This is a genomic window from Pacificimonas flava (assembly GCF_000342165.1).
Lineage (GTDB): Bacteria > Pseudomonadota > Alphaproteobacteria > Sphingomonadales > Sphingomonadaceae > Pacificimonas > Pacificimonas flava.
In genome coordinates, this window is the sequence record NZ_AMRV01000007.1 from 55,322 (window position 1) to 110,536 (window position 55,215).

60 protein-coding genes and 1 tRNA gene (2 of these 61 only partly in view) are annotated in these 55,215 nt (G+C 65.9%); 39 read left to right on the top strand and 22 right to left on the bottom strand.

Annotated features, from left to right (window positions below):
• Positions 1-46, bottom strand: the beginning of a protein-coding gene (locus tag C725_RS10465) for an efflux RND transporter periplasmic adaptor subunit (RefSeq protein ID WP_008602702.1). It extends 1,142 nt beyond the left edge of the window; 46 of the gene's 1,188 nt are visible here — the first part of the coding sequence; the start codon lies at positions 44-46; the stop codon falls past the left edge of the window.
• A gap of 293 nt (positions 47-339) precedes the next feature.
• Here C725_RS10465 and C725_RS10470 point away from each other — a divergent pair, with 293 nt between their 5' ends.
• The 3 genes from C725_RS10470 to C725_RS10480 all read left to right on the top strand — a co-directional run bounded on the left by C725_RS10470 (position 340) and on the right by C725_RS10480 (position 2,460).
• Positions 340-597 (top strand): GlsB/YeaQ/YmgE family stress response membrane protein, encoded by a 258-nt coding sequence (locus tag C725_RS10470; RefSeq protein ID WP_008602706.1) that lies wholly within the window; start codon positions 340-342, stop codon positions 595-597.
• Positions 598-781: 184 nt separating this feature from the next.
• Positions 782-1,543: an SIMPL domain-containing protein gene (locus tag C725_RS10475; RefSeq protein WP_078056249.1), complete on the top strand. Its 762-nt coding sequence runs from the start codon at positions 782-784 to the stop codon at positions 1,541-1,543.
• A 353-nt stretch (positions 1,544-1,896) separates the two neighbouring features.
• Positions 1,897-2,460, top strand: coding sequence for a L,D-transpeptidase family protein (locus C725_RS10480; protein ID WP_008602711.1), 564 nt, complete (start codon positions 1,897-1,899; stop codon positions 2,458-2,460).
• 123 nt (positions 2,461-2,583) lie between these two features.
• Here C725_RS10480 and C725_RS10485 read toward each other — a convergent pair whose 3' ends face one another.
• A complete protein-coding gene (locus C725_RS10485; RefSeq protein ID WP_008602714.1) occupies positions 2,584-3,471 on the bottom strand; it encodes a class I SAM-dependent methyltransferase in 888 nt (295 codons plus the stop codon).
• Between the two features lie 87 nt (positions 3,472-3,558).
• On the opposite strand from C725_RS10485, the gene C725_RS16210 reads away from it, so the two are divergent.
• A complete protein-coding gene (locus C725_RS16210) occupies positions 3,559-3,750 on the top strand; it encodes a hypothetical protein (protein ID WP_008602716.1) in 192 nt (63 codons plus the stop codon).
• Positions 3,751-3,782: 32 nt separating this feature from the next.
• On the top strand, positions 3,783-4,787 hold the full coding sequence (locus C725_RS10490; RefSeq protein WP_008602717.1) for a zinc-dependent alcohol dehydrogenase family protein: 1,005 nt from the start codon (positions 3,783-3,785) through the stop codon (positions 4,785-4,787).
• A 41-nt stretch (positions 4,788-4,828) separates the two neighbouring features.
• Here the strand turns inward: C725_RS10490 and C725_RS10495 are convergent, their stop codons facing one another.
• The 5 genes from C725_RS10495 to C725_RS10515 all read right to left on the bottom strand — a co-directional run bounded on the left by C725_RS10495 (position 4,829) and on the right by C725_RS10515 (position 9,589).
• Positions 4,829-5,092, bottom strand: coding sequence for a DksA/TraR family C4-type zinc finger protein (locus tag C725_RS10495; protein WP_008602721.1), 264 nt, complete (start codon positions 5,090-5,092; stop codon positions 4,829-4,831).
• 72 nt (positions 5,093-5,164) lie between these two features.
• Positions 5,165-5,413: a hypothetical protein gene (locus tag C725_RS10500; protein WP_008602722.1), complete on the bottom strand. Its 249-nt coding sequence runs from the start codon at positions 5,411-5,413 to the stop codon at positions 5,165-5,167.
• Positions 5,410-6,948: a TadA family conjugal transfer-associated ATPase gene (locus tag C725_RS10505; RefSeq protein WP_008602724.1), complete on the bottom strand. Its 1,539-nt coding sequence runs from the start codon at positions 6,946-6,948 to the stop codon at positions 5,410-5,412. Before C725_RS10505 ends, C725_RS10500 begins: the two co-directional genes overlap by 4 nt.
• 140 nt (positions 6,949-7,088) lie before the next feature.
• Positions 7,089-7,502 carry an acyl-CoA thioesterase gene (locus tag C725_RS10510; protein WP_008602726.1) on the bottom strand — a complete coding sequence of 138 codons (414 nt, stop codon included), beginning with the start codon at positions 7,500-7,502 and terminating at the stop codon, positions 7,089-7,091.
• The gene (locus tag C725_RS10515) at positions 7,499-9,589 is read right to left on the bottom strand and encodes a S9 family peptidase (RefSeq protein WP_038282942.1); all 2,091 of its coding nucleotides are present in this window, start codon (positions 9,587-9,589) and stop codon (positions 7,499-7,501) included. The genes C725_RS10510 and C725_RS10515 overlap by 4 nt, the downstream gene beginning before the upstream one ends.
• A 199-nt stretch (positions 9,590-9,788) precedes the next feature.
• On the opposite strand from C725_RS10515, the gene C725_RS10520 reads away from it, so the two are divergent.
• Positions 9,789-11,585 carry an aminopeptidase P family protein gene (locus C725_RS10520; RefSeq protein ID WP_038282944.1) on the top strand — a complete coding sequence of 599 codons (1,797 nt, stop codon included), beginning with the start codon at positions 9,789-9,791 and terminating at the stop codon, positions 11,583-11,585.
• A gap of 10 nt (positions 11,586-11,595) precedes the next feature.
• Here C725_RS10520 and C725_RS16515 read toward each other — a convergent pair whose 3' ends face one another.
• On the bottom strand, positions 11,596-11,736 hold the full coding sequence (locus C725_RS16515) for a hypothetical protein (RefSeq protein ID WP_008602733.1): 141 nt from the start codon (positions 11,734-11,736) through the stop codon (positions 11,596-11,598).
• 85 nt (positions 11,737-11,821) lie between these two features.
• Here C725_RS16515 and C725_RS10525 point away from each other — a divergent pair.
• Positions 11,822-11,896: transfer RNA gene (locus tag C725_RS10525), tRNA-Thr, on the top strand.
• 42 nt (positions 11,897-11,938) lie between these two features.
• Here C725_RS10525 and C725_RS10530 read toward each other — a convergent pair.
• Positions 11,939-13,279, bottom strand: a complete 1,341-nt coding sequence (locus C725_RS10530) for a spinster family MFS transporter (RefSeq protein WP_243442736.1) — start codon at positions 13,277-13,279, stop codon at positions 11,939-11,941.
• 133 nt (positions 13,280-13,412) lie between these two features.
• Here C725_RS10530 and C725_RS10535 point away from each other — a divergent pair, with 133 nt between their 5' ends.
• Positions 13,413-14,213 carry a hypothetical protein gene (locus C725_RS10535; RefSeq protein WP_008602737.1) on the top strand — a complete coding sequence of 267 codons (801 nt, stop codon included), beginning with the start codon at positions 13,413-13,415 and terminating at the stop codon, positions 14,211-14,213.
• Positions 14,214-14,239: 26 nt separating this feature from the next.
• Here the strand turns inward: C725_RS10535 and C725_RS10540 are convergent, their stop codons facing one another.
• Positions 14,240-15,157, bottom strand: a complete 918-nt coding sequence (locus tag C725_RS10540) for an SDR family oxidoreductase (RefSeq protein WP_008602739.1) — start codon at positions 15,155-15,157, stop codon at positions 14,240-14,242.
• A 48-nt stretch (positions 15,158-15,205) separates the two neighbouring features.
• Here C725_RS10540 and C725_RS10545 point away from each other — a divergent pair, with 48 nt between their 5' ends.
• Together C725_RS10545 and C725_RS10550 are read left to right on the top strand one after the other, a co-directional pair.
• Entirely contained in the window at positions 15,206-15,466 is a 261-nt protein-coding gene (locus C725_RS10545) for a sulfurtransferase TusA family protein (protein ID WP_200858605.1), read from the top strand.
• A gap of 110 nt (positions 15,467-15,576) precedes the next feature.
• Complete coding sequence (locus C725_RS10550; protein ID WP_008602743.1) at positions 15,577-17,643, top strand: catalase; 2,067 nt, start codon at positions 15,577-15,579, stop codon at positions 17,641-17,643.
• A 122-nt stretch (positions 17,644-17,765) separates the two neighbouring features.
• Here C725_RS10550 and bfr read toward each other — a convergent pair whose 3' ends face one another.
• The 3 genes from bfr to purL all read right to left on the bottom strand — a co-directional run bounded on the left by bfr (position 17,766) and on the right by purL (position 20,902).
• Positions 17,766-18,254 carry a bacterioferritin gene (gene bfr, locus C725_RS10555; RefSeq protein WP_008602744.1) on the bottom strand — a complete coding sequence of 163 codons (489 nt, stop codon included), beginning with the start codon at positions 18,252-18,254 and terminating at the stop codon, positions 17,766-17,768.
• Between the two features lie 177 nt (positions 18,255-18,431).
• Positions 18,432-18,605, bottom strand: a complete 174-nt coding sequence (locus C725_RS16995; protein WP_078056252.1) for a (2Fe-2S)-binding protein — start codon at positions 18,603-18,605, stop codon at positions 18,432-18,434.
• A gap of 83 nt (positions 18,606-18,688) precedes the next feature.
• Complete coding sequence (gene purL, locus C725_RS10565; protein WP_038282948.1) at positions 18,689-20,902, bottom strand: phosphoribosylformylglycinamidine synthase subunit PurL; 2,214 nt, start codon at positions 20,900-20,902, stop codon at positions 18,689-18,691.
• Between the two features lie 47 nt (positions 20,903-20,949).
• On the opposite strand from purL, the gene C725_RS10570 reads away from it, so the two are divergent.
• From C725_RS10570 to C725_RS10580, 3 genes are all read left to right on the top strand, one after another.
• A complete protein-coding gene (locus C725_RS10570) occupies positions 20,950-21,690 on the top strand; it encodes a queuosine precursor transporter (RefSeq protein ID WP_038282882.1) in 741 nt (246 codons plus the stop codon).
• Between the two features lie 114 nt (positions 21,691-21,804).
• Positions 21,805-22,392: an HD domain-containing protein gene (locus C725_RS10575; protein ID WP_008602750.1), complete on the top strand. Its 588-nt coding sequence runs from the start codon at positions 21,805-21,807 to the stop codon at positions 22,390-22,392.
• A gap of 32 nt (positions 22,393-22,424) precedes the next feature.
• Entirely contained in the window at positions 22,425-24,719 is a 2,295-nt protein-coding gene (locus C725_RS10580; RefSeq protein ID WP_078056253.1) for a xanthine dehydrogenase family protein molybdopterin-binding subunit, read from the top strand.
• Positions 24,720-24,743: 24 nt separating this feature from the next.
• Here the strand turns inward: C725_RS10580 and C725_RS10585 are convergent, their stop codons facing one another.
• From C725_RS10585 to hflK, 5 genes are all read right to left on the bottom strand, one after another.
• Positions 24,744-26,384 (bottom strand): helicase HerA-like domain-containing protein, encoded by a 1,641-nt coding sequence (locus C725_RS10585; RefSeq protein WP_008602754.1) that lies wholly within the window; start codon positions 26,382-26,384, stop codon positions 24,744-24,746.
• Positions 26,385-26,454: 70 nt separating this feature from the next.
• Positions 26,455-28,026, bottom strand: a complete 1,572-nt coding sequence (locus tag C725_RS10590; RefSeq protein ID WP_008602756.1) for a Do family serine endopeptidase — start codon at positions 28,024-28,026, stop codon at positions 26,455-26,457.
• A gap of 100 nt (positions 28,027-28,126) precedes the next feature.
• Positions 28,127-28,318, bottom strand: a complete 192-nt coding sequence (locus C725_RS10595; protein WP_008602758.1) for a DUF2065 domain-containing protein — start codon at positions 28,316-28,318, stop codon at positions 28,127-28,129.
• A gap of 15 nt (positions 28,319-28,333) precedes the next feature.
• On the bottom strand, positions 28,334-29,170 hold the full coding sequence (gene hflC / locus C725_RS10600) for a protease modulator HflC (RefSeq protein WP_008602760.1): 837 nt from the start codon (positions 29,168-29,170) through the stop codon (positions 28,334-28,336).
• Positions 29,167-30,264: an FtsH protease activity modulator HflK gene (hflK, locus tag C725_RS10605; RefSeq protein ID WP_008602762.1), complete on the bottom strand. Its 1,098-nt coding sequence runs from the start codon at positions 30,262-30,264 to the stop codon at positions 29,167-29,169. The genes hflC and hflK overlap by 4 nt, the downstream gene beginning before the upstream one ends.
• A 99-nt stretch (positions 30,265-30,363) precedes the next feature.
• Between hflK and C725_RS10610 the strand changes: the two genes are divergently transcribed.
• Positions 30,364-31,413, top strand: coding sequence for an Mrp/NBP35 family ATP-binding protein (locus C725_RS10610; protein ID WP_008602764.1), 1,050 nt, complete (start codon positions 30,364-30,366; stop codon positions 31,411-31,413).
• Positions 31,397-31,825 carry a CoA-binding protein gene (locus tag C725_RS10615; RefSeq protein WP_008602766.1) on the top strand — a complete coding sequence of 143 codons (429 nt, stop codon included), beginning with the start codon at positions 31,397-31,399 and terminating at the stop codon, positions 31,823-31,825. Before C725_RS10610 ends, C725_RS10615 begins: the two co-directional genes overlap by 17 nt.
• Positions 31,826-31,840: 15 nt before the next feature.
• On the opposite strand, the gene C725_RS10620 is transcribed toward C725_RS10615, so the two are convergent.
• The 3 genes from C725_RS10620 to ubiA all read right to left on the bottom strand — a co-directional run bounded on the left by C725_RS10620 (position 31,841) and on the right by ubiA (position 35,006).
• Positions 31,841-32,641: a 3'(2'),5'-bisphosphate nucleotidase CysQ gene (locus C725_RS10620; protein WP_008602768.1), complete on the bottom strand. Its 801-nt coding sequence runs from the start codon at positions 32,639-32,641 to the stop codon at positions 31,841-31,843.
• Complete coding sequence (locus tag C725_RS10625; protein ID WP_008602769.1) at positions 32,628-33,971, bottom strand: TldD/PmbA family protein; 1,344 nt, start codon at positions 33,969-33,971, stop codon at positions 32,628-32,630. Before C725_RS10625 ends, C725_RS10620 begins: the two co-directional genes overlap by 14 nt.
• A 93-nt stretch (positions 33,972-34,064) precedes the next feature.
• A complete protein-coding gene (ubiA, locus tag C725_RS10630) occupies positions 34,065-35,006 on the bottom strand; it encodes a 4-hydroxybenzoate octaprenyltransferase (RefSeq protein ID WP_008602771.1) in 942 nt (313 codons plus the stop codon).
• A 72-nt stretch (positions 35,007-35,078) separates the two neighbouring features.
• On the opposite strand from ubiA, the gene C725_RS10635 reads away from it, so the two are divergent.
• Positions 35,079-35,804 (top strand): 16S rRNA (uracil(1498)-N(3))-methyltransferase, encoded by a 726-nt coding sequence (locus C725_RS10635; protein ID WP_008602772.1) that lies wholly within the window; start codon positions 35,079-35,081, stop codon positions 35,802-35,804.
• Between the two features lie 46 nt (positions 35,805-35,850).
• A complete protein-coding gene (locus C725_RS10640) occupies positions 35,851-37,221 on the top strand; it encodes a glutamate--cysteine ligase (RefSeq protein ID WP_008602773.1) in 1,371 nt (456 codons plus the stop codon).
• On the opposite strand, the gene C725_RS10645 is transcribed toward C725_RS10640, so the two are convergent.
• Complete coding sequence (locus C725_RS10645; protein ID WP_008602775.1) at positions 37,218-37,781, bottom strand: helix-turn-helix domain-containing protein; 564 nt, start codon at positions 37,779-37,781, stop codon at positions 37,218-37,220. The two genes, C725_RS10640 and C725_RS10645, sit on opposite strands and share 4 nt — an antisense overlap.
• Before the next feature lie 91 nt (positions 37,782-37,872).
• Between C725_RS10645 and C725_RS16720 the strand changes: the two genes are divergently transcribed.
• The 22 genes from C725_RS16720 to C725_RS10755 form a co-directional block, all read left to right on the top strand.
• Entirely contained in the window at positions 37,873-38,565 is a 693-nt protein-coding gene (locus tag C725_RS16720; RefSeq protein ID WP_008602777.1) for a DUF6456 domain-containing protein, read from the top strand.
• A gap of 183 nt (positions 38,566-38,748) precedes the next feature.
• Positions 38,749-40,248 (top strand): alkaline phosphatase PhoX, encoded by a 1,500-nt coding sequence (locus tag C725_RS10655; protein ID WP_008602779.1) that lies wholly within the window; start codon positions 38,749-38,751, stop codon positions 40,246-40,248.
• An 80-nt stretch (positions 40,249-40,328) separates the two neighbouring features.
• Positions 40,329-40,919 (top strand): PEP-CTERM sorting domain-containing protein, encoded by a 591-nt coding sequence (locus tag C725_RS10660; RefSeq protein ID WP_008602780.1) that lies wholly within the window; start codon positions 40,329-40,331, stop codon positions 40,917-40,919.
• A 156-nt stretch (positions 40,920-41,075) separates the two neighbouring features.
• Complete coding sequence (locus C725_RS15420) at positions 41,076-41,591, top strand: hypothetical protein (protein WP_008602781.1); 516 nt, start codon at positions 41,076-41,078, stop codon at positions 41,589-41,591.
• Positions 41,588-42,928, top strand: a complete 1,341-nt coding sequence (locus C725_RS10670; protein WP_008602783.1) for a DNA-packaging protein — start codon at positions 41,588-41,590, stop codon at positions 42,926-42,928. The genes C725_RS15420 and C725_RS10670 overlap by 4 nt, the downstream gene beginning before the upstream one ends.
• A gap of 50 nt (positions 42,929-42,978) precedes the next feature.
• Positions 42,979-44,100 carry a phage portal protein gene (locus tag C725_RS10675; RefSeq protein ID WP_008602786.1) on the top strand — a complete coding sequence of 374 codons (1,122 nt, stop codon included), beginning with the start codon at positions 42,979-42,981 and terminating at the stop codon, positions 44,098-44,100.
• Between the two features lie 82 nt (positions 44,101-44,182).
• Entirely contained in the window at positions 44,183-44,494 is a 312-nt protein-coding gene (locus C725_RS10680) for a DUF6127 family protein (RefSeq protein WP_008602787.1), read from the top strand.
• Between the two features lie 54 nt (positions 44,495-44,548).
• Entirely contained in the window at positions 44,549-44,983 is a 435-nt protein-coding gene (locus C725_RS10685) for an HK97 family phage prohead protease (protein ID WP_008602788.1), read from the top strand.
• The gene (locus C725_RS10690) at positions 44,980-46,104 is read left to right on the top strand and encodes a phage major capsid protein (RefSeq protein ID WP_008602790.1); all 1,125 of its coding nucleotides are present in this window, start codon (positions 44,980-44,982) and stop codon (positions 46,102-46,104) included. Before C725_RS10685 ends, C725_RS10690 begins: the two co-directional genes overlap by 4 nt.
• Positions 46,105-46,184: 80 nt before the next feature.
• The gene (locus tag C725_RS10695; RefSeq protein ID WP_008602792.1) at positions 46,185-48,665 is read left to right on the top strand and encodes a sialate O-acetylesterase; all 2,481 of its coding nucleotides are present in this window, start codon (positions 46,185-46,187) and stop codon (positions 48,663-48,665) included.
• Between the two features lie 33 nt (positions 48,666-48,698).
• Positions 48,699-48,980 carry a phage fiber-tail adaptor protein gene (locus C725_RS10700; protein ID WP_008602794.1) on the top strand — a complete coding sequence of 94 codons (282 nt, stop codon included), beginning with the start codon at positions 48,699-48,701 and terminating at the stop codon, positions 48,978-48,980.
• Positions 48,977-49,531: a head-tail connector protein gene (locus C725_RS10705; protein WP_008602796.1), complete on the top strand. Its 555-nt coding sequence runs from the start codon at positions 48,977-48,979 to the stop codon at positions 49,529-49,531. The genes C725_RS10700 and C725_RS10705 overlap by 4 nt, the downstream gene beginning before the upstream one ends.
• Positions 49,528-49,848, top strand: a complete 321-nt coding sequence (locus C725_RS15425; protein ID WP_008602797.1) for a hypothetical protein — start codon at positions 49,528-49,530, stop codon at positions 49,846-49,848. Before C725_RS10705 ends, C725_RS15425 begins: the two co-directional genes overlap by 4 nt.
• Before the next feature lie 8 nt (positions 49,849-49,856).
• On the top strand, positions 49,857-50,066 hold the full coding sequence (locus C725_RS10715; protein WP_149864644.1) for a hypothetical protein: 210 nt from the start codon (positions 49,857-49,859) through the stop codon (positions 50,064-50,066).
• On the top strand, positions 50,063-50,452 hold the full coding sequence (locus C725_RS10720; protein WP_008602800.1) for a DUF3168 domain-containing protein: 390 nt from the start codon (positions 50,063-50,065) through the stop codon (positions 50,450-50,452). Before C725_RS10715 ends, C725_RS10720 begins: the two co-directional genes overlap by 4 nt.
• A 54-nt stretch (positions 50,453-50,506) precedes the next feature.
• The gene (locus C725_RS10725) at positions 50,507-50,914 is read left to right on the top strand and encodes a phage major tail protein, TP901-1 family (protein ID WP_008602802.1); all 408 of its coding nucleotides are present in this window, start codon (positions 50,507-50,509) and stop codon (positions 50,912-50,914) included.
• Positions 50,911-51,216, top strand: a complete 306-nt coding sequence (locus C725_RS10730; RefSeq protein WP_038282891.1) for a gene transfer agent family protein — start codon at positions 50,911-50,913, stop codon at positions 51,214-51,216. The genes C725_RS10725 and C725_RS10730 overlap by 4 nt, the downstream gene beginning before the upstream one ends.
• Positions 51,213-51,410: a phage tail assembly chaperone gene (locus C725_RS16430; protein WP_008602805.1), complete on the top strand. Its 198-nt coding sequence runs from the start codon at positions 51,213-51,215 to the stop codon at positions 51,408-51,410. The genes C725_RS10730 and C725_RS16430 overlap by 4 nt, the downstream gene beginning before the upstream one ends.
• Positions 51,403-51,954, top strand: a complete 552-nt coding sequence (locus C725_RS10740; RefSeq protein ID WP_008602807.1) for a hypothetical protein — start codon at positions 51,403-51,405, stop codon at positions 51,952-51,954. The genes C725_RS16430 and C725_RS10740 overlap by 8 nt, the downstream gene beginning before the upstream one ends.
• On the top strand, positions 51,951-54,296 hold the full coding sequence (locus C725_RS10745) for a DUF2460 domain-containing protein (protein WP_008602810.1): 2,346 nt from the start codon (positions 51,951-51,953) through the stop codon (positions 54,294-54,296). Before C725_RS10740 ends, C725_RS10745 begins: the two co-directional genes overlap by 4 nt.
• Positions 54,296-55,129, top strand: coding sequence for a DUF2163 domain-containing protein (locus tag C725_RS10750; protein ID WP_008602812.1), 834 nt, complete (start codon positions 54,296-54,298; stop codon positions 55,127-55,129). The genes C725_RS10745 and C725_RS10750 overlap by 1 nt, the downstream gene beginning before the upstream one ends.
• Position 55,130: 1 nt before the next feature.
• A protein-coding gene (locus C725_RS10755; RefSeq protein WP_008602813.1) for an NlpC/P60 family protein crosses the window boundary here: on the top strand, positions 55,131-55,215 show its start. The gene runs 338 nt beyond the window's last position; the window shows 85 of its 423 coding nt (coding positions 1-85); the start codon lies at positions 55,131-55,133; the stop codon falls past the right edge of the window.

Sequence of the window (55,215 nt, forward strand, 5' to 3'; positions counted from 1 at the left end):
GCGCCGGGATGTCGTCGACCGGCCTGGCCCCAAGGCGCTCGTGCATATTCATTCTCTTTGCTTGCTCCACTCCGCGTCGGCGCTTCGCCCGATCGCCATGTGTGTTACGCGAATAAGTCACCTATCGCAAGCCGCTTGTTCCACTTCGGCTTGCTGTCTGACACGCGTCGTTCGCATCGTTTCTTCGTGCGCGCGGCTTGGGAGAAGCCGATAGCGCAGGTCCGAATTCTGCACAATTGTTCTGGCGCAACAGCCGTCCGGAAAGTTGGGAGCGTGCGGGAAACTTACGGCGGGAGGTTCGTTAGAAAGATCAGGATAACTAAAAAAGGGATGTGCATTATGGGTATTCTGACCTGGATCGTAATCGGCCTTATCGCCGGTATCCTTGCGAAGTTCATTATGCCGGGGCGTGATCCCGGGGGCATCATCGTAACGATCCTGATCGGCATCGCAGGCGGCCTGATCGGTGGTTTTATCGGCAGCGCGATCTTCAATGTCGGCATGGAGGGTTTCAGCATTCAGAGCATCATCGTCGCGACTTTGGGCGCGATACTGCTGCTGTGGCTCTACCGGGTTTTTCGTCGCCGCAGCGTCTGAATCTTTATTATTCAAAACAGAAGAGTCGCTTCCGGATGAATATCCGGGGCGGCTTTTCGCTGCGTGCCGTTCATTCTGCGCTTAACCGCGCGCTCGTATCGAAGTGCATCGCAAAGCCTCGCCGGCTGGGATCGCACGCTGATCACACTTCGAAAAGGCCGAACATGTGGAAAGGAAATCGGACATGCACATCCTGCGCCTCCGCCTGCGAACGCAGGCGCTCGCTCTCGCTACCGCTGCCCCGCTCCTCCTCGCGCTTGCGGGAACGGGATCGGCCGCTGCCCAGCAGATGCCTCCGGTCGTGACTGGAGACATTCCGCAAACCACGCTGCTGACCGTGTCGGCAGAGGGCGAGGTGAAGATCGCCCCCGATATGGCGGAGGTCCGGTCGGGCGTCGTGACGCAGGCTGCCACGGCAGGCGATGCCTTAGCCCAGAACCGCACGCGCATGGAACGGGCGGTTCAGGCGATCACGGATTCAGGGATCCCCAAGAAAGATATCCAGACCAGCAATCTGACGTTGAACCCCGAATATCGCTATGAGGATGGGCAGCAGCCGCAAATCACCGGCTACCGCGCCGAAAACCAGGTCCGCATCACGATGCGCAGTCTGGAGGATGCCGGACGGGTGCTGGATGCCCTGGTTGCGGTTGGGGCCAATCAGCTCAGCGGCCCGGACTTCATGGTCGAGGATCGGGAGAATGCGCTGAATGCGGCCCGGCAGGATGCCGTGCAGAAGGCGCGTGCGCGGGCCGAGCTTTACGCAGCCGCCGCCGGCATGAGTGTCGGCCGGATCGTGTCCATCGTGGAGGCCGGCGCATCGACGCCGCCGCCGCCGATGCCGATGATGGCTATGCGTGCGGAAGCGGCGGATGCCTCCTCTCCCGTCGAACCGGGTGAAGTGACGCTGACCAGCGGGGTAACGGTCGTTTTCGAACTTCGTTGATCTGCCGATCCTTAGTCAGAGTAGGGGCTCCGGCGACGAACCGCCGGGGCCTTTTTTCGTCGCGAGCGGGGCATTTTGGAAAGTCAACGGTCCGGAACGGAAAAAACGGTCAACCGTTCTCAATACAGTGCGACGTGAATGCCGGCATTGGTCCGGACAATTCGGGAGGGGGGCGTCGATAGATGACATCCTGACCGGAGTTCGACATGATTAACCAGCGCCGTAATACGCACCCAAACCCGACTTCATCCAAATCTTTCAAACTCAAGGTTTTGGCGTCGGCCATACTTCTGGGTGCCGGTACACAATTGTTGCCGGTTGGACCGGCACTTGCGGAGAGTGACGAGGCAATCTTGGAGGCGAATGCCCCGGGAACGAGCGCCGATCCCTTCGAGGCGGCCCTGGAGCCGGGCGACTTCATCTGGCAACCGGAGCTTGCCGAAACCGGCCAGATTCACGCCTATGTCGACCTGGGGGCGCAGCTCGTTACCGTGTATCGGGGCAACACGCGGATTGGCGTTTCGACGATTTCGTCGGGCATGGAGGGCTACGAGACGCCGACGGGTGTTTTCGAAATCCTGCAAAAGAAGGTCGAACATTATTCGAACCTCTACAATGACGCGCCCATGCCCTACATGCAGCGCCTCACCTGGGACGGCATCGCTTTTCACGTCGGGAAGCTTCCGGGCGAGGCGGCCAGTCATGGGTGCATCCGCCTGCCGGAAGAGTTTGCCGTGAAGTTCTTCGAAGCGACTGAAATGGGCGCGCCGGTGGAGATTGTCGGCACGACCGGCAGTCCGGATGTGACGCTGGCCGCGAACGAAACGCGGGAGATGCCCTTGACGCCGCGCCAGCAAACCGCTGCGCTCAACAAGGCGGCGGCAAGCGGGACATTCGAAGTGGCGATGACGGAATAAGCTCGGCGGCAACTCCGCTGACCCACTCGAAAGAATGGGCGCCCCGCTTTTCCCGGAAGGGATTCGCCGGCAGGGCTTGAAGGCGCGGAAGAGTGATGGCTTCCGCGCCTTCTTCTATCCGCGTCAGGCGGGCTTTCGAAACTTCAACGTCATGCGGTCCGACTCGCCGATTGCGACGTACTTGTCACGGTCGGTCTCTCCATTGGTCAGGGTCGGCGGCAAGGTCCACACGCCTTTCTCATAGTCGGCCGTATCCTTTGGATTGGCGTTGACCTCGCTCTCATCCACGAGTTCAAATCCAGCATCTTCGGCCATCTTCACAACGGTGGAGCGCTTCATATATCCGCTCTCGTCCATCCGGGCATCCTCGGCATCTTCCGGCAGGCGGTGTTCGACCACGCCCAAAATGCCGCCGGGTTTCAGCGCCGTGTAAAAAGCCGAAAAGGCCTCCGGAGCCCAGCCGCCAATGTAGAAATTATGGATGTTGCGGAAGGTGAGAACCATGTCGGCGGTACCGGCAGGCGCCAGCGTATCCGTATTCCCCTTCGCGAAGACGGTCCGTTCGGTGTTCGCATAGACGGGGTTCCCCGCCAGCTTTTCATCGAACCCGGCCACAGAGCGTGCCGCGCCTTCGGAGCTCTCAGGGTTGGTGTGTGCGGCGTAGAGCGTTCCCTGCGGTCCAAGAGCGCCCGCGAGGACCTCCGTGTACCAGCCGCCCCCGGGTGCGATCTCCACGACGGTCATTCCCGGGCGCAGGCCAAAGAACTCCAGCGTTTCAGCGGGATGGCGAAACGCATCGCGCGCCCGGTTCTCCGCGCTTCGCTGTTCGCCGGCAAGAACGGAATCGTAATCAACGGAGGCCCCAGGCGCGGCCATTTCCGCCGTCTGCGGGGTTTCCGCGCTTGCGCCGTCTTCGCCAACGTCGCCCCCGAGCGAGGATTCGCCCTCCGGCGTGCAGGCCGCCACCATGGCGAGGACGGTGCCCGCCATCAGCAATGTCTTCATCTTCATATCGATCGCTCCCCAAAATCAGTTTTCGCCGGGACCAGCCCTCCAGCTGTTCTGGTCTCTAGGCCCACAGGCGCTATTTGGCGAGCCGTGAGCTATGAAACGACCCTCGCCGGCATGGGCATTTGCATCGTCCTGATTCTCGTCAGCTGGGCAGCTCAGCGACGTCCGCGACGCGACATTTTCCGCGTCCCCTGGTTTCCCTGGAACGCCGTCATGCTGCTTTCGCTGATCCTGTTTGTTTTGATGGCGGCGAATCTGCTGTCGGTCTGGCGAGGATAGGCGTCGCAACGAGAAGGTAGGAACGCAGGGCTATGAAACTGGTGACCGTACGAAAGCCGGGGGGCCTCGATAAGCTGGAGGTGCAGGAGCGGGACGAGCCGATGCCGCGCGCCGGTCAGGTGCTGGTCCGCGTACGGGCAAGCTCCCTCAATTATCATGACTACGTCGTCTGCATCGGCGGTATTCCCACGCCGGATGGCCGCATTCCCATGTCCGATGGCGCCGGGGAGGTGATCGCGGTTGGAGAAGGTGTCTCCCGCTGGAAACCGGGCGACCATGTGCTCTCGGCCTTCTTTCCGGATTGGAGGACCGGTCCGCCGCGGGCCGCGACGTTCGCCAGCGTGCCCGGGGACGGAGCGGACGGGTTCGCGGCGGAATATGTCGCGATGCCCGAAAGCGCCTTCACGCGGATGCCGGAGGGTTATGATTTTCAGGCGGCGGCGACATTGCCCTGCGCCGCGCTGACGGCCTGGCGCGCGCTTACGGTAGAAGCGCGGATCAAGCCCGGCGACTGGGTACTGGTTCAGGGGACAGGCGGCGTCAGCATCTTCGCGTTGCAATTCGCCAAGGCCGCCGGGGCGCGCGTGATCGCCACATCCTCTTCGGACGAAAAGTTGGAGCGTGTCCGCAAGCTGGGCGCCGATCACACGATCAATTACAAGGAAACACCGGAATGGGGCCGGGCGGCCTTCGAGATGACAGATGGCCGGGGCGTGGACGAGATCGTGGAGATCGGCGGGCCCGGAACGCTGGCGCAGTCGATCAAGGCCGCGCGCGTCAATGGTCATATCTCCTTGATCGGGGTGCTGACCGGCGTCTCGGGAGAGGTGCCGACGGCGGCGTTCTTCTCGAAGAATCTGCGCATGGACGGCATCACCGTCGGCAGCCAGTCGATGCAGGAGGATATGATCCGCGCCATCGAGGCGAACGGGATCGAGCCGGTCATCGACACAGGCTTTCCGCTGGAAAACCTCGCCGATGCCTTTCGCCACCAGGAGGCGCAGAAGCATTTCGGCAAGATCGTTCTGGACATCTGACACTAGGCAGCGTGGGCGGTTGCGGCCCGCGAAGCCGAAACCTAGCGGAGTTGGCTATCCTTCGAACCGCGGCGGTTGAATGCCGAATGCTGAAGACGCTCGTCCCGTCCGGACTGGCATTGGACACAGGTCCGTACACCGGGCAGGGCCTCTCTTCGGCGGCGGGGAATCTCCTCCTCGCACTCCTCGCAATATTCCAGGCTCTCACCCGAAGGCATGCGTGAGCGTGCCCCGCTGACGGCATCCTTCACCGTGTCGTCGATCTGGTCCTGAACGGCGCCATCGCGCGACCATCCGCCTGCCATTTCGCTTGCCTCTACGTCCTGTTTTCCTTTGCAAACATGGGTCCAAGATGCGGCAAGTTCAACAGGATGGCATCAGTCGTATTTGCCCTCCACAGGGCGGCAGACGGCGACCGCGCGCTTGGAAAGGATCAGCATCTCGCCATCCTCGGCCAGAAAGGGAAAGAAGGGGCGGGAATCGTTCAGACAGTCGAGGACGCGTTCGCCCAGACCCACGAACATCTGGCCGCACAGGTTGGTGCCGTCGTCCAGAACCAGTTCGACGGCGGCCTTCTCCTTAGAGCGGATGCGACGGCGCGGCGCGACGGGGGTCATGTCGGTCACAGGCAAGCCTCCAGAAGGGGTTTTTCAAAGCCGAAACTCTTCGCCTTTTCGAGAGCATGGGGGCGCAGGCCCATCGAACGATATTCGCCGACGATGCGGCCGTCATCGCCCTCCTCCAGATACTGAAATTTGAACAGTTCCTGCGTAACGATCACATTTCCCTCCATGCCGCAGACTTCCGTGATGGAGGTGCAGCGGCGCGACCCGTCTCGCAGGCGCTTCACCTGCACGATGATGTCTACCGAATCGGCGATCTGACGGGTGATCGCCTCCTTCGGGATCTTGATGTCGCCCATCATGACCATGTTCTCCATGCGAGCGAGGCATTCGCGCGGGCTGTTGGAGTGCAGCGTACACATCGAACCGTCATGCCCCGTGTTCATCGCGGCAAGTAGATCGAAACATTCCTGACCGCGGATCTCGCCGAGAATTACCCGATCGGGGCGCATGCGCAGGGAGTTGATGATCAGGTCGCGGATGCTGATCGCGCCCTTTCCCTCCAGATTGGCGGGACGCGTCTCCAGGGGCAGCACATGCGGCTGTTGCAGTCGCAGCTCGGCGGCGTCCTCGATGGTGATCGTACGCTCGCCCGGATCGATCATCTTCGACAGCGCGTTCAACATCGTCGTCTTGCCCGATCCGGTGCCGCCGGAAATGACGATGTTGAAGCGGCTGGCGGCGAAGATCTTCAGCGCCGTGCACATTTTCTCGTCCAGCGCCCCCCAGTTCGCCAGCATGTCGAGCGTTATGGGCTTGTCCGAAAACTTACGGATGGAGATCGCCGTGCCCTTCAGGCTGAGCGGCGGTACGATGACGTTGACGCGGCTGCCGTCTTCCAGACGGGCATCGGCCAGCGGCGTCGTCTGGTCGACACGGCGGCCGACACGGTTCACGATGCGCTGCGCGATCTGATAAAGATGTTCCTCGTCGCGAAAGCGGATATTGGCCAGTTCCAGCTTGCCGTTCTTCTCGACGAACGTCTGGCTCGGGCCGTTCACCATGATGTCGGTGATTTTCTGGTCCGCCAGCAGATCTTCCAGCGGGCCGAGGCCAAGAAGCTCGTCGACGAGGACCTTCTCCAGCATCAACTGCTCCTTGCGGTTCAGGTTGATCCTGAGTTCCGCCAGCACTTCGCCGATGATCGGTCCGAATTCCTCCGAAAGCTCGTTCTTGTTGAGCTGCGCGGCGGCTTCGGGATCGATGCGCTCCAGCAGGCGGGGCATGACCTGATCCTTGATGCGCGAAATGGTCATCTCGAGATCGCCCTGTCGCGATTCGAGAGAGCCAGCCGACGACCGCCCACGCTGTTCCAGCCGGTTGAGAGCGTCACGCGTCGAATCGCCCGGAAGGTCGGTGACAGGTTCCGGCGTCGGCGGCACGGCCGCCGATTGCGCCATCACCGAGTCGTCATCGTTTAGCGCCGCATCCTGGTCCGCAACATCAAGCGCCGCGTTGCCGGAAGCGGCGCCAAACATAGGTCGCCGCGCGCCGATGCCCGCACCGATAGACCCTGTCCGCCTGCCGAAGGAACTCATGCAACACCTCGCCGTCTTCGCCTGCTCTCGGGCGCACCGTTCCGGGTGCGTTTCCGTTTCAAAGAGGGCTCTAGGGAATCGAGGTAACGATATTCCTAACCAAAACGGATGTTATTCGCACCGGTCCGCTACCAAGCCGTTCAAGACCGGAACGGCGCCACAAGATCACCTCGCACGCGCAAAGGGCGCATCGTTTGCCGGTCGAGAAGGGCCCACCAGGTCCGGGCGGCGACGCGGACGTCCCCATCGGGACCGGTGATCTCCACGAAACGATCGAAACGCGCGCCCTGCGGCGATCCCACCCAGGTCGACAGGATGACCTCTTCACCAGGAAGGGTCGGCTTCCGATAGTCGATTTCGTGACGCACGACGACCCATATATGGTTCTCCTGCGCAGATGCCGGGGCGACCGCGCGCCAGTGCGCCGTGGCGATGTCCTGAATCCAGCGGACATAGACCGCGTTGTTGACGTGCCCCAATTCGTCGATGTCGGCCGCCGTGGCCGTGCGCCGCTGCTGGAAGGGGCGGGCGGGGCGTGTCCCGCCCGCACTCATTCGCCGTCTGCCGGATTGCCGTTCTGGGTCAGGAAGAACGCAATTTCCTCAGCCTTTTCATAAAGCGAGTCGAAACGGCCCGACTTTCCGCCATGGCCCGCGCCCATGTTCGTTTTCAGGAGAAGGACATTGTCGTCGGTCTTCACATCGCGCAGCTTTGCGACCCACTTCGCCGGCTCCCAATAGGTGACGCGCGGGTCGTTGAGCCCGGCGGTGACGAGCAGCGGCGGATAGGCGTGCGCGCCGACCTGGTCGTAGGGCGAGTAGCTGCGCAGCAGCTCGAAATCCGCCTGGCTGTCGATGGGATTGCCCCATTCCTGCCACTCGCCCGGCGTCAGCGGCAGGGAGGCGTCGAGCATGGTGTTGAGAACGTCGACGAACGGCACATGCGCAGCGACGGCGCCGAACAGGTCCGGCGCCTGGTTGACGACGGCGCCCATCAGTTCGCCGCCAGCGGATCCGCCCGACGCCGCAATGCGTCCTTCGGATGTATAGCCAGCCTGGACGAGCCCGCGGCCCACGTCGACGAAGTCGTTGAACGTGTTGGTGCGCTTCTTCAACTTGCCGTCGAGGTACCACTGATAGCCGAGATCGTCGCCGCCGCGGATATGCGCGATAGCGAAAGCATAACCCCGGTCGAGCAGCGACAGGCGGCTGGCCGCGAAGCCCGGTGGAACGGCATAACCATATGCGCCGTAGGCATAGAGGTGGAGCGGGCGGCTGCCATCCTTCGGGAAACCCTTCTTGTAGACGATGGAGACCGGCACCTCCGTCCCGTCCCGCGCTGTGATCGACAGGCGCTCCGTGGCGTAATCATCGGGATCGTACCCGGAGGGAATCTCGGCGACCTTCAATGTCTGCAGGCTGCCGTTCGCCAGGTCGTAGTCGAACACCGTGTCGGGCGTAACCATGGACTGGTAGCTGAGGCGCAGCGTGTCCGCGCGGTATTCCGGATTGTTTCCAAGGCCCGCAGTGTAGCTTGCTTCGGGAAATTCGACATAGCGGGCACTACCGGTCGCCGGATCGATCAGGCGAACCTGATCCAGACCCTCGACCCGTTCCTCGACGGCGATGACGTTTTCGAAGCTGGTCAGCCCGCGCAGATAATTGGCGTCCGATCCGGGGATCAGTTCAGTCCATTCGGACGGGGCGGCGACGGGGGCGGTGACGATGCGGAAATTGGGATGCGTGTCGTTGACGCGGATGAACAGCTGGTCGCCGCGCACGTCGACATCATATTCCCGGTCCTCTTCGCGCGCCGAGATCAGCACCGGCTCGGCAGAGAAATCGCTGGTCGGCAGCAGCCGCACTTCGCTCGTGGTATTGGTGCCGGTCGACAGGATCGCGAAATCCCGGGATTGGGAGCGGCCGATGCCGACCCCGAACTCCTCGTCCGCCTCCCGGTAGATCTCCTTGTCGGCGGACTGCGGCGTGCCGAGCACATGATGGAGGACGACCTTCGACCGCCAGTTCTCATCGGCGTCCGTGTACAGAAAGCTGTTCGAATCCGCCGCCCAGACCAAGCCGTAGCGCCAGTTTTCGATCGTGTCGTCCAACACCTCTCCCGTCTCGAGATTCTTGACGCGCAGCGTGAAACGCTCGGACCCGTCATCGTCGACGGCATAGGCCAGGAGCTTGCCGTCAGGGCTGACCTCCAGTCCGCCGAGGCGGAAATACTCGGCATTCGCGGCGAGGGCCGGCTCGTCGAGGATGGTGACCGTCTTCCCGCCGCCCGCTGGCCGCCGGTACCATTTGCGGTATTGAGATCCCTCGTCGAAGGCCCACCAATATTCGTAATCGCCGTCCTTCTGCGGAACGGAGGCGTCGTCTTCCTTCACGCGCGCCTTCAATTCCGCGAACAGCGTGTCGATCAGCCCCTGATGCGGTGCCATCACCGCCTCGAAATAGGCGTTCTCCGCCTTCAGATAGGCCAGCACGTCCTGATCATCGACCGTGGGGTAGGAGGCGTCGCGCAGCCAGGCATAAGGATCTTCGACGGTGATCCCGTGATGGGTGAATTCGTGCGGCCGCTGCTCGGCATCGGGAGGGGTGAGGGTCGTTCGTTCGGCGGTCGTTCGTTCGGACATGGATCCGGTTTCATCTCCAGTCTGGCGGCCCGTCTGGGCGCTGGCGGCGGCGGGAAGCGCGGCTGCGGCTGCCGCGGCCGATAGAGCGGCCAGCGCCGCGAGCGTTTGCGTCTTCATGGGCGGCAGGATTGGCACGGCTCGGCGCGCTTGGGAAGGGGGCCGACTTGTTTGCGAACGCAGCGCGCGCAATATGGTCCGCATGTCTACTTATCATGATCGCATCGCCGCGCTTCGCGCGCAGTTGAAGCAGCAGAACCTGGATGGGTTCGTCATTCCGCTGACCGACGAGCACATGTCGGAATATGTCGGCGACTATGCCCGCCGGCTGGCGTGGCTTACCGGCTTTCAGGGTTCGGCCGGAACGGCGGCACTGACGCTGGAGGATGCCGCGATCTTTACCGACGGGCGCTATACGGTGCAGGTCCGCGAGCAGGTCGACGGCAGCGTCTATTCCTATGAGGACGTGCCCCGCGTACAGGTCGCCGATTGGCTGCAGAAGAAGGCGAAGCCGGGCACGCGCATCGGCTATGATGCCTGGCTGCACACGCGCAAATGGGTGAACGCCGCGCATGCGAAGCTGAAGGCCAAGGGCGTCGAGCTGGTACCCGTGGATCGCAACCCGATCGATGGCGTGTGGCAGGATCAGCCCGACCCCTCGGGCGCGCCGGTTCTGGTGCACGAGGATGTTCAGGCCGGACGCAGCTCTGCCGAGAAGCGTGCCGACATTGCCGCCTGGTTGAAGGAGGAGGGCGCCGACGGTGTTGTCATCGCCGCGCTCGATTCCGTCGCCTGGCTGTTCAACATTCGCGGCAGCGATGTCAGCCATACGCCGGTCGCGCTGAGCTTTGCCATCGTGAATGCGGATGGCAGCGCGCGCCTGTTCATCGATCCAGCCAAAATATCGGACGAGGTCCGTTCCCATCTTGGCAAGGATGTCACCGTCGAGCCGCGCACGGATTTCGGCGCGGCGCTGTCCGGCATGTCCGGCAAGAAGATGATGGTCGATCCCGATACGGCCGTTGCCGCGATCTTCCAGCTTCTCGGCGATGCCGGCGCGCAGGTTCGGGAGGCGCGCGACCCCGCCATTCTGGCAAAGGCCATCAAGAACGGCACGGAGATCGAGGGCAGCCGCACCGCGCATATTCGCGACGGCGCAGCCATCGTCCGCTTTCTGAAATGGTTCGCGGACGAGGCGCCGAAGGGCGAGCTCGACGAACTGACGGCGGCCGACAAGCTGGAGAGCATCCGCCGCGAATCCAACCTGCTGATGGACCTCAGCTTCGACACGATTTCCGGCACTGGCAAGCATGCCGCCATGCCGCACTACCGCGTGACGCCGGAATCGAGCCTGACGATCGAGAAGAATTCGATCTATCTGGTCGATTCCGGCGGCCAGTACCGGGACGGAACCACGGATATCACCCGCACGATGGTGAACGGAACGCCGACGGCGGAGATGAAGGACCGCTTCACCCGCGTTCTGAAGGGCCATATCGCGCTGGCGACGGCGGTGTTCCCGGACGGTACGACGGGCGGCCAACTCGACGCCTTTGCGCGTCAGTTCCTATGGCAGGCCGGCGTCGACTATGGCCATGGCACTGGGCACGGTGTCGGAAGCTTTTTGGGTGTGCACGAGGGGCCGCAGCGCATCTCGCCCGCCAACTATCCCGGGGCCGGTGCGTCGGAACCGCTGCGTGAGGGCATGATCCTTTCGAACGAGCCCGGCTATTACAAGGCGGGCGAGTTCGGCATCCGCATCGAGAATCTGGTCGTCGTCGAGAAGCGCGAGATCGAAGGCATGGAGGGTGATTTCCTGGGGTTCGAGACCGTCACCTTCGCGCCCATCGCACTCGATCTCATCGACGAAAGCCTGCTGACCGATTTTGAGCGGCAATGGCTGAACGACTACCACGCCCAGGTGCGAGAGAAGATCGGGCCGCAGCTGTCCGACGATGCGGACCGTAAATGGCTGGAGGACGCGACGCGTGCAATCTGAAGGTGCGCGATCAATCCCTCTTTGAGGACTCCGGCGGCGGGGCGGCGGTATCGTCCGCTTCCCCGCGGGCCGCGGCCTTCCGCCGGCGAAGATTGTCGCGCAGCGCCTTTGCCAGCCTTTCCTGCTTTTCCGTGTCTTTCACGCCCGTCATTCTTCGCCTTCGCTTGACATTCACCCCGCTCCCCTCATAGCAGGCGCGCACCCGGTCTGGTCACCCCTGTCGTGACACGCCCGATGCTGCCGTAGCTCAGTGGTAGAGCGCACCCTTGGTAAGGGTGAGGTCGAGAGTTCAATCCTCTCCGGCAGCACCAGTTTCCTGTTATGCGAATATCGCGGCTGCCGGATTGGCAGCCTCATGCCGGTTGCATCTTGGCCTCTGCCCGCTCTGCCTCGATCCGCTTCAGGAACACGCCGCCGCGCCAGTAGTGCCAGATCGCCCACGGGGTCATCATGGCGATGGTGAACAAACTCCAGCGCAGCGATTCGGCGTCGTTCAGACCGAACCAGCCCTGATACTGCAAAGATATGACCCCAACGGCGGTCGGGCCGATGCCGAGGCCGATCAGGTTGATGATGAACAGCGTGATCGCCGCCCAGACGGCCCGCATCCTGAGCGGTGCCAGGCCCTGTATCAGCGCGAATGTGGGGCCGAGATAGCAGGACTGGAGAAGCAGCGCCACCGCATAGGCGCCGGCAGCCAGATAGATGTCGTCGACAAGGTAGAAGATAAGGAGGAAAGGGAACGCGCAGGTCTTCAGCGCGAAGATCATCCAGGACTGCGTATGCAGGCCGAACCGCGCGGCCAGTCGGTCTGCCAGCTTGCCGCCGCCGATGGTGCCGGCGACACCGGCCAGCGCCAGCACCGGCGCATAATAGTTGGCGATCTGGAATTCGGTCATCTGGAAGTTGCGGATCAAGTAGGCAGGCGACCAGAGCGAAAGGCCGTAGCCGATCAAAGATGTGATGGTCACCCCCATGACCAGATGCACGGCGGCCGGGTTCTTCCACATGGCCTTGAAACTGGCGGAAATGGAAGGGGCGTCGTCAGCCACCGCCTTTTGCAGGTCCGACATTCCCCGGGGCGGTTCCACGGCGAAAAGGCGCACCAGGATCGCGAGTATGACCCCCGGAATGCCGACCACCAGGAACGCGGTTCGCCAGTCAAAGAAATGCGTGACATTGCCGCCGAGAAAGGTGCCCATGAACGCGCCGAGAGTTACGCCCAGCGAATAGATGGCAAGTGCGCTGGCTCGCTTCTCCGCAGGATAAAGGTCGGCGATCATGGAATGGCTGGGCGGGGAGGAGCCTGCTTCGCCCACGCCGACGCCAATGCGAGCGAGAAGCAATTGGACGAAATTCTGCGCCAGACCGCACAGCGCGGTCATGCCGCTCCAGACGGTCAGTGCAACGGCAATGATGTTGCGGCGGTTCTTGCGGTCGGCAAGGGACGCGATGGGGATGCCGAGGGTGGCGTAGAAAAGTGCAAAGGCGATGCCGGACAGATAGCCGAGCTGCGCGTCATTCAGCAGCAGGTCGGCCTTTATATCCTCCAGCAGGATCGAGAGGATCTGCCGGTCCATATACGAGAAGAAATAGGTCGCGGTGAGCAGGAACAGCGTCACCTTTCGCGCGGAAGATGACACTTCCGGCAGGACGGTGTTCGCGTCCCCGGCCATTGGCTTCGACAAACTCACACCTCCCCGCAGCGTTATCGTTCAAGGCTTGCGGGCGCGGTTTATCATTGTCCAGCCCTTTGCCTTTGCTTTACCTCTCCAAGGCAAGAAGGCGTGCTGACGATAGCCCGCATTTCAAAGGGGGACGAGTTCGTTGCGACAAGCGCCTTTCCGATCGTGCACGCTGGCGCTTGCCAGCGCCGCGTACGCTTCTGCGCTGCTGACGCCGCCCGCCGCAAAGGCGCAAATACCGGATGCGGTCATCACGGATGAGGACGTCGATGCCGTCTCGCTGGACCGGGAGGCCGGCGCAGACCGCACATCCTCCAGCGAACGCCTGTTCGCGCGCTTGCGCGCCGGGGAAGCGGGCAAGGCGGTCGACGATCTGGTCGAGGTCGTCATGACGGAACTCGAAGGCAATTGCCCGGCGATCGAGAGCTACCAGGTCTTCAATCGCAGCGCTTCGTTCATCAGCATGAAGGTGAAGTGCGTCGACCGCGCGACACACATGCTGACCGTTGGACCGGTGGGCATCGGCGTGCTGTCGGGCGGGGACGGCTCGATCGATCGGATCCGGCCGGGAGAAGGCGAAATACAGATCGTGAATGGCGAGATGCCGACGGCTCCAGCCGAATCGGGGCCGAGCATTCGTCCGGGCGGGCTGAAGAGCTTCGCGGTCGCGGTCGGGCTTCTGCTTCTCCTGATCGCCGCCGGGATCGGGATCATCTATTTGTGGCTACGCCGGCAAAGGCGGACGCTGCGCTGGCGAGGTTTGCGATCCGAGGACAAGGACGCGCTGATCGAGGTATCGGAGCGGGTGTCCAAGGATCTCTATCGTCATCCAGACGGCATCTGGATCGTCAAGGGAAAACGGGGGAAGCGGCGCCTGTTCGAACATGAACCGCTTGCCCGGCTATACCGCGACCGGGGCGTCAAGATCCTGCAGGTTCGCTGATCGCGCAGCAACGAGCCGCGCTGCGATCAGGCGGTTCGCTCGGCACGGTCGGCGGCGTTCGTGTCCTTGATCGCCTTCCCGATCATGTCCCAGTCGCTGCCTGACAGTTTCGACATGGCAGAAAAATTGCCGCCGCCGGCAAGCCACTGAGCGCCGTCTATAGCGATCACCTCCCCCGTCAGATATTCCGCGCCCGGCGCCATCAGAAAGCAGGCGAGGTTCATCAATTCGCGGTGACGGCCCCAACGGCCCATCGGATTGCCGGCCGCGCCCATGCCGTCGGCGCCCTCCGCACCAAGCTTCTTTGAGAGCGGTTCCGGCATCAGTCGTTTCTCCATCCCCTCGGACGGAAAGGGACCGGGCGCGATTGCGTTCACGCGGATGCCGCGATTGCCCCATTCGACCGCCAGGCTTTGCGTCATGACGGCGACCCCGGCCTTCGACATGGCCGACGGCACGGTGAAGGGGCCGCCGTTCCAGACCCAACTGGCGACGATCGAGAGAATATTTCCGTTCTTCCCGGCCTCGATCCATCGACGGCCCGCCGCGACGGTGCAGTTGAAGGTTCCGTGCGCGACGATGGACGCGATGGCATTGAAGGCGTTCGCCGACAACCGCTCGGTCGGCGAGACGAAATTGCCCGCCGCATTGTTGACGAGCCCTGTCAGCGGACGGCCGGAGAAAGCGTCCTCCATCGCCTCCTCGATGGCGCCGGCGCTACGAATGTCGACGGCGGCTGTCCGGCACGTGCCGCCAGTTGCTGCTTCCAGTTCCGCCGCCGTGTCCTCCAGCACGCCGCCCCGGCGTCCCCAGATGATGCATTCGGCGCCCAGTTCCATGAACGCTCGCGTCATTGCCCTGCCAAGCCCGGTTCCGCCGCCGGTCACGAGAATTTTCTCGCCCTGCATAAGATCCGGCCGGAACATCGTCTTTGCTTCGCCCATGAATTGCTCCCTCCCGCGTGTCGCATCGCCGATGCTATGACAGGGCCGGTGAACGACGAACCTAGCAAAAGCGGCGAGACGCTGATCGATGCGCGCGGCATGCGCTGCCCCATGCCCGTCCTCAGGCTGCGAAAGATCGCGCTTTCAGAACCGGCGGGCCGGACGCTGGTGCTGATTGCAGACGATCCTGCCGCCCGGACGGACGTGCCGGCCTTCTGCGCCGACATGGGTTGGCTGTGCCAAAAGCGCGGCGAGGGAAGGTGGCGCGTGGTGCGGCCGGCGCGCAGCCGGGAGGATGTGCCGAGATAAGCGAGCGGTCGTCCTTTTCTGAAAGCCGCTGATCGAAATTGTTCACGCAACAACAAGCCCTCTCGCGCCGTTGCCATGCTGTAAGCACATGCGCAGGAAGGATTTTTAACATGGGTCAACAAGATTTGTCGAAAGGCGGAGCGAATCATCAGAAGGCCAGGGGCGCCGACGATACGATGACCTCGGCGCAGGGTGCGCCGGTCTCCGACGATCAGAACTGGCTGAAGGCCGGCGCGCGCGGACCCTCTCTTCTAGAAGACCAGATTGCCCGCGAAAAGATCTTCCACTTCGACCATGAACGGATTCCGGAACGCGTCGTGCATGCGCGGGGGTATGGCGTTCATGGCCATTTCGAACTGAAGGAGGCGATCCCGGAACTGAGCCGCGCCAAGATCTTCAACCAGGTCGGAAAGAAAGTGCCGACCTTTACGCGCTTTTCCACGGTTGCCGGCAACAAGGGATCGCCCGATCTTGCCCGCGATGTGCGCGGGTTCGCGACCAAATTCTATACCGAGGACGGCAATTGGGACCTTGTCGGCAACAACATTCCGGTGTTCTTCATTCAGGACGCGATCAAGTTCCCTGACCTGATCCATGCCGCCAAGCCGGCGCCCGACCGGGGTTTCCCGCAGGCGCAGACCGCTCATGACAATTTCTGGGACTTTATATCCCTCTCCCCTGAATCGATGCACATGGTCATGTGGATCATGTCCGACCGGACGATCCCGCGCTCGTTCCGCTTCATGGAGGGGTTCGGCGTCCACAGCTTCCGTCTGGTCAACGCGGAGGGAAAATCGTCCTACGTCAAGTTCCACTGGAAACCGAAACTGGGCCTTCAGTCGGTGATCTGGAACGAGGCGCTGAAGGTAAACGGCATGGATCCGGACTTTCACCGCCGCGACATGTGGGACGCGATCGACAGCGGCAACTTCCCGCAGTGGGATCTGGGCATCCAGGTGTTCGACGACGCGTTCGCCGACCGCTTCCCGTTCGACATTCTCGATGCGACGAAGATCATCCCGGAGGAGGATGTGCCGGTGCGGATCATCGGTACGCTGACGCTTGATAACAATGTCGACAATTTCTTCGCGGAGACGGAGCAGGTGGCGTTCTGTACGCAGAACGTGGTCCCCGGCATCGACTTTACCAACGATCCGCTTCTTCAGGGTCGGAACTTCTCCTACCTCGACACGCAGTTGAAGCGGCTGGGCGGACCGAACTTCACGCACATTCCGATCAACGCCCCGAAATGTCCGGTCCGGCACTACCAGCAGGACGGTCATATGGCGATGACGAACCCGAAGGGGCGCGTGAACTACGAACCGAACAGCTGGGATCATGGGGAGGGCCCGCGAGAGAATCCGGAAGCCGGCTTCACGAGCTTTCCCGAGCCGGTCGAAGGCGCGAAGCTGCGCGAGCGGTCGGAGACGTTCGCCGATCATTACAGTCAGGCACGCCAATTCTTCATCTCGCAGACGCCGGTCGAACAGACGCATCTCGGCGCTGCGCTCACCTTCGAACTGTCGAAATGCGACCGGGAAGACATTCGCGCGCGCATGGTCGGCCATCTGCGCAATATCGACGAGGGGCTGGCGAAAACCGTCGCCGACGGCCTTGGCATGGACGAACTGCCTGCGGCGGCGAAGGCAGCGCGGGAGCCGGTGACCGACCTGAAGCCGTCGGACGCGCTTTCGATCCTGAAAAACGGTCCGAACAGCTTCAAGGGCCGCAAGCTGGGCATTTACGTCGCTGATGGCGCCGATGCCGATACGGTCCAGGCGTTGCAGGATGCGGCAGAGGCGGCGGGAGCCATCTGCGAGATCATCGCGCCCCATGTCGGCGGAGCGACGTTGTCCAACGGCCAGAAGCTGAAGGCGGACCAGAAGATCGACGGCGGGCCTTCGGTTGTCTACGACGCCGTCGCCGTTTTGATGAACGAGGAATCGGCACGGCGCTACAATGCGGACAAACCGTCCATCGACTTCGTCAATGATGCGTTCGCCCATGCAAAGTTCATCGCCTATGTTCCGGCTGTCCAGCCTCTGTTCGAGAGCGCGGGCGTATGGAATTACCGCGATGACGGCTTCTTGGATGTCAGCAGCGGCAATGCCGGGCAGTTCATCGAAATGTGCGGGAAACTCCGGTTCTGGAACCGCGAGGATGTGAAGCAGGACTAACCGCGGAATTTAGCGGAGGTGGAATAGAAAGGGGCGGGGACCTGACCGGTCGCCGCCCCTTTTCTGTTGCTGAAGAAAGCGCTGCGTCGGCCGTATCGACTGTGCAGCGGAGGATGGCCGGATCAATGGCCGTCGTCGGGCTTCGGCTTCGAATGCAGCTGCACGTAATTCTGGTGGCCCATGCGTTCGATCTGTTCGAGCTGCTGCTCGATATAATCGATATGCTCTTCCTCGTTGCGCAGGATCTCGCTGAACAGGTCGCGAGAGACATAGTCCTGTGTGTCTTCCGAGACCTTGATCGCGCCCTTCAACTGCTCGACCGCTTCATATTCGACCTCGAGATCGGCCTTCAGAATCTCCTCGACGGTCTCGCCGATACGGAGACGCCCGAGCGCCTGGAAATTCGGCAGACCGCCCAGAAACAGGATGCGCTCAGCCAGAATGTCCGCATGCTTCATCTCGTCGATCGACTCTTGCCGTTCGAAATCGGCGAGATGATAGACGCCCCAATTGTGGAGCATGCGGTAGTGAAGCCAATATTGGTTCACCGCGGTCAGTTCGTTCTTGAGCGTCTCGTTGAGAAGCGCGATGATCTTCGGATCACCCTTCATGGCATCGTCCTTCCGTAATCTTCGCTGTGCGAGATGAGGCTTGGACGAAACAGGGTCAAGTTCTTTTAATTACTGCAATTTATTATCAGGCACAGTCGCAGTGTCGCGTTACGCCTAACCGATTGCACCCATGAGAAAAGGCGCATCGGACGCCCCCTGAAGGACGCGTGAAAAAAATCAGACGGTCGTTGTGTGTTCCGCGCGGATCAGGTCGCGCGCGAAGGGCAGGCACCGGCCACATTGGGCACGGCAACCAAGGGCGGCATATGCGCTCTTGGGGCAGCCGGCGCCGCCGCGAGCGGCGGAACGGACATCGCGTTCACGAAGCGCATTGCAACTGCAAACGACCATAGGAACTCCCTTGCTGCGAAGAGAGCTAAAGCAATCGAGAACAGTTTGCAATAGCGACGGACCCGGTCCGCCGATTATAATCCTCAGCCGCCCATCAGGTCCGGCAGGATATTCTCGTTCGCCGCATAGAGCGCATCGAGGCTGACCTGTTCGCCGTCGATGGCGAGCGCCGGTGCATCGCTGCTGCCGACATTGCCGATCCGGTAGCAGGGGACGCCGGCCTGTCTTGCCATGTCGGCGAATTTGTCCGGGTCCGACGTTGTGACGATGTACCGTCCCTGATCTTCTCCGAACCACGCAGCCTGCGCTGGACCCTCGAAACGATCGCCGACGAAGTTCGGCGGCGCAAGGGAGCATCCCAGGCGGCCGGCCAGAGCCATTTCCGCGACGGCAACCAGGGCGCCGCCGTCGGAACAGTCATGAACGGCGTTGGCGGTGCCTTCCACTATGATGCCTCGCACAAAGTTGCCGGTCGCCAGTTCGGTATGCAGATCGACGGGCGGCGGCGGCCCCTCTTCGCGGCCATCAATGTAGCGAAGCCAGAGCGACTGGCCGAGATGGCCGCGCGTCGCGCCCACGATGAAGATCGTGTCTCCGGCAGCCTTGAAGGCGATGTCGGCGCGGCGGGTATAGTCCTTTAGGAGGCCGATCGCGCCAATTGCGGGCGTCGGCAGGATGCCGATGCCGTTCGTTTCGTTGTAGAGGGAGACGTTGCCGGAAACGATCGGCATGTCGAGCGCCGCGCAAGCCTCGGCCATCCCCTCGATGCAGCCGACGAACTGGCCCATGATCCGCGGGCGCTCGGGATTGCCGAAATTCATGCAATCGGTCGTGGCGAGCGGCGTCGCGCCGACTGCGGTCAGATTGCGATACGCCTCGGCAATCGCCTGCTTGCCGCCCTCAACCGGGTCGGCGAAGCAATACCGCGGCGTGCAGTCGGTCGTGATCGCCAGCGCCTTTTGCGTGCCATGCACACGGACCACGGCCGCATCGCCGCCGGGTCGGCCCACCGTGTCGGCCATCACCATGTGATCATACTGCTCCCAGATCCAGCGGCGGCTGGCCAGATCGGGCGATCCCATCAGCGACACGAGATCGTGCGTGACGCTCGTCGTGGTCGTGACCGGCGGCAGCGGCGGCTGCTTCGGAGTCGGCTCGTGCGGACGGTCGTAAAGCGGTGCATTGTCGCCAAGCGGTCCGAGTGGGATGTCCGCGACGGTCTGGCCCTCGAACCTCAGGACCAGATGCTTTGTGTCGGTGACGGTGCCGATGACGGCGAAATCCAGTTCCCACTTGCGAAAGATCGCCTCCGCCTCGGCCTCACGGCCGGGCTTCAACACCATCAGCATCCGCTCCTGGCTTTCCGACAGCATCATCTCATAGGGCGTCATCGCCTCTTCGCGGCACGGAACCTTCGACAGGTCGAGTTCGATGCCGACGCCGCCCTTGTCGGCCATCTCAACCGAGGAGGAGGTCAGGCCGGCCGCGCCCATGTCCTGAATGGCGACGATAGCGTCGGTCGCCATCAGTTCCAGACACGCCTCGATCAGCAGCTTTTCCGTAAAAGGATCGCCGACCTGAACGGTGGGGCGCTTCTCCTCCGAATCCTCGGTGAATTCGGCCGACGCCATGGTCGCGCCGTGGATGCCGTCGCGGCCGGTCTTGGAGCCGACATAGATGACCGGATTGCCGATGCCGGCGGCGGCCGAATAGAAGATCTTGTCGGTCTTCGCCGTGCCGACCGTCATCGCGTTGACGAGGATATTGCCATTATAGGCTGGGTGGAAATTCGTCTCCCCACCGACCGTCGGGACGCCGACGCAGTTGCCGTAGCCGCCGATGCCGGCTACCACGCCCTTGACCAGATGCCGGGTCTTCGGATGATCCGGCGCGCCGAAGCGTAGCGCGTTCATGTTCGCTACCGGCCGCGCGCCCATTGTGAAGACGTCGCGCAAAATGCCGCCGACGCCCGTCGCCGCGCCCTGATAGGGTTCGATGAAGCTGGGGTGATTATGGCTTTCCATCTTGAAGATGGCGGCATCGCCGTCGCCGATGTCGACGACGCCCGCATTCTCGCCCGGCCCCTGGATAACCTGCGGCCCCTTGGTCGGCAGCTTCTTCAGGTGAAGGCGAGAGGATTTGTAGCTGCAATGCTCCGACCACATGACCGAGAAGATACCCAGTTCGGTCAGGTTCGGCTCGCGGCCGAGCGCCTTCAGAATGACGCCATATTCATCGGGGCTGAGGCCGTGCTCGGCCACCAGTTCGGGGGTGATTGCGGGTGTCGCTTCGGTCATGCCGCGCCCCATAGCGGGCAGGCGCGCGCTGGGCTAGACATGACAGCATGAGCGAGGGGATGGGCGCGAATCCGCGCATCGATGCAAAGGCGCTGAACAGCCGCCAGCTGCGCTACTATGATTTTGCGATGGCGGCCTTTGTCGCGGTCCTGCTGCTGTCGAACCTGATCGGCGCGGCAAAGGTCGCGGCGCTCGACCTGCCCATCATCGGCAATACTGTCTTTGGCGCCGGTATCCTCTTCTTTCCGCTCAGCTATGTTCTGGGCGACGTGCTGACGGAGGTCTATGGCTATGCCCGCGCGCGCCGGGTCATCTGGACGGGCTTCGCGGCGCTGGCCTTCATGGCGCTGATGAGCTGGGTGGTCGTTGCATTGCCGCCGGCTGATGGGTGGGGCGGGCAGGCGGCCTATGAGGAGGTGTTCGGCATCACCGGCCGTATCGTTCTCGCCTCCATCTCCGCATTCTGGGCAGGGGAGCTGGCCAATGCGTTCGTCATGGCGAAGATGAAACTTCTCACCGGCGGCCGCATGTTGTGGACACGCACGATCGGCTCCACGGTGGTGGGACAGGGAATCGACAGCCTGATCTTTTATCCGGTCGCGTTTCTAGGCGTCTGGGAGACAGATCTCGTGTTCACCGTCATGGCGACCAACTATCTGATGAAGGTGGTTTGGGAGGCTGTGCTGACGCCGCTGACCTATCAGGTCGTGGGCTGGATGAAGCACGCGGAGGGGGTGGAGGTATTCGATTCGGATACAGACTTTTCCCCCTTTCGGACGCGCGTCTGAAAAGGCGAACGCGTAGAAGGGGGCAGGCGGGGCGGCCGGTTATTTCTGCGAGATGCCCTTTGCGGCCCCCTATGATATGTTCGATCACGAAGATTGGGAGAGGAGATCGACATCGTGGCCACCGCACCCGCCGAGACAGGCGCTCCGCGCGCATCGTTCCGAAGCATGTTCGACGGAACGGCCGATGACTGGAAGATCATTGGTTCGGAACATGCGAAGCACCAGCAGGACGAACAGCCGAACGTCATCATGGAACAGCTGGCAAGGCTGGGCGATCTGCAGGTCGGGTTCCGTGCGGATCAGCTGACCCACAGCCTGATGTGCGGAACGCTCGCGCGCCGGTCGGGGGCAAGCGATCAGGAGATCGTGGCGGCGCTATGTCACGATTTGGGCAAGGCGATGTCGATTCCGAACCATGGAGCCATCGGCGCGGAAATCCTGAAGCCTTATGTCGACGATTACATCTATCACACGATCAAATGGCATCAGCACTTTCAGGGTAAGTATTACTACGATCATATGGGGCTGCCGACCGATATGCGCGACCAGTTCAAGGACGAGGATTGGTATGGCTTCGCGTGCAAGCTGGTCGATGAATGGGATGCGCCGGCCTTCGACGATGATTTCGAATGCGACACGCTGGAAAGTTTCCGGCCGGAGGTGACGCGGGTTTTTCAGAAGCCGAAGAAAGCGGTGGGTTAGCCTTTACGCACGGAGCGGTCTAAATCGGCGCCATGACAGCGCCGACCATGAAGCCCGAAGCTTCTAAAACCGACAAAAGCCCTAGGGAGCGATCCGCACAAAAGGCCCGGCCCGGCCCCTCCCGCCGGCAAATCCTGGTCGGCGCCGGCGGCGTTGCCGCACTGGTCGTCGGCTACACGATCTGGCCGCGTGAGCGCGCTGTAAATCTGCCCGTCAGGGACAGCGAGACGCTGATCAATGCCTGGCTGAAGATTGACGCGGACGGACGCATTACAGTTGCCGTTCCGCAGGCGGAGATGGGCCAAGGAGTCTATACCGCCTTGCCGCAGCTTCTGGCGCATGAGCTTGGCGCCGACTGGCGGATGGTGGCGGTCGAGCCGGCGCCGCTCCACCCGGTCTACGCCAATCGCGCCTTCGTCGAGAGCGTCGGCGCCGATTTGCCGGCCCTGCTTTCCGGGATTGCCCATTGGACCGCTGTATCGTTGGTCGAACGCTTCGAGTTGCAGGTGACGGGCGGGTCGACGTCGGTGCGCGCCTTTTGGGAGCCGCTGCGCGCGGCCGGCGCGGCTGCGCGCGAATTGCTGATTCGGACCGCTGCGCGCCGGTTGCAGGTCGACCCCGAAACGCTGGATACGGAGGGCAGCCATGTCGTGGGCGGGGGCAAGCGGGTCGCCTTCACCGAACTGCTGCCCGACATCGATGTCAACGACGCCCCGACATCACCGGCGCTGAGGACGGGCAGTGGACTGCTCGGCCGCGATGTGCCGCGGCTCGATATCCCGGCGAAGGTGAACGGAACGGCCGAGTTCGGCGCGGATGTGCGCCTTCCAGGCATGGTCTATGCCGCCGTTCGCGGCGCGCCGCTTGGAGCAGGTAGCCGCGCCCGCTTCGGGCCCGCAGCGGCGGGGGCCGAGGACAAGGTCATCGGCGTGGTTTCCGGTGATCGCTGGTTTGCCGTCGTCGGCGAGACCTGGTGGGCGGCGCGGCAGGCGCTGGATCTGGTCGACGCCGAATATCGCGGCGGCGATCTTGCCGAAAGCGCCGAAATCGAGGAGCGGCTGAGCCGGATTCTGGCGGATCCGGATAGTGGTTCCGCCTTCGTGAATTCAGGGGATGCGGCGGACGCGTTGGCGGGGGAAGGCGTGGCGACGGCCGAATATGCCGTGCCGTTTCTGGCGCATGCGTGCATGGAACCGATGACCGCCACCGTTCGCATTGAGGATGGACGCGCAGAGGTCTGGGTGCCGACGCAGTCGCAGACGCTGACGGCGTGGAAGGTGGCCGACGCGCTTGGCCTCCCGACGCGCGCAGTGAAGGTGTACCCCACGCTTCTGGGCGGCGGTTTCGGACGCAAGGTCGAGGTCGATGCCGCCGTACAGGCGGCGATGATCGCAAAGGAGGTGGGGCGGCCGGTTCAGCTGATCTGGCACCGGGAAGAGGACATGGCGCGTGACATGTACCGCCCAGCGGTTCGCGCGAGGCTGCAGGCCGTTATCGGGCCGGACAAGACCATCAGCGCGTTCGGCGCGAAACTGGCGGCGCCGGATCTTGGTGCGAGTTTCATGAGCCGAATGGCACCGGCGATCGTTCGCGGAATCGCGGGCGGCGCGGGTGACAGCCGGGGGATGGTCGCCGGACTGACGGACCTGCCCTACGATATTCCGGCGCAGCGGATCGTCCATGCCCATGTGGATATGCCCGTTCCGCTCGGTTACTGGCGATCGGTCGAGCACAGCTACGGTCCGTTCTTCAGCGAGACGTTCATGGACGAACTGGCTGCCCGCGCGGGCGTGGACCCCCTCGCATTCCGCCTTCGCCACATGGACCGGCAAGGCCGTGCCGCGAAGGTGCTGATGCTCGCCGCGTCACGCGGCACGCTGCTTGCCCCGGCAGAGAATGGGACCGGGCGGGGCATCGCGCTGCACGAAAGCTTCGGCACGATTGTCGCGCAGGTTGCCCATGTGGAGGCAAGCGGGCCGGAGTCGATCCGGGTGCGAAAGGTGAACTGCGTCGTCGATTGCGGTCAGGTGGCCAATCCGGACATCGTGCGCAGCCAGATGGAGGGCAGCATCATCTTTGGCCTGTCAGCGGCGCTTTATGGGCAGGTGCGATTCGAGACCGGGGAGGCCGTTCAGCAGAATTTCGACAGCTATCCCCTCCTGACCCTCGCGGAATCGCCTGAAGTCGAGGTGGAGATCGTCAGTTCGGACGAAGCGCCGGGCGGGGTGGGCGAACCGGGCGTGCCGCCCATCGCTCCAGCCGTCGCGAACGCCTATTTCGCCGCCACGGGGCAGCGCCTGCGCACGATGCCGTTCGTCAACATATAGGGCCGCAAAAAGAGAGGCGAGTGGTCACAAATCCAGGTTCTTCGCCAATGTGCGGCTGAAGCTACCGAGAACGCCGCGGCCGATCCGCCCGCCCATTGGTCCGGCCACCGCCTTGCCGATTTCATAGCCAAGCTGGCTGCTGCCGGTCGAAACGGCTGTGCGCGCTGCGGACGAGCCCCGGCGAGACGGCCTTTTCCCAGCAAGTCGTTCGCCGAAATCGCGCGCTTTCTTGGCGGCGACAGCACCGATGACCGAGGCGGCGATCTTGCCGAAAATGCCGCCGATCCTGCTGCCTCTGTCCGCACCTGAGGCGTTGGCCTTGGCCTCCGCCGCGTCCTGCGCGTCGGCGTCGGCGGCGTCGACCGCACGGGCGGCAAGCATCTCGTAGGCGGATTGGCGGTCGATGCTGTCGCGGTATTTGCTGCCGAAGGGGCTGGCGGCCACGACCGCCGTGCGTTCGGCATCCGTCAGTGGGCCGAGCCGGCTTTCCGGCGGTCGCACCAGCGTCCGTTCGACCGGTGTCGGGGCGCCATCGCGGTCCAGTGACGATGTCAGCGCCTCACCCGTTTTCAGTTCGGTCACGGCAGCCAGGACATCAAGTCCGGGGTTCGGGCGGAATGTTTCCGCCACGGACTTGATCGCCTTCTGCTCTTTCGGCGTGAAGGCGCGCAGCGCGTGCTGGATGCGGGTGCCGAGCTGAGCGGAAATGCTGTCCGGCACGTCGGACGGGTTCTGCGTTACGAAGAAAACGCCGACGCCCTTCGACCGGATCAGTCGAACCACCTGTTCAATCTTCTCCAGGAGCGCGGGCGGCGCCTCGTCGAACAGCAGATGGGCCTCGTCGAAGAAGAAGACGAGCTTTGGTTTGTCGGGATCCCCGATCTCCGGCAGGGTTTCGAAGAGTTCGGAGAGAAGCCAAAGGAGGAATGTCGCGTAGAGGCGCGGGCTCATCATCAGCCGGTCGGCGGCCAGAATGTTGATGATGCCGCGTCCATCGTTCGCCACGCTGAGGAAATCAGCGATCTCGAAAGCGGGTTCGCCGAAGAAATTCGCGCCGCCCTGATCCTCGATCTGCAGCAGACGGCGCTGGATCGCGCCGATGGAGGCTGCCGAAACATTGCCATAGGTCGTGCGCACCTCTGCGGCATTGTCGCCGAGCCAGGTCAGCATGGCCCGCAAGTCCTTCAGGTCGAGAAGCAGCATCGTCTTCTCGTCCGCGATGCGGAAGGCGATGATGAGAACACCCTCTTGCGTGTCGTTCAGGCCCATCAGACGCGACAGGAGCAGCGGCCCCATTTCGCTGATGGTGGCCCGGACGGGGTGGCCCTTCTCCCCGAACACATCCCAGAAGCGCACGGGACTGGGGGCATAGGTGTAATCGCTGAAACCCACCTCGCTGGCGCGCTGCAGCAGCTTCTCGTGGTTTTTGAATGTCGGGGAGCCGGGCATGGCGAGACCGGCAAGGTCGCCCTTTACATCCGCCATGAAGACGGGAACTCCCGCGCGAGAGAAGCCCTCCGCCAGGATCTGCAGGGTCACCGTCTTGCCCGTGCCGGTGGCGCCGGCGATCAGGCCGTGGCGGTTGGCGCTAGCCAGAAGCAGGCGCTGTGGGGACTTGTGTCCCCGGCCGATCAGAATATCCGCCGCGTCCGTCGTCTTCGTCATGTCCCTGCCCCGCCGCATCCTCGTCATAACACAGTTAAACGAGGGCGGCGGGGCGAGGCAATCGAGGAGCCTATTCCTTCGGCTTGGACATCTCCACGCCCACGTACAGCGGCACCGGCGCGCCGCGGCGCTGGACAAGCATCGCGACGGCGCTGCGTCCGGACTCGCGGGCTTGCTCCACAACCTGCGCCGCTTCCTGCGGCGTACGGGTCGGGGTGCCGTTGATGGACAGGATGACGCTGCCGCGGCCGATGCCCTTTCGGGCGGCATCGCTGTTCGGGTCCACACCGGCGACAACGACGCCGTTAAGGTCGTTGCCGAGGCGCAGCTGGCGGCGGATATCCGGCGTAAGCTGGGTCAACGTGATGCCGAGAGAGCTATTCTCGGACGTCGTTTCCTCGTCATCACCATCCGGCAGGTTCGGCTCGCCGGAATTGGCGGATGCGATTTCCTCTTCCGAGGGGCGCTCCGCCAGCTGCGCTTCCACACGGACGCGCTTGCCATCCCGAATCAGTTCGATGGGCACGCTGTTGCCGATACCGCTGGCAGCAACGATGGAACTGAGATTGTTGTCCTTCGTAACCTCTTGATCATTGACGCTGACGATCACGTCGCCGCGGCGTATGCCAGCTGCGGCTGCGGGGCCGTCGGGTTCGACCGAGGCAACGATTTCGCCGACATCTTCGTCGAGGCCCAGGCCGGCCGCAAGCGTCTCATCGACCGGCTGAATTTGCACGCCAAGATAGCCACGGCGTACGCGGCCGATGGTACGAAGCTGCTCGATCACGGGCTGGGCCTGGCTCGCCGGAATGGCGAAACCGATGCCGACATTGCCGCCTGTCGGTGAGAAGATGGCCGTGTTGATGCCGACGACGTTGCCGTTCAGGTCGAACATGGGACCGCCGCTATTGCCGCGATTGATCGACGCGTCGGTCTGAATGAACTGGTCATAGGCATTGCCGGTAATCTGGTTGCGGTGGAGCGCCGACACGATGCCCGCCGTCACCGAACCGCCAAGACCGAACGGATTGCCGATCGCGACGACCCAGTCACCGACCCGCAGACCCTCGGAATTGCCGAAACGGACATAGGGCAGACCCTCCGCCTCGACCTTTAGAAGCGCCAGATCGCTGAGCGCGTCACGGCCGATCACCTGCGCCTCATACTCGCGGTCGTCGATCAGCGTCACCGTGATACTGTCGACCGACCCACCGTCGCTTTGCGCCGCGACGACGTGATTGTTGGTGACCACATAGCCGTCCGGGGAAATGATGAAGCCAGAGCCGAGCGAGGTTGCCTCCCGCGTTTCGGGATCCTCCTCATCATCACCCTGCTGCTGCTCGCCGAAGCGGCGGAAAAGCTCCTCAAGCGGCGAACCCTGGCCGAAGCCCTGGAAGGGGGAGCGCTGCACCTCGACCTGCTGCGTCGTCGAGATGTTGACCACTGCCGGCTGCAAGCGAGCCGCGAGATCCGCAAAGCTGCCGGGCGCATTGTTCGGCGGCGCGGCCCGCGAGGTGCCGGCCATCGGGTTCTGCGGCTGCTCCGTCTGGGCGACGACCGGATATTGCAGGGCCATCGTTGCCGCGCTGCCGAACAGGATGCCGGCGGCGGCGTAGGATACGGACTTGCGAAGTTTCGTCATCTCGTCTTGCGGTCCTCTGTTCTTAAAACTCTTTCGGTATTCATGAACTCGGCACTCTGAACGCCAAGTCCCCGGCTTTCCCAAAAAAAGACGGGGGGCGTCATTGCGACAGGGCAAGCGCAGTCAGCACAATGACCGCACCCAGCCCGAAAGCAAAGGCGCCTGCGACACGGACATCCCGTTCCGGCTTGGCGAACAGAATCGCCGCTGCGCGCCGCATCGCGTTGGGGAACAGCGCATAGGCTGCACCCTCGAACGCGAGTGCCAGGCCGATGGCGACGACCAGATTCATGCCAGTTACGTCCCCCTAGCGAACATTCCCCTGAAACTGCTCCAGGAACTCATTGTCCGGCGACAGAACGACGCTGGCATTGCCGTCCTCGAACGTCGTCTGATAGGCCTGCATGGCGCGGTAGAATTCGTAGAAATCCTCGTCTTTTCCGAAGCTTTCCGCATAAATGCGGGCAGCCTCTGCATCGGCTTCGGCGCGGATCACGCGCGCCTGGCGGTCACCCTCGGCGCGAATACGGCGCGCTTCCTGTTCGCGAGCGGTGCGCATACGGGCGAAGGCGGATTCGAGCGGCTGGCCGGGGGGGAGGTCAGCGCGCTTTATGCGCACATCGACCAGTTCCGCGCCGTAACGCTGCGCCGCCTGATTGACCGAACGCTGGATCGTTTCCATCAGGTCACCGCGCTCCGGACTGAGGAGCGCCGCGAAATTCTGGCGACCAAGCTCGTTGCGAAGCCTGGAGGTCAGGATCTGCGAAAGCTGCGTCGCGGCGCGTTCCTCCGTGCCGACCGACTGGTACATCTGAAGAGGATCTGTAATGCGGAACCGGGCGAAGGCATCGACCACAACCCGCAGCTGATCCGTAGACAAAACGGTTTGCTGTTCCATATCGAGGTCCATCACCCGCTTGTCGACGTAGATGACGTCTTCAAGAAACGGGACCTTCAGATGCAGGCCGGCACCGGTCCGGCCGTAGGGCGCGTTCGGATCATAGGCGTTCACGATGCGGTCGGGATCGCCGAGCCGGGTGATGATCACCTGCTGCGTTTCGGACACCCGAAAGACGGACGTGACGGCGAGCAGCAACAGGACGAACAGCACTGCCAGAAGGACGATCGGGTTCTTCAGGCTCATTGCGTATTCCCCTGTGCGTCCGAGGTCGCAGCGCGCGAGCCGCGGTTCCGGTCGACCTCCGGCAGCGGCAGGTAAGGCACGACGCCGTCGGCCTCCAAAATGGTCTTGTCGACCTTGCCGAGCACCTGCTCCATCGTTTCGAAATACATGCGCTTGCGGGTCACCTCCGGCGCGAGACGATATTGTTCGTAGACCGCGTCGAACGCAGCGGACTGGCCGCGCGCCTGCGCGATAAGCTGCTGGCTGTAGGCCCGCGCCTGGTTGATGTAGGATTCGGCGTTCTGCTGCGCCGAGGAGACGTCCTTGAACGCCTCGTCCACAGCCGCTGGCGGATCCGCCTGGCGAATGTCGATGCCGACGACGTCCACGCCGGCGCCGTAATCGTTCAGCATGGCCTGCGTGCGCTCCTCGACCTCCGACGCGATCTGCTCGCGCTGGGGGCCGATCGCGGCGTCGAGGTCGACGGACGCGACGACGGAGCGCATGACGGATTCCGTCACCTCCCGAATGGTGGTTTCGGGATCGGCGAACTGGAAAAGGAAGTCTTCCGGATCGTCGATCTTCCAGCGTACCGCATAGGCGATGTCGATGATATTCTGATCGCTGGTCAGCATCAGGTTCTGCGAAGACGTCTCGGTGGAGCCGATGGTGATGGTGGAGACCTGCTCCACCTTCGGCTTGGCGACCGTCACGATGGGGGAGGGCCACTTGATGTGCGTGCCCGGCATGGTCGTGGTGTGATACTTGCCGAACATGAGTTCGACCCCCCGTTCATCGGGTTCGACGCGGTAGATCGACGTCGCCAGCACCCAGACGAGGAGGACGGCCAGGATGATCCAGGTCCACGGCATGGAGCGGCCCGTGAGCGTTCCGCCGCCGCCACCACCGCGATTGCCGCCGCCGCCCATGCCGGCGCGCAGACGCTCCTGCGAGCGCCGGATGAAATCGTCGAAGTCGGCACCGCCGCCACCGGATGGCTTGCCGCCACCACCACCACTTCCGCCCGAAGGCTTCTGCCCCCAGGGGTTGCGCGGCTTGTCACCACCACCGCCGCCCGATCCCCACGGGCCGCCTTCATTATTCTGCCAAGGCATAAAAACCCGCCCTTACGCTTTCCATATGAGGGACCATATACGAACGCCCCCGGCGCTTTCCTATAGGCGCCCAACCATTTGCCGCAGGAAAAGCCAAGCATGAATGAAGACGAACTGCGCGCCGCGCTGGCGAAAATCGACGATCCGGCGGGATCCGGCGATCTGATTTCGAGCGGACGCGCCAGCGGTATCGTCGCACGCGCAGAGACACGCGGCTTTGTTCTGGATCTTGGCGGGCTGAGCGCGGAGGCGGCGGCAAAATTGAAGCGGGCAGTGGAACTTGCAGCGCCCGGCGCACGCATCATCACGACGTCCGAGGCGCCGCCGCCGAAGCCTCCTGCGCCGCCGCGGCAGCCGCACGAGCAGCCGGCGCCCGACCTGTCGCATCTGGGGCGGATCGTCGCGGTCGCATCGGGGAAGGGCGGCGTCGGCAAGTCGACCGTGGCGGCGAACCTGGCCGTGGCCCTGGCGCAGTCGGGGCTGCGCGTGGGTCTGCTGGACTGCGACATTTACGGGCCGTCCGTCCCGACGCTGCTGGGCGCGAAGGCGAGGGCGTCGGGCCAGCAGGGGCGCATCGAACCCCTGGAGGCGCATGGGCTGAAGCTGCTGTCCATCGCCAATCTGACGCCGCCCGATCAGGCCGTCATCTGGCGCGGACCGATGGCGGCGGCGGCGATGATGCAGATGTTGACGGACGGCGACTGGGGCACGCTGGACGTGATGATCCTGGACATGCCGCCGGGGACCGGGGACATCCAGCTGTCGCTGGCGCAGAAGGTGAAGCCCGCCGGGGCGGTGATCGTGTCGACGCCGCAGGACCTGGCGCTGATCGATGCGGAAAAGGCCATCGCCATGTTTGCGAAGGTGGATGTGCCGGTGCTGGGTCTGATTGAGAACATGTCAACCTTCGTCTGCCCGCATTGCGGGGAGCGGTCCGACATATTCGGTCATGGCGGCGCCAAGGAAACATCCGCCGCGCGGCGCATTCCGTTTCTGGGAGCCGTGCCGCTGACCATGGCCCTGCGCGCTGCATCCGATGCCGGCACGCCCGCGGTTTATTCCGACGGCGAGGCCGGGGATGCGTTGAGGCAGGCGGCAGCGGCGCTGCGCGAGAAACTGGAGGAACCGGACCATGCCGCTGACGAGTGACGCCGAAATCAAGGACCTGCTGTCGAGCACCCGAACCATCGCCATGATCGGCGCATCCGACAGGCCGGACCGCGCCTCCAACGGTGTGATGCTGTTCCTGCAGAATCAGGGTTACCGCGTCATTCCCGTAAACCCCACGATCGGCGGCGAGCAGATCCACGGCGAGCATGTCTGGCCCCGCCTGGAGGAGCTGGGCGTCGAGATCGACATGGTCGACATCTTCCGCAATTCCGAAGCGGCGGCGGAGGCCGTCGACGACGCCATTGCCGCCGGTGCCAAATCCGTCTGGATGCAGTTGGGCGTCGTCAACGAGGCGGCGGCCGCAAAGGCCGAGGCCGCCGGACTGAAGGTCGTCATGGACCGCTGCCCCAAGATCGAGATCGCAAGGCTGGGCATCGACAAGGTCGGCTAGCCAACGGCCCGCTCCTCAGCGGCGACGCCGGCTTTCCAGCGTCGCCGCGAAGGCCGGGCGGAGTTCTTCGTGCAGGGCCAGGCTGGCCGAAGCGATCAGGTCGCGCTCCTTCGCACGCGGCTTGTTGTAACGCGGCCGCGCGCCCATCGTATCGGTGATGACGCCGCCAGCCTCCGTCAGGATCAGCGCGCCAGCGGCGGTGTCATATTCATTGGTGGAGCGGCCGTCGAAGGTCGCATCGGCCGCGCCGCGCGCGACATCGGCCATGCGCAGGGCGATGGAGTTGGGTTTTGGCGCCGTGTCGCATGCCGGACCCTGCCAGTGCCGTGAACGCAGAATGTCGGGATCGATGCAAAGCCGGGCATTTTGCAAGGCACTGCGTCCCGACGTTCGGATGGGTTTGCCGTTAAGGGCGGCGCCGCCGCTCTGCCGGGCGGTATATTCATAACCGAGGGCGGGCGCGAAGAGGACGGCGGCGATGGGCCAATCATCCTCAACAACCGCTATCGAAATAGCCCAGCCGCTGCGGCCGCGCAGGAAATCGCGGGTTCCGTCGATGGGATCGACCAGGAATGTACGCGGCGCGGCGAGGCGGCTTTTGTCGTCGCGCGTCTCCTCCGACAGCCAGCCATAATCCGGGCGTAGCGCCCGCAGGCGCTCCTCAAGGAAGGCATCGACAGCAAGGTCGGCATCGGAAACGGGGCTGTTGCCGCCCTTGTCCCAGGATTCCGTTCCATGTTTCAGGAACGTCTCCGCCAGAGCGCCCGCACCGCGCGCGGCCTCCAGGATCAGGGAAAGATCGTCAGCCGCCTGCAACGGTCATCCCGTCAATGCGCACGGTGGGCGCGTTCGTCGCGTGGCGGAATTCGAGATCGCTTGCCGGGGTGAGGGAGGCGAACATGTCCTTCAGATTTCCCGCGATCGTGATTTCCGAAACCGGGCGCGTGATCTCTCCGTTCTCGATCAGGAAGCCGGATGCGCCGCGACTATAGTCGCCCGTCACGGCGTTGACGCCCTGTCCGATCAGCTCCGTCAGGATGACGCCGTTTCCGGTTTCGGCGATCAGATCCTGCCGGCTTTTGCTGCCGGCGGCGAGATGCAAATTGGACGTGCCGGTGCCCGGCGGGCCGGAGACGCCGCGCACCGCATGGCCGGTCGGCGCCAGACCGAGTTGGCGCGCGGAAGCGATGTTCATCAGCCAGCCGGTCAGGCGCCCGTCCTCGACGATCTTGCGCGGACGGGCGGGCAGCCCCTCTCCATCGAAAGTGCGACTGCGATGGCCACGAGGCCGGTGCGGGTCGTCGAGCACCTCGATCCCCGCCGCGAAGAGCTGCGCCTGCGGATCGTCGAGGAAGCTGGTGCCGCGCGCAATGGCCGCGCCGCTGATCGCGGCGATCAGATGGCCGAGCAGGCTGGCCGACACGCGCGGATCGAAGAGGACGGGCATGCGGCCGCTCTTGATGGCGGCCGGGTCCATGCGGGCGGCGGTGCGCTCACCGGCGCGCCGGCCGACGGTTTCCGCCGATTCGAGGTCGGCCATGTGGCGCTGCGAGCTTTGCGCATAATCCCGCTCCATCTTCGTGCCCGTGCCGGCGATGACGGAGGCATAGAGGGCGTGATTGCTGCCCGAACGCGCGGCGGCGAACCCGTTCGTCGTGGCGAGCGCGGTCGTGCTGCGTGCGGATTGCGCGCCGCCGCCGCCGGAATTGGTGATGCCGGTGACGCCGAGAGCGGCCGCCTCCGTCGAAAGTGCAGCCTGTTGCAGCCCGGGCAGATCGAAATCGCGGCCGTCGTCGAGATCGAGATCGGCAGACAAATCCTCCGCCAGCAGATCCCGAGATGCAAGGCCCGCATAGTCGTCGGCGGTCGCCGCGCGCGCCATGGCGACGGCGCGGGACGCGGCCTCCTCCATCGCCGCGCGGGAGAAATCGGATAGGGCGACGGTGGCGTTGCGGTCGCCGGCGAACACGCGCAGGCCGATTTCCGCATCCTCCGACCGGGTGATGTCCTCGACATCCCCCTTGAGAACGGAAACGGACACGGCCTCGCCGCCGACGAAGACGGCATCGGCGTCCGTTGCCCCGGCGGCGGTGGCGGCGTTCAGAATCTGGTCGAGATGGGCGAGCGCGTCGGCATGGGAAAGCATCGCCGCGATGTAGGGACGCGGCGCGGCGGGGTCAAAGGCGGCCGTGCGGTTTTGTGCGGAGGCGGCCGTGCCGTGCCGGCAGCGTCCGTCCGATCAGGCAAGCCCCGCCCCGGCGATGCCGGCCGCAAGGATCAGGCCAGCGGCGGCGTTGGATTTGAACAAGCGCAGCGCGAGCGGGGCGTCGGTGCCGCTGAGCCGCAGCGTCTGCCAGAGAAGGTGCAGCGCGAAGGGGAGGGCCGCGGCGGCGGCGACCCCGGCGCCATGCCCGCCGGCAAGGGCGGCGGCGGCCAGCGCGGCCGCGAGCGCGTAAAAGACGGCGACCCCGATGCGGACGGACCGGCCGAGGCGGCGCGCGGACGATTTGATGCCGGCGAGGGCGTCGTCCTCAAGATCCTGAAGCGCGTAGATCGTGTCGTAGCCGAGCGTCCAGAAAAAGCCGGCCGCGTAGAGCAGGAGGGCCGGCAGGCCGAGGCCCTGCGTGGTGGCCGCATAGCCGACCAGCGCGCCCCAGTTGAAGGTGAGGCCGAGCCATGCCTGCGGCCACCAGGTCACCCGCTTCATGAAGGGATAGGCCGCCACCAGAAGGATCGCGGCCAAGGCGACGAGCTGGGCGGTTCGGGGCAGGGTCAGGAGAACCGCAAGCCCGATCAGACAGAGGAGCACCGTGAAGATCAGCGCGGCGCGGACGGACACGGCGCCGCTGGCGATGGGGCGGCTGCGCGTGCGCGCGACGCGCGCGTCGAGATCGCGGTCGACGATGTCGTTCCAGACGCAGCCGGCCGAGCGCATGGCGGCCGCGCCGACAAGGAAGAGAAGGAGATCGGCGGCCGCGCTCGCTTGCGCGCCGGGAAGCAGCAGGCCCCAGGCGCAGGGCCAGTAGAGAAGCCATGTACCGATGGGACGGTCGAGCCGGGCCAGACGGGCATAGGGACGTATGCGCGCGGGCAGGCCGTCGACCCAGCCTGTCGGGGCAGCGTCGGGGGTACGCTGGTCGCGCGAGACGGGCTGCGCGGAATGCGGGTCGGGCGTCGCCATGGCCGCGCTTTAGGGCTAGGGACGGCGCGAGAAAAGCCGCGAGGCCAATGCTGAATTGTCAGGGGATAGCGCATGAGTTCCGGCCGTACGCCGCGCCTGTTCGTGGACGAGGAATTGAAGGCGGGCGTGGCGACCGCGCTGGGACCCGACGCGGCGCGTTATCTGGGCAGCGTGCTGCGCCTTGGCGCGGGCGCCGATGTGCTGCTGTTCGACGATCGAACCGGCGAGTGGCGCGCGCCCATCGTGGAGATCGGCAAGCGCGGCGCGGTGCTGCGGCCGGCCGAACGGACGCGGGCGCGCGAGCGCGTTCCCGACCTCTGGCTGTGCGCGGCGCCGATCAAGCGCGCGCGCTTCGAATGGATGGCGGAGAAGGCATGCGAGCTGGGTGCCGCGCGCTTCGTACCCGTGGTGACGGCGCATACGGAAGTGCGCGGCGTAAAGGCCGAGCGGCTGCGCGCGCACATGATCGAGGCGGCGGAACAGTGCGAGCGCACGGCAATCCCGGCCCTTGGCGAGATGCAGGCGCTGAAGGTGCTTTTGCGGGACTGGCCGGAGGGCCGGGCGCTGATCTTCTGTGACGAGGAGGCGGGCGGCGAGCCCGCGCTGGACGCGATGCCCGGCGAACCGGCGGCGATCCTGATCGGGCCGGAGGGCGGCTTCAACGCCGATGAGCGCGCGCGCATCGCGGCGCATCCGGCGGCGGTTCGCGTGTCCCTGGGCCCGCGTATTCTGCGCGCCGATACGGCGGCGGCGGCGGCGCTGTCGCTGTGGCAGGCGGCGCGGGGCGACTGGCGATAAATTGAGGGGATGACTTGCCGCGCGGCGGGCGGCTAAGGCGCGCCTTATGACGACCCGCAGCGACGCCGAAAGTGATGCGCAGCCCATCGAGAGCCGCGGCGACCTCCTCAAGGTCTTCGAGGATGGCTGCAAGCCGAAGGACCGGTGGCGCATCGGCACGGAGCACGAGAAATTCGTCTACCGGCTGAAGGGTCACGGCGCCCCCTCCTACGATGAACCGGGCGGCATTCGCGATCTGCTGGACGGGCTGACCCGCTTTGGCTGGGAGACGATTTCGGAAGCCGGCAAGGTGATCGCGCTGAAGGGCAGCGACGGCAATATCAGCCTGGAGCCGGCGGGGCAGTTCGAACTGTCGGGCGCGCCGCTCGCCAGCCTGCACGAAACCTGCGGAGAGGCCTGCCGCCATCTGGCGCAGGTGCGGGAGGTCGGCGCGGAACTGGGCGTCGGGTTCCTGGGCCTCGGCATGTGGCCGGACAAGGCGCGCAGCGATCTGCCGGTGATGCCGAAGGCGCGGTACGGCATCATGCGGAACTACATGCCGACGGTCGGGTCGCTGGGCCTGGACATGATGCTGCGCACCTGCACCATCCAGACGAACCTCGACTATGCGTCGGAGGCGGACATGGTGAAGAAGTTCCGCACCTCTCTGGCGCTGCAGCCGCTGGCGACGGCGCTGTTCGCCAACTCGCCCTTCACCGAGGGGAAGCCGAACGGGTTCCTGTCCTTTCGCAGCCATATCTGGACCGACACCGACCCGCAGCGCACGGGCATGCTGCCCTTTGTGTTCGAGGACGGGTTCGGTTTCGAACGCTGGGCCGACTACATGCTGGACGTGCCGATGTATTTCGCGGTGCGGGGCGGCGCGTATCGCGATCTGGCGGGCCGCAGTTTCCGCACGTTCATGGACAAGGGGCTGGACGACCTGCCGGGCGACCGGCCGACGCTCCTCGACTGGACCGATCATCTGTCGACCGCCTTTCCCGAAGTGCGGCTGAAAAGCTTTCTGGAAATGCGCGGCGCGGACGGCGGGCCGTGGAGCCGCATCTGCGCGCTGCCGGCGCTGTGGGTGGGCCTGCTTTACGACGAGGGCGCGCTGGATGCGGCCTGGGATCTGGTGAAGCACTGGTCGCTGGAAGATCTGGCGGCGGTGCGCGATGCCGTGCCGCGCGAGGGGCTGAAGACGGCGGTGCCGGGCGGAACCCTGCGCGATATCGGGCGCGAGGCCCTGCAGATCGCGCAGCGCGGCCTGTCGGCGCGCGGCAAGCTCGATTCGGCGGGCAATAACGAGGCGGGGTTCCTGTCACCGCTGTTCGAGATCGTCGAAAGCGGCAAGACACCGGCGGAGCGGCTGCTGGACGCGTATCACGGCCGCTGGAACGGCGACGTGTCCAGGGTGTACGCGGAAGAGAGCTTCTAAAGCGTCCGAATCAGTTTTCGCACGACCGCGACCCAGGGCGTTTCGGTCAGCACGATCTGACGCGCGCCATGCTGCGGCGGCAGGATCGACAGGCGGGCGCCGTACATATCGACCAGACGGCCGAATGCGAACCGGCCGACCGGGCGCGGGGCGAGGATGTCGCGGTTCGCCGCCTCCTTGAACCGGTCCGGCGACAGCCGCTCCAGCCAGAGTTCGTCGCGCGGGCGGTAATCGCCGAAGGGATAGTCGACGATCATGCCGGTCATCCCGCCGGACGGATGCGGCGATGCCAGCGCGCGCGGCTTCGTCAGCGGCTCGGCGCCCGCAGCGGTCAGGCGCGCGGCAATGCCGATTTCGGCGCGGTCCTCGAACTGCATCAGGTCGGCCGGCAGCACGTCGAGAGCCGCCGCGATGCGGTTCAGCCATTCGACGCTGACGGTGCGGGTGCCGGTTTCCAGGCGGCCGATCGTCTGCGGCGTCGTCGGCGGGTCGCAGCGCGCCGCCACCTCCGCCAGGGTCAGACCCTTTCCCTGCCGAATATCCCGAATGCGTGTGATCATGCCGCGGTATCCCTTTACCAAATCGGTTACGCACTCTTTCCTACAGCGAACCGGTCATGGCAATATGCTGTCTTCGGATCAGGAGGACGGCATGGCGCAGACGGTTTTGACGGGACCAGAGAAGAAATTGCTGGCCGAAATGGCGCGCGGCGCGGTGCTGAAGCGTCGACATGCGGGTTGGCGCGCCGGCACGCGGAGCGCGCAGGATGCGGACATCGACCGGCTGCGCGCCCTCGACCTGATCGAGGGCACGCCCGCGGAATACCGCATCAGCGGACCGGGCATGGCCTTTTTGCGGCGGCGGCAGGACCCAGACAGCGGCAACCGGCTGATGGCGAAGACAGCGGACATGCCCCGGGCGCGCGAGGCTGCCCGGCAGGGCGCGCGGCGCGTGAACCGGGCGGAGGAGCCGCTCGGCTGGCTGCACGCCCGCGGCAAAATTACGGACCAGCAGTTCGAGGCGGGCCAGAAGCTGAGGGCGGATTTCATGGCCGCGGGCGGAATGCCGCGCATCACCATGGCCTGGGACGCCGCGCCGGCGGCAACGGGCCGGCGAGCCGTGCCGGACGGGCTGCTGCCGGGCGAACGGATCACGGCAGCGAAACGCCGATTCGAGGAGGCGATGGATCTGGTGGGGCGCGGACCGGCCGAGATGCTGCGGCGGACAGTATGTATCGGCGAGGGCATGGAGACGGCGGAAAAGGCGATGACACTGCCGGTACGATCCGGCCGCGTCGTCCTGATGATGGCCCTGGACCGAATCGCCGATTTCTACCGGCTGTAGGCAGGGGCGGCCCGGAAACGACCAGGCGTCCGTGCAACATTTTCGCAAAGAAAGTCGCCGATTTCACGGCAATTGCGAACCATTAGCGCAATAGTAAACAAAAGCTTAACCATAGTACCGGCCGGTGAGTCATGAAGCGTCGATAGGTCTCCGACACGAACCATCGTGAAGGGGAAGACGACCATGAAACCGGATACACTTACCATTGGACGCCGCGGTCTGTTTCGCGGAGCAGGCAGCGTTGCGGCAGGTGCGGCGCTGGCCGGGCCGCTGGGGATGCTGGCTGCGCGTCGGGCCGAGGCGGCGACGACGATCGGCACCAGCCCCTATGGCCCGGTGTCGCCGACCAAGGACCTGACGACAGGTCTGGAACTGCTGCGCCTGCCGAAAGACTTCAGCTATCGTTCCATGAGCTGGACCGGCATGATCATGGCGAACGGCGATCCCGTGCCGCCGCGCCACGACGGCATGTGCTGCATTCCGACACCCGGCACGCGCGGGCAGGAATTCACGCTGATCCGCAATCATGAGAACGGCCAGGTCGCGGAGATCGGTACGATCGATGCGCCGGGCAAGTACGACACGACGCCGGCCGGCGGCATCCCCCCATCCGGCGGGACGACGAACATCACCGTTCGTCGCGGTCAGTATGTGGAAACCGTGCCCTCGCTGGGCGGCACGCTGACCAACTGCGCGGGCGGCATGACGCCCTGGGGCACCTGGCTGAGCTGCGAGGAAACGACGACAACGAACCCGGCCGACGGCACGCCGCACGGTTTCGTGTTCGAAGTGTCGACGGACCCCAAGCAGACGACGGGCAACCCCATCACGGAGATGGGCCGCATGTCGCATGAGGCCGTCGCCGTCGATCCGGGCACGGGCAGCGTCTACCTGACGGAAGATTCGCGCAACAAATCGGGCTTCTACCGCTTCGAGCCGTCCGACACGAGCGGCAAGCTGGGCAGCCTGGCGCGCGGCGGCAAGCTGACCATGGCGAAGGTGGTCGGCGCCACCAACGCGGCGCTGAACAATCCCAGCCGCGGCGATGCCTATCAGCTGGAATGGGTCGATGTCGAAGAGCCGTCGCTGCCGCCGGTACAGCTGGACGGTTTCGGAACGGTCGCCGCGCCCTTCGCCCAGGGTTATCTGAAGGGCGGCGCCTATTTCAGCCGCGGCGAGGGCATCTGGTGGTCGGCGACCGACCGGCTGTTCTACTGGGTCGACACCGGCGCGGGCAGCGACGGGAACGGCCGCGCCGGTTACGGCGAGGGCGCGGTCTGGGCCTATGACCCGGCCACCGAACGGATGGAGTGCATCTTCGCGTCGGAGACCCAGGTCGCCGGCAACAATCCGGACAACATCACGGTCAGCCCGCGCGGCGGCATCGTGCTGTGCGAGGATGGCGGCGCGACCAATGGGCCCGAGGCGCGCGGCGCGCGCCTGCTGGGTCTGCTGCCGAACGGCGAGGCCTATACGCTGGGCATCAACAATGTCGAACTGACGGCGCAGGATATCGCGAAGCTGGGCGGCCGGTCGTCCGACTTCTTCGGGGCGGGCGACTATCGCAGCAGCGAATGGTGCGGCGCCTGCTTCGATCCGACGGGTCGCATCCTGTTCGTGAACCTTCAAACTCCGGGCATCACCTTGGCGATCTCCGGCCCCTGGCAGCGGGGCAATCTGTAGGCATCGCCGCCCGGCAGGGGCGGGGCGGCCGGTGCCGACCCGCCCCACGTTCTTCAACTGGATAAAAGGGAGAAATGACAATGAAAGCGCTTCTTACCGCCGGCCTTCTCGGTGCCGGCCTTGCCGTTCCCAGCCACGCCGCCATCGTCAGCGTGGTCGAGGACAATGGCAATGACGTGAACACCAGCTTCAGCGGCCCCGGCGTCGCGGCGATCGACATCGCCTTCAACGACACGAACGTGAACAGCGTCAGCAGCGTCGTTGCCAATGTTGCGATCGAGGAGGGCGACCTGGGCGGTCCGCTGGCGCTGAACGGCCTGCTCGACAATTTCGGTTTCGAGAATTTCGAGGAAATCCGCATCACGCTGGACGGCGCCATGTTCAGCTTCAACGGCTCCGTCGTTCCGGCCTTCTCCAACGTCGCCCTGGTCGGCGGCGCCGGCAGCCAGGCGCTGCGCATCTTCTTTGACGGTCCGGGCGAACCCTATGGCGTCGAACTGGGGGATACCGGTTTTGGCGGGACCGATTTCGGCATCGACATCAGCGGCCTGAACCTGGGCGACAGCTTCAACATCACATATGAGGCCGTCGGCGTTCCGGCGCCCGCCGCGATGGGCCTGATGCTGCTGGGCCTTGGCGGCCTGGCCGCTGCCCGCCGTCGCAAGGCATAAACGTACCAAATAGGTAAAATAACGATTGACGAGCGAACCGCTCGCCTGTATAAAAAGAGCACAGTCGGAAATTGCCCCTGAGGGGGCAGCGGGGCGGTTCCAGCGCGGAGCCGCCCCTTTCTTTTGGCGTGAACCTTCAATGGGCGAGGTGTTGAAATGGCGCGATCGCAGGAGAGAGAGACGATCATTTCGAGCGGCAGCACGCGGGGCGGAAAGCGTGTTCGGGTGGAGCGCGTTCGCGAAGGCGGCTGGACGAAAAGGCGCAGGGCCCAGTTTCTGGCCGCGCTGGGCGAGACGGCGAACGTCAAACTGTCGGCCGAGCGGGCGGGGGTGTCGAAAAGTTTGGTCTATCTTCGCCGCCGCACCGATCCGGAGTTCGCCGACGATTGGGACGCTGCCCTGCGCGACGGTGTCCGCACCCTGGAGATGCGCCTGCTGGAACGGGCGCTGCACGGGGACCGGAAGCCCTATTTCTACAGCGGCGAAAAGCGCGGGGAGTTCGTCGAGTATCCGGACCGTGTGGCGATGTTCCTGATCAGCCGGCATACGGAGGCCGGGCCGGGCGGCGGCGGGCCGTCGGAGCCGCTGAGGGAACGGCAGGCGCGGGCGCGGGAAACGCTGGCGGCGGCGGTCGAGCGGGCGGCCGGGACGTTGAAGGACGCAGCCCCTTGACGGGGCGGCCGGTTCGCTTTGGCGATCTGGCGGCGGCAGATGCCGAGGTTCGCAGCGCCGTGCTGGCCGGTCTGTCGGGGGAGGACGCCGCAGATCTGTTGCACGACTGGGAATTCATGGCGCGGGCGGAACAGCTGCCGCCGCCACCCGTCGCCACGGGCGATGTGCCGATCTGGTTAATGCTGGCGGGGCGGGGCTTCGGAAAGACGCGGGCCGGGGCGGAATGGGTGCGGACGATCGCGGAGACCGTTCGCGGCGCGCGCATCGCCCTTGTCGGGTCCACCGTGGACGAGGTGCGGCGGGTCATGGTGGAGGGGGCGTCCGGCCTCCTCAACCTGGGCGCGCCGGAGATGCGACCGGATTTCTTCCCGGCGCGGCGACTGCTTCGCTGGAAGGAGACGGGCGCGGCGGCGATCCTCTATTCGGCGGAGGTGCCGGACAGCCTGCGCGGTCCCGAGCATCACGCCGCATGGGGCGACGAACTGGCAAAATGGCCGAATGGGGAGCAGACGCTATCCAACCTGCGCATGGGGCTGCGGCTGGGATCGCATCCCCGGTTGCTGTTGACGACGACGCCGAAGCCCTCGCCCTTGCTGAAGCGGCTGCTGGACGATCCCGATGTCGCCGTGACGCGCGGTGCGACGGCGGACAACAGGCTGGCGCTGCCGGCGAGCTTCCTGCGGGCGATGGAGCGTGCCTATGGCGGCACCGCGCTGGGACGGCAGGAACTGGGCGGCGAACTGATCGAGGATTTCGAGGGGGCGCTGTGGACGCGGGCGCTGCTGGAACGATGCCGGGTCGCGTCGGCGCCGCCGCGAGAGGCAATGCGCCGGGTCGTGCTGGGCGTCGATCCGCCGGCGGGCGGGCGCGGCGCGGCATCGGCGAAATGCGGCCTGGTGCTGGCGGCGCTGGGGGCGGACGACAAGGCCTATGTGCTGGCCGACTTGACCGTTCCCGGCGGGCCGGAACTGTGGGCGGCGACGGTGGCGGCGGCGCAGCAGGTGTACGAGGTCGATCTGGTCGTGGCGGAGGTGAACAATGGCGGCGACATGGTCGGCAGCGTGCTGGCCGCCGCCGGGGTGACGGCGGCGCCCAAGCTGGTGCGTGCGAGCCGGGGAAAAAGCGCGCGGGCCGAGCCTGTCGCGACGCTGTACGGATCCGGCAAGGTTCATCATGTCGGTACCATGCCGGAGCTGGAGGACGAACTGTGCGGCCTGATGCAGGGCGGCGGCTATGAGGGGCCGGGGCACAGTCCCGACCGCGCCGACGCGCTGGTCTGGGCGCTGACGGAATTGATGCTGGGCCGCCCGGTGCGGCCGCAGATCAGGAAGCTTTAGGACCGCGCAGGGCGCGGCCCCGTTTCGGACACACATACAGGAGACGAATCATGTTCGACTGGCCGGGCCGCAAGGCATCCGGTCCGGTTTCGCCTGCGCGCTTTCCGGCCATGCTGCTGGGCGTGGAGGACGCCGAACCCCCGCGCGGATACACGGCGCGGGCGCGGGAGGCGATGGAGCGCAATCCGGTTGCGAGCCGCGCGGTGCGGCTGCTGGCGGAGGCGGCCGGAAGCGCGCCGCTGACAATCGCGGGCGGAGACGGCGTCGCGGCGCTGCTGGCGCGGCCGAACGAAAGGCTGTCGGGCGCGGCGATGATGGAGCGGCTGGCCGCGCATCTGCTGCTGCACGGCAATGCCTATGTGAATGCAGCGCTGGACGGGGGCGGCCGACCCGCCGAACTGCACGTGCTGGCGCCGGACCGGGTGCGGATCGAAACCGACGCATCGGGCTGGCCATGCGGGTTCCTGTACCGTGGCGGCGCGGCGGAGGTGCCGCTGCCGGCCGGCGGCGAGGAAGGACCGGGCGTCCTGCATATCCGCACGCTGTCACCGCTGGACGATCTGTACGGGCTGGGCGCGCTGGATGCGGCGGCGGGCGCCATCGCGGCGCACAACGAGGCGGCGCGATGGAACCGGGCGCTCTTGAAGAATGCGGCGCGGCCCTCTGGCGCGCTGATGTTCGACAGCGGCGACGGCAGCGCCCTGTCGACGGAGCAGTTCGCGCGGCTGCGCAGCGAGATGGAGGAGGGTTTTTCCGGCGCGGCGCGGGCGGGGCGGCCGCTGCTGCTGGAGGGCGGGCTGACCTGGCAGCCGCTGTCGCTGTCGCCGGCGGACATGGATTTCGCCGAGGGGCAGCGGACAGCGGCGCGCGACATCGCGCTGGCGCTGGGCGTGCCGCCGATGCTGCTGGGACTGCCGGGCGACAACACCTACTCAAATTACGCGGAGGCGAACCGGGCCCTGTGGCGACTGTCCGTGCTGCCGATGGCGGGCCGCATCTGCGAGGCGCTGACGGGCTGGCTGCAAGGCTGGTGGCCGGACGCGCGCGTGTCGGTCGACCTGGACAAGGTGCCGGCGCTGGCCGCCGACCGGGCGTTGATGTGGGAGCGGGTGTCGAAAGCCGATTTCCTGACCCCGGAGGAGAAGAAACGGGTTCTGGGGCTGGCCGAGTGAGCGCGTTTCCCCTGTCTGCTGGCGGACAGGGGGACAGCCGATGACACTGTGCAAAAACGGGCGGATCGAAAGGAGTTCGGAAATGAGCAACGACACGATCCTGGCCGGACTGATCGCCCAGGCGAATGCCAAGGGGTGCGATGTGGTGACGCTGCGCGCGCTGGTCGAGGAATCGTCGGAGGCCGGGGCGCGGCGGGCGCTAGAGCGCGTGGGACTACAGGATGGCAAGGCGGGCGCGGACGTCGGCGAACTGCGCGAGCTGCTGGGCGCGTGGCGCGATGCGAAACGGTCGGCGGGCAAGGCGGCGATGCAGTGGCTGGTGCGGCTGATGCTGGCCGGCCTGCTGATCGGCATCGCCTATGCCGCCGGCTTCAGGGGAACGGTGAGCGGCTGACCGCGACCGGGTGAGGACGAGGCGGCAAGGCCGCCCGCACATAAGGACGACAGGATGCAGATAGTGACCGAGGGCGCGCTGCGCCTGGCCGGCTACGCCGCCGTGTTCGACGTTCCCGACAGGGGCCGGGACGTGGTGCGGCGAGGCGCCTTTGCCGGCGTGCGGGCGGAGGGCGTGCCGCTGCTGTGGCAGCACGGCGCGGAGCGGCCGGTGGGGCGGCTGGTGCATGCGGAGGAGGATGCGCGGGGCCTGCGCATCGTGGCGGAACTGGCGCGGCGGTCGCGCGGCGCGGCCGAGGCGGCGGCGCTGGTGCGGGCCGGAGCGCTGTCGGGCCTGTCCTTCGGATACCGCACGCGGCGGGCGCGGCGCGACCGGGCGCGGGGACTGCGCGAGCTGCTGGACCTGGAGCTGGTGGAGGTGTCGCTGGTCACCTTTCCCATGCAGCCGCTGGCGCGTGTGATCGGACTTTTTGGCGAAGAGGAGCAATGATGGACTATGAAATGAAGGCCGAGGAGGCCGCGGCGTTCGAGGATGCCGCCGAGGGCATGATGGCGGCGGATATCGCCGCGCTGAAGGACGAAGTGAAGTCGCTGTCGGCGCGAATGGTGGCCGGGCAGCGGCCCGCGCTGGGTACGAAGGTGGATGCGGATGGCGGTGAGCGAAAAGCCTTTGCCGACGCCTATCTGCGCAAGGGGCAGGACGGCGCGCCGGAACTGAAGTCCCTGTCGACCGCCAGCGGGCCGGAGGGCGGCTATGCCGTGCCGGTGGAAATCGATCGCATGATCGAGACGATGGTGGCGGCGACCAGTCCGATCCGCGCGGTGGCGAACGTGGTGCCGGTGGGCAGCGCGCACTACCGAAAGCTGGTCGCCGTCGGCGGCATCCAGTCGGGCTGGGTGTCCGAAGAGGCGCTGCGCGGGGAAACGGAGACGGCCGCCTTTGCCGAGGTCGCGCCGCCGATGGGCGAACTGTACGCCAACCCGGCGGCGACGCAGACGATGCTGGACGATGCCGGCTTCGACGTGGAGCGCTGGCTGGCCGAGGAGATCGCCCGCGAGTTCGGGCATGCGGAGGGTGACGCCTTCGTCGCGGGAACGGGCGAGGACATGCCGAAAGGCTTCATGACCTACCCCACCTCTGCCGCGGCGGACGGGGAGCGTCCGTTCGGAACGCTGCAGCATGTGGATAGCGGCGTGGACGGCGTGCTGCCGGACGCCGATCCACTGGTCGACCTGGTCCACAGCGTGAAGCCTGCGCTGCGCCAGGGGGCGTGCTTCGTCATGAACTCCGCGACGCTGGCGGCGGTGCGGAAGCTGAAGGACGGCGACGGCAATTTCCTGTGGCGCGCGGGGATCGAGGCGGGAACGCCCGGGACCCTGCTGGGCCACCCTGTCGTGGAGGCGGAGGCCATGCCGGATATGGCGGCGGGGGCCGCGCCCATCGCCTTCGGCAATTTCAAGGCGGGCTATGTGATCGCCGAGCGCACGGCGACGCGGATCCTGCGCGATCCCTATTCCAACAAGCCGTTCGTCCACTTCTACGCAACGAAGCGGGTCGGCGGCGGCGTCGCCAATTCGGACGCGATCAAGGTGCTGCGCCTGAGCGCCTGACGAGACGGTGCGGCCCGGGTTCCCCCCTTCCCGGGCCGCGCCAACGGCGCCGGAGCGTCCAGGGGGGCAGATGAAAATCGATGATGAGGGAGCAGGGCATGGCGCTGGGCGATACGCATGTGCTGGCAGCGGCGCGCATGGTGGACCGGGCGAAGGTCGGGAGCGGCCATGCCGGCGCGGCGATCCTATTCGTTCGCGATGCGGGCCTGTTTCCGTGGGCCGACGCGGCAAGACCTGACGGTGCCGACATCCGCGCGTCCGCCGACGCGGCCGGTCTGGAGGAACTGCCCATCGACCCGGTGGCGTTCGACGGGGCAGCGGGAACGGGACTGCTGGCGGTTCGCCACCCCGCCGTGTCGGATACAGCGGACGCGGCCCTTTATTTCTGGACCGGGCGTACGGGGGGCGAGACGCGTCCGGCGGTGGGCGCTGCGAACGGTGCACACAGCGTGTGGCAGGATTTCGCGGCGGTGTGGACCGGGCACGGCCTGCTGGACCGGACGGGCGGCGGCCATGATCTGACAGCGCGGGGGCAATCGCAGGCAGGGGCGACCGGCGGGCCGCTGGGACGGGCGCTGGTGCTGCCGGGGGCGGAAGCAGACGGGTTTCTGGCGGGCGGGTTCGACCTGTCCGGCGAACTGACCGACCTGTATCTTTATCGCAACGACCGCCCGGGCGAGACGGCAACACTGGGCGTGCTCGACAATGGCGAAACCCATGACAGCGGCCAGAACAGCCTGTTCTGGCTGAGAAGCGATGCGAGCGGGTTCCTGGAGGCGAACCTGTATAACGGATCGTCGAACCGGGCGCGCTCGGCGCGGCGGCCGGCTGGCGGCGCCTGGGCTTTTGCCGCGGCAAAGCGCAATTCGGCCAATATGCCGGTCGTCTATAATGGCGGCACCAGCGACAAGGCCTTTGCCAGCGCAGGCGGCGGCGCGGCATTTTCGGACGCGCGGATCGGATATTGGCTGATCGGAAGCGGCAACAGCCCCATGATGGGGCAAGTGGCGTTTCGCGGCATCTACCGCACTGCGGCCAGCGACGCGCTGGTGGACACGTTCGCCGCCGCGCTGACCACGCCGGACAGCTTTACCACGGCCATGGACATCGACACGGGCGGCGGTGCCATTTCGGGCGCGGCGGCCGTCGATATCGAGGGCGTGCTGCAACGCGGCGCCGACGGCCATGCGGCCGTGCCGCTGACGGGTAGCTATAGCGGCATGGAGACCGAAACCGTCGATGTCCGATATCTGCCGGGGGGAAGCTGGCAGACACTGGATCCGGCCCCGGCTGGCGGAGACTGGGCCGGAACGCTTCGGGTGCCGACCGGCGGACCCTATCGCCTGGAAGTCCGGGCAGGCGAGGGCGGCCCCCATGCCATCGTCGCGGAGGGCCTGTTGGTCGGCGCGCGCATCGTCGCAATGGGTCAGTCGAACATGGCCTTCTGGTCATACGGTACGGGCTTTGCGGCGAGCCAGACGACGCCGGAGCCCGGGGCGGGCCGCGTTTTCGACCGGCAGGACCGGCGCTGGCGAGCGCCTGCCGGGGCCGGCGAGGCGGCCTTTGTCGAACGCCTTCACGCGTTGTCGGGCGCGCCCGTCGGTTTCCTCAATATGGCGAAGTCCTCGGCCGGCATATTGGCGGCGAACGACAGCGGGGCGGGGCACTGGTGGGATCATGAACGCGGCGCGGCGGCGATTTCGGCGCTGCTGGGGGATGCGGCCGCGCAGCTTGCGGCGGGCTGCGAGGGGCTGCTGTACCTGGGCGGCGAGCGGGATGCGGCAGCGGGAGCCCATGCGGGGCGGATCGCCGGGGCGCTGTCGGAGATGCTGGGATATTTGCGAGAGCGGGCGGGCCAGCCATCGCTGCCGATGGTGATCGGACCGCTGTACAACATCGATTATCCGGCCATTGCCAATGCCGATCTGCAGGCGGTGCGGGCGGCGCTTCTGTCCTTTGCCGAGGGCGATCCGCATGCGGCGGCGACCGCAAGCCTGCTGACCGTTCCGCTGGGCGCCGACGGCCTGCATCCCGGCGCGCCGGGACAGGGCGTCGCGGCACGGTTGTTCGCCGACGCCTTTGCCGCGAACGGGCTTGGACGCGGCAATGCCTGGCGCGGGCCGAGGGTCGTTTCCGTGGCCGCGACCGCCGCCGACCGGACGCGAATCGTGTTTACGGTAGAGAATGCGGTCCTGGCCCAGAACGAGGCCGTCAGCGGCTTCGAATTGTCGGCCGATGGAGGCGTCTGGGTGCCTGTCGCCGCAGCGGTTTCCGGGGCAGGCGAGGTGCTGCTGACCCACGCAAATGTCGCCGACCGCCATGTTCGCTATCAGCAGGGACGGGCGGATGTCAGTGCACCGCTGCGGGACGCGGCCGGCTATGCCGCCGAGCCGTTTGCCGCGCGTTCGGCGAGCTATTCCGCGCAGGAGCCAGGCGGGGAGGACCCCGGCGGCGATGACGGGGATGACGGCGAGCCGGAGGAGCGGATCGCGGCTGCCCGTCCGGGCCGAACCGCCGCCGCCGGTGACGACCAGCGGCTGCGCAGCATCGCCGCCGGCTGACGCCGCGGCTTCACGACAAAAAGGAGAAGAGGCATGGGGTTCTACCTGAAGACCCCCGACGCCGCGATCGACTATGCCGTCGATTGGGGCGCCGGGTATCTGGACGGCCAGAGCGTGGCGGACAGCGACTGGCGCGTCGATCCGGCTGAACCGGGCGGACTGATCGTCGAGACGGCGAGCACACTGCCGTCCCGCACCGCCGTCATTCTGAGCGGGGGGCGGCCGGGGCGCGTGTACCGCGTCACGAACCGGGTCACGCTGTCCGACGGGCGCACCGACGCACGCGGCCTGTCCATCCGGATCGACGAACGATGACGCTGAGTGTCGCCCCGGCCGGGGAAGACCGGGCGCCGCTGGCCGTAACCCTGAACGAGGTGAAGGCCTATCTGCGCATCGAGACGAGCGACGAGGATGCCCTGCTGGCCGGGCTGGTGCGGACCGCGACGAGCCTGTGCGAAGCCTTTACGGGCCAGGTGCCCATCGTCGAGGCCCGCGCGGTCAGCATACCGGCCGACGGAAACTGGCACCGGCTGGCGCCGACGCCGCTGCGCCGGGTGACGGGCACGGGCGGGCTGACGGCGGCGGGAGAAGCGGCGGCGGTCTCGCCGGAGGAGGTCGATCTGCAAATCGATTTTTCCGGCGATGGATGGGCCCGCTGTCGTCCCGCGAGCGGCGCCGCGACCGCCGCCCTGACAGTCGAGGCGGGCCTGAGTGCCGACTGGAACGGCCTGCCCGAAGCCGTGCGACAGGGAATCATGCGGCTGGCGGCGCATCTCTACACGCACCGCGATGCCGACGGTGAGCGCGGACCGCCGGCCGCCATTGCCGCGCTGTGGCGGCCCTGGCGACGGGTGCGCCTGTCATGAGCGGGATCGCCGGAACGCTGCGCGAGCGGGTGATGCGGCTGGAGGAGGGGGGCAGGAACGCGGCCGGTGCCGCGGGGGAGCCCGCGCCGGGTGCTGCCGCCTGGGCCGCCATCGTCCCGCTGCCGGCCGGGCCGGCGGTGCTTGGGGACCGGATGGTCGCGGCACGCCGCTGGCGGGTGCGCATGCGGCGGCAAGCGGCGCCGATGGTGGGAAGTCATCTGCGCTGGCGCGGCCGGACGCTGGTGGTGCTGTCGCGCACCGACGATCCGCGGGACGCGGCGATCAGCGAAATGATTGCGGAGGAGCGGGCGGAATGAGGGATGCGATGAACGGCTTGGCCCAGGGGGCCCGGCGCCTGACCGCACGGCGCGTGCGGCAGTCGGCTGAGCGCGCGGCGGAGCGTATCGAGCGCGATCTGGGGCTGCGCGCCACGGTCGATGGTGGAGACATTCGGGTGCGCGTTCCGCGTGGACGGCGCCTGGCGGACGCCCGGCTGCGCTGGCCGGCCGCGTGGCTGGGGGAGACGGGCGGATGACCGCCGCTCTTGCCCTGCAGCAGGCTGTCCGGGCGGCGCTGCGCGGCACGCCGGCGCTTGCCGGATGGCCCGTCGTCGACGGCGCGGATGGTGGCACCCCGCTGCCCTATGTCGGAATCGGTCCGGACATGGTGCGCAGCATCGGCGGCACTGGCGTGCGGCTGCACCGCCACCGCTTTGCCGTCACGCTGTGGATGGCGGGCGCGGCCGTGTCGCGGTTGAAGCCCGCCATGGCGGAAGCCGAGCGCGCCGTCCTGCTGCTGCAGCCCGATCTGGGCGAGGCGCGGCTGGTGCGCCTGAGCTTCCTGCGCAGCGAGACGCGGCGGGATGTGCGGGCGGGCGCGGTCAGCGGATCCATCGATTTCGAGGCGGTGATCGAAGGCTGAACGCCGCCGCGCCGACGAGACCAATTCAACGCGAAGACAAGAGGAGACGGCGCGATGGCGGCGGAGAAGGGAAGTGCGTTTCTGTTGAAACTGTCGGATGGCGGCGATCCCGCCACATTCGACACGGTGGCCGGCCTGCGCACGACGCAGATGTCGATCAATGCCGAGCCCGTCGTGACGACGAACAAGGATTCGGCCGGCTGGCGGGAAATCCTGTCCGAGGCCGGTACGCGGTCCGTCAGCGTATCGGGCGCGGGCGTCTTCAACGGCTCTGCCGCGGAGACGCGGCTGAAGGCGCATGCGCTGGGCGGAACGGTCGCGGCGTACCGCCTGACCTTCGAAAGCGGCGAGATGCTGAGCGGGCCGTTTCTGGTGACGCGGCTGGACTATGCCGGCGATTTCGGCGGGGAGCGGACCTATACGCTGAGCCTGGAAAGCGCCGGGCCGGTGGTGGCCGCTTGAGGCCGGGAACGGCCCTGCGGGGCGAGGCCGTGCTGCCCCTGCCGGAGGGGCCGGTGGTGGTGCGGCCCAGTTTCGCGGCTCTGTGCGCCGCCGAAGAGGAGTTGGGGCCGCTGTTCGCGCTGGTCGAGCGGGCGGCAGAGGGCGGGCTGACGCTTGCCGAAATGGCGGCGCTGTTCTGGCACTGCCGCACCGATACGGCATTGTCGCGGGCCGAAATGAGCGAGGCGGTCGTGCAGCAGGGGTTGGCGGCCGTGACGCCGGCGCTGAAGCAGCTGCTGTCGCAAATCCTGAGCGGCCGGTGACGCGCTTTGCCGAGGCCGCGCTGGCGGCCGGCCGTGCGGCATGCGGCGCGCTGGGCTGGACGGCGAGCGAATTCTGGCAGGCGACGCCCGCCGAACTGGCGCTGGCCCTGTCCGCCATCAGCGAACCGGGCGCCGAGAGCGCTTCGCCGCTGACCGGCGCGGAACTGCAGGAACTGGAGCGTGAGAATGGATGAAGAGCTGGAAACGCTCGTACTGAGGGTGCGGGCGGACACGCGCGATTTCGCCGCCGGGGTCGGCGAGATGCGTTCGCTGGTCGAGGGGCCGCTGACCACGGGCGTCGAGCAGGCCGGACGCGCGATGGAGAACGCGATGGGCCGCTTCATTCGCAGCGGCAAGTTCGGCTTCGACGATCTGAAGCGAAGCGCGCTGTCGGTTTTGGCTGAGATCGCGCAGGCGCAGCTGCGGACCGCCATCGGCGGGAGCGGCGCGGGCCTGGGCAGCCTGATTTCCGGTGCGGCGATGAGCCTGCTGGGCGCGCCGGGGCGCGCCACTGGCGGGCCGGTTTCCCCGGGACGGGCCTACAGAGTTGGCGAGCGCGGACCGGAGCTGTTCGTGCCGACGGTAAGCGGCCGGGTCGAGGCGGGAGCCCCAGCGACCGGCAGCGCCGTCACCATCAATGTCAACGTGGCGAGCAGCGCCGCGCAGCCGGCCCTGTTACAGCGCAGCGCCCGGCAGGTCGCCCGCGCCGTGCAGCGCGAGATCGGGGGCGGGCGATGAGCCATTATCTTGCGGACGGCACGCGGCCGCATGTGCGGACCGATTGGATGATGCGGTTCGACGCGGCGCATTGGTCGCTGAACTTTCCAAGACCGATGATGGCGGCGGTGACGGTGCCGCAGCCCGGATCCCTGAAGGTGGATCTGGCCTTTCTGAAGCAGAACGACCTGGCCGGGCTGATCTGGGAGAGCGAAGATCGCCGGGATCACCCGCTGCTGCGTTACGAGACGCGGCGCGATTATCGCGGGCTGGCGCTTCGCTTTCGCTGGCGCAGCGAGGGGGAGGTCCGGCCGCTCGATGCCGTAGACGGGCCCACGCTGACGATCGAGGGGCGGACCGAAGGCGGCGAGGACAAGACCTGGTATGTGCGGCTGTGGAATTATGCCGACGGCGCGCCGGACGATGCCCGCATCACGCTCGATTTCGATGCGATGGAGGGCGGGTTCCTGCTGCCGGGCGAGAGCGACCCGGTCTGGGCGGGCGACATCGATCGCATGTTCGTATCGCTGGTGCCGGCGGGGTTCACGCGCAGCGACGCCCCGCTGCCCGCGCCGGCGGCGGGCAGCGTCGTGCTGGAGGATCTGCACGCCGAAGGCGCGGGCGCGGTTCTGGAACAGGGCGATGCGTCCGTTCCGCCGCACGCGCTTCGCATGGCGACGGGATATGACGATCAGTACGACCTGACACCGACGCGTATCCTCAGGAATGTTCGGGCGCTGGGCTATCGCGACTGGCTGACGCTGTATGTCGGCATGAGCCATTTCATGCGTGTGGCGCCGGGCGCGACCGCGGCGGGAGAGCCGGTCTTTCGCGTTTCCGGCAGCGGCGACCCGCTGTGCGAGCCGGCGCGCGCCTGGTTCCGGAACTTCGCGGCGCTGGCCGCCGAGGATGACATCACGCCGATCTGGTCGCTGAGCTACGAACTGTTCGATGCCTATGCGCCAGAGGACTGGAAGCAGCGTGCGCATGACGGACGGCCGGCGCTGACAGGATGGGAGCCGCCCTCGACGCTGCTTTCGCCAGCGAACGACGATGCGATGGCATGGCTGCGCCGCGTTGCCGGGGCGTTGATGGAGATCGGCGGGGCCTTTTCAAAAGAGCCGTGGTTCCAGGTCGGCGAGCCATGGTGGTGGACGGGCTTTGGCGACGACCGCGTCCCCTGCTTCTACGACGCGGCAGCGCTCAGCGCCTATTCTGGTGATCCAGGCGATCCCATCACCGACACCCATGATGAATTCAACGCTGCGCAAGGCGCATATGCCGAGTGGCTGGGAGGCGTACTGGGCGCCTCGGTCCTGTCGCTGGCGGACGCGGCGCGCGGAGCGGCCGCCAATGTGCGTACGGCGCTGCTTTTCTATGCCCCGCAAGTGCTGACGGACGACGCGGAATGGCTGCGCACGGTGAACATGCCCGCAGCCTGGGCCTATCCCGCCTTCGATTGCCTGCAACTGGAGGATTATGATTTCGTGCTGGCGGGCGATGTCGGCGCATCCCGCCGCGCCCGGGCCGCCGTGACGGAGACCCTTGGCTATCCGGCGGCGGCGCAGGACTATTTTTCGGGTTTCGTTCTGAATGCCGGGGCGCCGGCGGCCTGGACGCGCATCGCGTCGGCGGCGGAGGATGCGCTGAATTCCGAGGTATCCCGCACGTTCGTCTGGGCGCTGCCGCAGGTCATGCGTGACGGTTTCACCTTCTATGACGTGGGAGAGGGGGAGGACATGGAGGCCTTTCACGATGTGCGGTTTCCGCTGTCGGTCGGCGCAGGCGCCAGCGGCGGGCCCGAATTTCTGACGGAAGTCACCGAGATGGTATCGGGGCGGGAACAGCGGTCCAGCGTCTGGGCGGCGGGCCGGCTGCAGTTCGATGCGGGTCTGGGCGTACGCTCCGAAGACGACCTGATCGCCGTTCTGAACTTCTTTCGCGCGCGGAAGGGGAGGGCGCATGGCTTCCGCTTCCGCGATCCGTTCGATCATGCCAGCGCGAGCGGAAACGTCGGCCCCTTCGACCAGTATCTGGGAACGGCGGACGGGCTGCGCACCGACTTCCCCCTTCTGAAACGCTATGGCGAGAGCGCGGATGCGGAGGTCAGGCGCATTACCCGGCCGGACGCGGCATCGCTGCGCATCGCAGTGGGCGGCGAGCCGCGCGCAGCGGGCTGGAGTTTGAGGCCCGGCGGCGTCGTTCGCTTCGACGAGGCCCCCACCGCCGGCGGCGTCACGGCGGGCTTCCACTTCGACGTGCCGGTCCGCTTCGCCGAAGACCGGCTGACGGCATCGCTCGGCGGCTGGCGCGCGGGCGAGATTCCGTCGATCCCGCTGATCGAAGTGCGGGAGGACGGTTGATGCGCAGAGTATCCGAGGCGCTGCAAGCATCGCTGAACGGGGAGCTGACAAGCCTTTCCTATCTGTGGCGCATCGATCGTCCGGATGGCATCGCGCTCGGCCTTACGACGCATGACCGGGCAATCTGGTTCGACGGATTGCGGTACGAACCCGGCCCCGGAATACGTCCGTCAGCCATTGCCGAGGAAGAGGGCGGGACAGCGCCCGGCGCAGAGATTGCGGGCGTCCTTTCCCACGCCTGCATCTCTTCATCCGACCTCGATGCGGGCCGCTATGACGGTGCGCGCGTCGAACTGCATCTGATCGACTGGACCCGGCCGCAGGCGGGCGGCGTGCTGCTGATGCGGGGCGAGCTGGGCGCGGTCGTGGCGGAAGGACATGCGTTTTCAGCGGACCTGCTGACGTCGGCGGCGGCGCTCGACCGTATTCCCGTCGAACTGACGAGCCCGGAATGCCGCGCCGCCCTCGGCGACAGGCGCTGCCAGGTCGATCTGACCCGGCATCGCCTGCGCGCCGCGGTCGCCAGCGTGATGGCGGGGGAAGAGATTGCAGTGGATCGCGAACTGCCCGCCGGCGACTTCACCTATGGCACGGCGCTGGTCGTGTCCGGTGCGCTGGCCGGGGTGCGACTGGGGATTTCGCGGGCGCAGGGTTCAAGGATCCTGTTCGAACGGAGTGCCGCAACGCTCAGCGTCGGGGATCGCCTGCTTCTGACCGAGGGGTGCGACCGACGCTTCTCGACATGCCGCGAACGGTTCGGCAACGCGCTGAACTTTCGCGGCGAGTCGCACGTGCCGGGCCAGGATTCGGTCATGCGCTATCCGGGCCTGTAGCATGGCCGGCGCATTCGAAATCGTCGCGCAGGCGCGTACGGCGCTGGGCTGCCCCGCCCGGCCACAGGGCCGCTGCCCGCGCCGCG

Excerpts from the sequence above, each read along its gene's own strand:
- C725_RS10470 (WP_008602706.1), top strand. The coding sequence starts at position 340 with ATGGGTATTCTGACCTGGATCGTAATCGGCCTTATCGCCGGTATCCTT.
- C725_RS10475 (WP_078056249.1), top strand. The coding sequence starts at position 782 with ATGCACATCCTGCGCCTCCGCCTGCGAACGCAGGCGCTCGCTCTCGCT.
- C725_RS10485 (WP_008602714.1), bottom strand. The coding sequence starts at position 3,471 with ATGAAGATGAAGACATTGCTGATGGCGGGCACCGTCCTCGCCATGGTG.
- C725_RS10490 (WP_008602717.1), top strand. The coding sequence starts at position 3,783 with ATGAAACTGGTGACCGTACGAAAGCCGGGGGGCCTCGATAAGCTGGAG.
- C725_RS10495 (WP_008602721.1), bottom strand. The coding sequence starts at position 5,092 with ATGGCAGGCGGATGGTCGCGCGATGGCGCCGTTCAGGACCAGATCGAC.
- C725_RS10505 (WP_008602724.1), bottom strand. The coding sequence starts at position 6,948 with ATGAGTTCCTTCGGCAGGCGGACAGGGTCTATCGGTGCGGGCATCGGC.
- C725_RS10510 (WP_008602726.1), bottom strand. The coding sequence starts at position 7,502 with ATGAGTGCGGGCGGGACACGCCCCGCCCGCCCCTTCCAGCAGCGGCGC.
- C725_RS10515 (WP_038282942.1), bottom strand. The coding sequence starts at position 9,589 with ATGTCCGAACGAACGACCGCCGAACGAACGACCCTCACCCCTCCCGAT.
- C725_RS10520 (WP_038282944.1), top strand. The coding sequence starts at position 9,789 with ATGTCTACTTATCATGATCGCATCGCCGCGCTTCGCGCGCAGTTGAAG.
- C725_RS16515 (WP_008602733.1), bottom strand. The coding sequence starts at position 11,736 with ATGACGGGCGTGAAAGACACGGAAAAGCAGGAAAGGCTGGCAAAGGCG.
- C725_RS10540 (WP_008602739.1), bottom strand. The coding sequence starts at position 15,157 with ATGGGCGAAGCAAAGACGATGTTCCGGCCGGATCTTATGCAGGGCGAG.
- C725_RS10550 (WP_008602743.1), top strand. The coding sequence starts at position 15,577 with ATGGGTCAACAAGATTTGTCGAAAGGCGGAGCGAATCATCAGAAGGCC.
- bfr (WP_008602744.1), bottom strand. The coding sequence starts at position 18,254 with ATGAAGGGTGATCCGAAGATCATCGCGCTTCTCAACGAGACGCTCAAG.
- C725_RS16995 (WP_078056252.1), bottom strand. The coding sequence starts at position 18,605 with ATGGTCGTTTGCAGTTGCAATGCGCTTCGTGAACGCGATGTCCGTTCC.
- purL (WP_038282948.1), bottom strand. The coding sequence starts at position 20,902 with ATGACCGAAGCGACACCCGCAATCACCCCCGAACTGGTGGCCGAGCAC.
- C725_RS10570 (WP_038282882.1), top strand. The coding sequence starts at position 20,950 with ATGAGCGAGGGGATGGGCGCGAATCCGCGCATCGATGCAAAGGCGCTG.
- C725_RS10580 (WP_078056253.1), top strand. The coding sequence starts at position 22,425 with ATGACAGCGCCGACCATGAAGCCCGAAGCTTCTAAAACCGACAAAAGC.
- C725_RS10585 (WP_008602754.1), bottom strand. The coding sequence starts at position 26,384 with ATGACGAAGACGACGGACGCGGCGGATATTCTGATCGGCCGGGGACAC.
- C725_RS10590 (WP_008602756.1), bottom strand. The coding sequence starts at position 28,026 with ATGACGAAACTTCGCAAGTCCGTATCCTACGCCGCCGCCGGCATCCTG.
- C725_RS10595 (WP_008602758.1), bottom strand. The coding sequence starts at position 28,318 with ATGAATCTGGTCGTCGCCATCGGCCTGGCACTCGCGTTCGAGGGTGCA.
- hflC (WP_008602760.1), bottom strand. The coding sequence starts at position 29,170 with ATGAGCCTGAAGAACCCGATCGTCCTTCTGGCAGTGCTGTTCGTCCTG.
- hflK (WP_008602762.1), bottom strand. The coding sequence starts at position 30,264 with ATGCCTTGGCAGAATAATGAAGGCGGCCCGTGGGGATCGGGCGGCGGT.
- C725_RS10610 (WP_008602764.1), top strand. The coding sequence starts at position 30,364 with ATGAATGAAGACGAACTGCGCGCCGCGCTGGCGAAAATCGACGATCCG.
- C725_RS10615 (WP_008602766.1), top strand. The coding sequence starts at position 31,397 with ATGCCGCTGACGAGTGACGCCGAAATCAAGGACCTGCTGTCGAGCACC.
- C725_RS10625 (WP_008602769.1), bottom strand. The coding sequence starts at position 33,971 with ATGCTTTCCCATGCCGACGCGCTCGCCCATCTCGACCAGATTCTGAAC.
- ubiA (WP_008602771.1), bottom strand. The coding sequence starts at position 35,006 with ATGGCGACGCCCGACCCGCATTCCGCGCAGCCCGTCTCGCGCGACCAG.
- C725_RS10635 (WP_008602772.1), top strand. The coding sequence starts at position 35,079 with ATGAGTTCCGGCCGTACGCCGCGCCTGTTCGTGGACGAGGAATTGAAG.
- C725_RS10640 (WP_008602773.1), top strand. The coding sequence starts at position 35,851 with ATGACGACCCGCAGCGACGCCGAAAGTGATGCGCAGCCCATCGAGAGC.
- C725_RS10645 (WP_008602775.1), bottom strand. The coding sequence starts at position 37,781 with ATGATCACACGCATTCGGGATATTCGGCAGGGAAAGGGTCTGACCCTG.
- C725_RS16720 (WP_008602777.1), top strand. The coding sequence starts at position 37,873 with ATGGCGCAGACGGTTTTGACGGGACCAGAGAAGAAATTGCTGGCCGAA.
- C725_RS10655 (WP_008602779.1), top strand. The coding sequence starts at position 38,749 with ATGAAACCGGATACACTTACCATTGGACGCCGCGGTCTGTTTCGCGGA.
- C725_RS10660 (WP_008602780.1), top strand. The coding sequence starts at position 40,329 with ATGAAAGCGCTTCTTACCGCCGGCCTTCTCGGTGCCGGCCTTGCCGTT.
- C725_RS15420 (WP_008602781.1), top strand. The coding sequence starts at position 41,076 with ATGGCGCGATCGCAGGAGAGAGAGACGATCATTTCGAGCGGCAGCACG.
- C725_RS10675 (WP_008602786.1), top strand. The coding sequence starts at position 42,979 with ATGTTCGACTGGCCGGGCCGCAAGGCATCCGGTCCGGTTTCGCCTGCG.
- C725_RS10680 (WP_008602787.1), top strand. The coding sequence starts at position 44,183 with ATGAGCAACGACACGATCCTGGCCGGACTGATCGCCCAGGCGAATGCC.
- C725_RS10685 (WP_008602788.1), top strand. The coding sequence starts at position 44,549 with ATGCAGATAGTGACCGAGGGCGCGCTGCGCCTGGCCGGCTACGCCGCC.
- C725_RS10690 (WP_008602790.1), top strand. The coding sequence starts at position 44,980 with ATGATGGACTATGAAATGAAGGCCGAGGAGGCCGCGGCGTTCGAGGAT.
- C725_RS10695 (WP_008602792.1), top strand. The coding sequence starts at position 46,185 with ATGATGAGGGAGCAGGGCATGGCGCTGGGCGATACGCATGTGCTGGCA.
- C725_RS10700 (WP_008602794.1), top strand. The coding sequence starts at position 48,699 with ATGGGGTTCTACCTGAAGACCCCCGACGCCGCGATCGACTATGCCGTC.
- C725_RS10705 (WP_008602796.1), top strand. The coding sequence starts at position 48,977 with ATGACGCTGAGTGTCGCCCCGGCCGGGGAAGACCGGGCGCCGCTGGCC.
- C725_RS15425 (WP_008602797.1), top strand. The coding sequence starts at position 49,528 with ATGAGCGGGATCGCCGGAACGCTGCGCGAGCGGGTGATGCGGCTGGAG.
- C725_RS10715 (WP_149864644.1), top strand. The coding sequence starts at position 49,857 with ATGAACGGCTTGGCCCAGGGGGCCCGGCGCCTGACCGCACGGCGCGTG.
- C725_RS10720 (WP_008602800.1), top strand. The coding sequence starts at position 50,063 with ATGACCGCCGCTCTTGCCCTGCAGCAGGCTGTCCGGGCGGCGCTGCGC.
- C725_RS10725 (WP_008602802.1), top strand. The coding sequence starts at position 50,507 with ATGGCGGCGGAGAAGGGAAGTGCGTTTCTGTTGAAACTGTCGGATGGC.
- C725_RS10740 (WP_008602807.1), top strand. The coding sequence starts at position 51,403 with ATGGATGAAGAGCTGGAAACGCTCGTACTGAGGGTGCGGGCGGACACG.
- C725_RS10745 (WP_008602810.1), top strand. The coding sequence starts at position 51,951 with ATGAGCCATTATCTTGCGGACGGCACGCGGCCGCATGTGCGGACCGAT.
- C725_RS10750 (WP_008602812.1), top strand. The coding sequence starts at position 54,296 with ATGCGCAGAGTATCCGAGGCGCTGCAAGCATCGCTGAACGGGGAGCTG.